This window comes from Mesorhizobium sp. 01N446 (assembly GCF_056399285.1).
Genome location: NZ_JBFTRA010000009.1, coordinates 1 through 51,834, shown reverse-complemented (window position 1 = coordinate 51,834; position 51,834 = coordinate 1). Strand labels below are relative to the sequence as shown.

The 51,834-nt window shown below is 63.4% G+C and carries 63 protein-coding genes, 2 tRNA genes and 1 pseudogene (1 of these 66 only partly in view); 20 read left to right on the top strand and 46 right to left on the bottom strand.

Annotated elements, in window-relative coordinates:
- The 6 genes from AC1DPX_RS27805 to AC1DPX_RS27780 all read right to left on the bottom strand — a co-directional run.
- On the bottom strand, positions 1 to 592 hold the 5' portion of the coding sequence (locus AC1DPX_RS27805; protein WP_477240628.1) for a tetratricopeptide repeat protein. It extends 278 nt beyond the left edge of the window; 592 of the gene's 870 nt are visible here — the first part of the coding sequence; it begins with the start codon at positions 590 to 592; the stop codon falls past the left edge of the window.
- A gap of 16 nt (positions 593 to 608) precedes the next feature.
- Positions 609 to 1,835, bottom strand: a complete 1,227-nt coding sequence (locus AC1DPX_RS27800; protein WP_477240626.1) for an anion transporter — start codon at positions 1,833 to 1,835, stop codon at positions 609 to 611.
- Positions 1,836 to 1,965: 130 nt separating this feature from the next.
- Complete coding sequence (locus AC1DPX_RS27795; RefSeq protein ID WP_477240624.1) at positions 1,966 to 2,928, bottom strand: glycosyltransferase family 4 protein; 963 nt, start codon at positions 2,926 to 2,928, stop codon at positions 1,966 to 1,968.
- Between the two features lie 218 nt (positions 2,929 to 3,146).
- Positions 3,147 to 3,935: a GGDEF domain-containing protein gene (locus AC1DPX_RS27790; RefSeq protein WP_477240621.1), complete on the bottom strand. Its 789-nt coding sequence runs from the start codon at positions 3,933 to 3,935 to the stop codon at positions 3,147 to 3,149.
- A 124-nt stretch (positions 3,936 to 4,059) separates the two neighbouring features.
- Positions 4,060 to 5,478: a sensor histidine kinase gene (locus tag AC1DPX_RS27785; protein WP_477240619.1), complete on the bottom strand. Its 1,419-nt coding sequence runs from the start codon at positions 5,476 to 5,478 to the stop codon at positions 4,060 to 4,062.
- Positions 5,475 to 6,140, bottom strand: a complete 666-nt coding sequence (locus AC1DPX_RS27780) for a response regulator transcription factor (RefSeq protein ID WP_477240618.1) — start codon at positions 6,138 to 6,140, stop codon at positions 5,475 to 5,477. Before AC1DPX_RS27780 ends, AC1DPX_RS27785 begins: the two co-directional genes overlap by 4 nt.
- A gap of 141 nt (positions 6,141 to 6,281) precedes the next feature.
- On the opposite strand from AC1DPX_RS27780, the gene AC1DPX_RS27775 reads away from it, so the two are divergent.
- On the top strand, positions 6,282 to 6,785 hold the full coding sequence (locus AC1DPX_RS27775; RefSeq protein ID WP_477240616.1) for a hypothetical protein: 504 nt from the start codon (positions 6,282 to 6,284) through the stop codon (positions 6,783 to 6,785).
- 31 nt (positions 6,786 to 6,816) lie between these two features.
- Positions 6,817 to 7,167 (top strand): hypothetical protein, encoded by a 351-nt coding sequence (locus tag AC1DPX_RS27770; protein ID WP_477240614.1) that lies wholly within the window; start codon positions 6,817 to 6,819, stop codon positions 7,165 to 7,167.
- Between the two features lie 98 nt (positions 7,168 to 7,265).
- On the opposite strand, the gene AC1DPX_RS27765 is transcribed toward AC1DPX_RS27770, so the two are convergent.
- The 4 genes from AC1DPX_RS27765 to AC1DPX_RS27750 form a co-directional block, all read right to left on the bottom strand.
- Positions 7,266 to 7,481 (bottom strand): hypothetical protein, encoded by a 216-nt coding sequence (locus AC1DPX_RS27765; RefSeq protein ID WP_202354963.1) that lies wholly within the window; start codon positions 7,479 to 7,481, stop codon positions 7,266 to 7,268.
- 173 nt (positions 7,482 to 7,654) lie between these two features.
- A complete protein-coding gene (locus AC1DPX_RS27760) occupies positions 7,655 to 7,900 on the bottom strand; it encodes a hypothetical protein (RefSeq protein ID WP_477240612.1) in 246 nt (81 codons plus the stop codon).
- 138 nt (positions 7,901 to 8,038) lie between these two features.
- A tRNA-Arg gene (locus tag AC1DPX_RS27755) sits at positions 8,039 to 8,115 on the bottom strand.
- Between the two features lie 46 nt (positions 8,116 to 8,161).
- Positions 8,162 to 8,467: an ETC complex I subunit gene (locus AC1DPX_RS27750; protein ID WP_015318428.1), complete on the bottom strand. Its 306-nt coding sequence runs from the start codon at positions 8,465 to 8,467 to the stop codon at positions 8,162 to 8,164.
- A 125-nt stretch (positions 8,468 to 8,592) separates the two neighbouring features.
- Between AC1DPX_RS27750 and AC1DPX_RS27745 the strand changes: the two genes are divergently transcribed.
- Positions 8,593 to 8,669, top strand: a tRNA-Pro gene (locus tag AC1DPX_RS27745).
- Between the two features lie 22 nt (positions 8,670 to 8,691).
- On the opposite strand, the gene AC1DPX_RS27740 is transcribed toward AC1DPX_RS27745, so the two are convergent.
- A complete protein-coding gene (locus tag AC1DPX_RS27740) occupies positions 8,692 to 9,558 on the bottom strand; it encodes an NmrA family NAD(P)-binding protein (protein ID WP_477240610.1) in 867 nt (288 codons plus the stop codon).
- 129 nt (positions 9,559 to 9,687) lie between these two features.
- Here AC1DPX_RS27740 and AC1DPX_RS27735 point away from each other — a divergent pair, with 129 nt between their 5' ends.
- Positions 9,688 to 10,590 (top strand): LysR family transcriptional regulator, encoded by a 903-nt coding sequence (locus tag AC1DPX_RS27735; RefSeq protein WP_477240608.1) that lies wholly within the window; start codon positions 9,688 to 9,690, stop codon positions 10,588 to 10,590.
- Positions 10,591 to 10,744: 154 nt separating this feature from the next.
- On the top strand, positions 10,745 to 11,026 hold the full coding sequence (locus AC1DPX_RS27730; RefSeq protein ID WP_477240606.1) for a hypothetical protein: 282 nt from the start codon (positions 10,745 to 10,747) through the stop codon (positions 11,024 to 11,026).
- Positions 11,027 to 11,059: 33 nt separating this feature from the next.
- On the opposite strand, the gene AC1DPX_RS27725 is transcribed toward AC1DPX_RS27730, so the two are convergent.
- From AC1DPX_RS27725 to AC1DPX_RS27705, 5 genes are all read right to left on the bottom strand, one after another.
- Positions 11,060 to 11,443: a type II toxin-antitoxin system VapC family toxin gene (locus tag AC1DPX_RS27725; protein WP_477240604.1), complete on the bottom strand. Its 384-nt coding sequence runs from the start codon at positions 11,441 to 11,443 to the stop codon at positions 11,060 to 11,062.
- Positions 11,440 to 11,697, bottom strand: coding sequence for a type II toxin-antitoxin system Phd/YefM family antitoxin (locus tag AC1DPX_RS27720; protein WP_477240602.1), 258 nt, complete (start codon positions 11,695 to 11,697; stop codon positions 11,440 to 11,442). Before AC1DPX_RS27720 ends, AC1DPX_RS27725 begins: the two co-directional genes overlap by 4 nt.
- 294 nt (positions 11,698 to 11,991) lie before the next feature.
- Positions 11,992 to 12,696, bottom strand: a complete 705-nt coding sequence (hdaA, locus tag AC1DPX_RS27715) for a DnaA regulatory inactivator HdaA (protein WP_477240600.1) — start codon at positions 12,694 to 12,696, stop codon at positions 11,992 to 11,994.
- Positions 12,693 to 13,901 (bottom strand): AI-2E family transporter, encoded by a 1,209-nt coding sequence (locus AC1DPX_RS27710; protein ID WP_477240598.1) that lies wholly within the window; start codon positions 13,899 to 13,901, stop codon positions 12,693 to 12,695. The genes hdaA and AC1DPX_RS27710 overlap by 4 nt, the downstream gene beginning before the upstream one ends.
- A complete protein-coding gene (locus AC1DPX_RS27705) occupies positions 13,873 to 14,430 on the bottom strand; it encodes a CDP-alcohol phosphatidyltransferase family protein (protein ID WP_477240596.1) in 558 nt (185 codons plus the stop codon). Before AC1DPX_RS27705 ends, AC1DPX_RS27710 begins: the two co-directional genes overlap by 29 nt.
- A gap of 205 nt (positions 14,431 to 14,635) precedes the next feature.
- Between AC1DPX_RS27705 and purM the strand changes: the two genes are divergently transcribed.
- Genes purM through AC1DPX_RS27685 form a run of 4 tightly spaced genes read left to right on the top strand, consistent with a single transcriptional unit; the run spans position 14,636 to position 17,327 of the window.
- Positions 14,636 to 15,760: a phosphoribosylformylglycinamidine cyclo-ligase gene (gene purM, locus AC1DPX_RS27700; protein WP_477240594.1), complete on the top strand. Its 1,125-nt coding sequence runs from the start codon at positions 14,636 to 14,638 to the stop codon at positions 15,758 to 15,760.
- Positions 15,757 to 16,464, top strand: coding sequence for a phosphoribosylglycinamide formyltransferase (gene purN, locus AC1DPX_RS27695; RefSeq protein ID WP_477240592.1), 708 nt, complete (start codon positions 15,757 to 15,759; stop codon positions 16,462 to 16,464). The genes purM and purN overlap by 4 nt, the downstream gene beginning before the upstream one ends.
- Positions 16,465 to 16,476: 12 nt before the next feature.
- The gene (locus tag AC1DPX_RS27690) at positions 16,477 to 16,821 is read left to right on the top strand and encodes a hypothetical protein (protein WP_202354976.1); all 345 of its coding nucleotides are present in this window, start codon (positions 16,477 to 16,479) and stop codon (positions 16,819 to 16,821) included.
- Positions 16,818 to 17,327: a SixA phosphatase family protein gene (locus tag AC1DPX_RS27685; protein WP_477240590.1), complete on the top strand. Its 510-nt coding sequence runs from the start codon at positions 16,818 to 16,820 to the stop codon at positions 17,325 to 17,327. The genes AC1DPX_RS27690 and AC1DPX_RS27685 overlap by 4 nt, the downstream gene beginning before the upstream one ends.
- Before the next feature lie 96 nt (positions 17,328 to 17,423).
- Here AC1DPX_RS27685 and AC1DPX_RS27680 read toward each other — a convergent pair whose 3' ends face one another.
- From AC1DPX_RS27680 to AC1DPX_RS27660, 5 genes are all read right to left on the bottom strand, one after another.
- Entirely contained in the window at positions 17,424 to 17,606 is a 183-nt protein-coding gene (locus tag AC1DPX_RS27680) for a DUF680 domain-containing protein (protein WP_477240588.1), read from the bottom strand.
- 228 nt (positions 17,607 to 17,834) lie between these two features.
- Positions 17,835 to 18,068 (bottom strand): DUF680 domain-containing protein, encoded by a 234-nt coding sequence (locus AC1DPX_RS27675; protein ID WP_202354979.1) that lies wholly within the window; start codon positions 18,066 to 18,068, stop codon positions 17,835 to 17,837.
- A 387-nt stretch (positions 18,069 to 18,455) separates the two neighbouring features.
- Complete coding sequence (locus AC1DPX_RS27670; protein WP_477240586.1) at positions 18,456 to 18,683, bottom strand: DUF680 domain-containing protein; 228 nt, start codon at positions 18,681 to 18,683, stop codon at positions 18,456 to 18,458.
- Between the two features lie 48 nt (positions 18,684 to 18,731).
- A complete protein-coding gene (locus tag AC1DPX_RS27665; RefSeq protein WP_202354981.1) occupies positions 18,732 to 18,935 on the bottom strand; it encodes a DUF680 domain-containing protein in 204 nt (67 codons plus the stop codon).
- 48 nt (positions 18,936 to 18,983) lie between these two features.
- Entirely contained in the window at positions 18,984 to 19,187 is a 204-nt protein-coding gene (locus tag AC1DPX_RS27660) for a DUF680 domain-containing protein (protein ID WP_202354982.1), read from the bottom strand.
- A 478-nt stretch (positions 19,188 to 19,665) separates the two neighbouring features.
- Here AC1DPX_RS27660 and AC1DPX_RS27655 point away from each other — a divergent pair, with 478 nt between their 5' ends.
- Both AC1DPX_RS27655 and AC1DPX_RS27650 read left to right on the top strand, forming a co-directional pair.
- A complete protein-coding gene (locus AC1DPX_RS27655) occupies positions 19,666 to 20,343 on the top strand; it encodes a response regulator (RefSeq protein ID WP_477240584.1) in 678 nt (225 codons plus the stop codon).
- Positions 20,340 to 21,698, top strand: coding sequence for a sensor histidine kinase (locus AC1DPX_RS27650; RefSeq protein WP_477240582.1), 1,359 nt, complete (start codon positions 20,340 to 20,342; stop codon positions 21,696 to 21,698). Before AC1DPX_RS27655 ends, AC1DPX_RS27650 begins: the two co-directional genes overlap by 4 nt.
- 13 nt (positions 21,699 to 21,711) lie before the next feature.
- On the opposite strand, the gene AC1DPX_RS27645 is transcribed toward AC1DPX_RS27650, so the two are convergent.
- From AC1DPX_RS27645 to AC1DPX_RS27635, 3 genes are all read right to left on the bottom strand, one after another.
- A complete protein-coding gene (locus AC1DPX_RS27645; protein WP_202354985.1) occupies positions 21,712 to 22,590 on the bottom strand; it encodes an ABC transporter permease in 879 nt (292 codons plus the stop codon).
- Positions 22,591 to 22,601: 11 nt separating this feature from the next.
- A complete protein-coding gene (locus AC1DPX_RS27640) occupies positions 22,602 to 23,411 on the bottom strand; it encodes an ABC transporter ATP-binding protein (RefSeq protein ID WP_477240580.1) in 810 nt (269 codons plus the stop codon).
- A gap of 105 nt (positions 23,412 to 23,516) precedes the next feature.
- Entirely contained in the window at positions 23,517 to 24,473 is a 957-nt protein-coding gene (locus AC1DPX_RS27635; RefSeq protein ID WP_477240971.1) for an ABC transporter substrate-binding protein, read from the bottom strand.
- Here AC1DPX_RS27635 and AC1DPX_RS27630 point away from each other — a divergent pair.
- Entirely contained in the window at positions 24,424 to 24,714 is a 291-nt protein-coding gene (locus AC1DPX_RS27630; RefSeq protein ID WP_477240977.1) for a hypothetical protein, read from the top strand. The two genes, AC1DPX_RS27635 and AC1DPX_RS27630, sit on opposite strands and share 50 nt — an antisense overlap.
- Positions 24,715 to 24,734: 20 nt before the next feature.
- Here the strand turns inward: AC1DPX_RS27630 and dapB are convergent, their stop codons facing one another.
- The 3 genes from dapB to AC1DPX_RS27615 are packed head-to-tail and all read right to left on the bottom strand — an operon-like array spanning position 24,735 to position 27,841.
- Complete coding sequence (gene dapB / locus AC1DPX_RS27625) at positions 24,735 to 25,511, bottom strand: 4-hydroxy-tetrahydrodipicolinate reductase (RefSeq protein ID WP_477240578.1); 777 nt, start codon at positions 25,509 to 25,511, stop codon at positions 24,735 to 24,737.
- 8 nt (positions 25,512 to 25,519) lie between these two features.
- Positions 25,520 to 27,613 carry an ATP-dependent helicase gene (locus AC1DPX_RS27620; RefSeq protein WP_477240576.1) on the bottom strand — a complete coding sequence of 698 codons (2,094 nt, stop codon included), beginning with the start codon at positions 27,611 to 27,613 and terminating at the stop codon, positions 25,520 to 25,522.
- Between the two features lie 54 nt (positions 27,614 to 27,667).
- Positions 27,668 to 27,841 (bottom strand): hypothetical protein, encoded by a 174-nt coding sequence (locus tag AC1DPX_RS27615; RefSeq protein WP_477240575.1) that lies wholly within the window; start codon positions 27,839 to 27,841, stop codon positions 27,668 to 27,670.
- 131 nt (positions 27,842 to 27,972) lie between these two features.
- On the opposite strand from AC1DPX_RS27615, the gene AC1DPX_RS27610 reads away from it, so the two are divergent.
- Positions 27,973 to 28,122 (top strand): hypothetical protein, encoded by a 150-nt coding sequence (locus AC1DPX_RS27610; RefSeq protein WP_477240573.1) that lies wholly within the window; start codon positions 27,973 to 27,975, stop codon positions 28,120 to 28,122.
- 28 nt (positions 28,123 to 28,150) lie between these two features.
- Here AC1DPX_RS27610 and AC1DPX_RS27605 read toward each other — a convergent pair whose 3' ends face one another.
- From AC1DPX_RS27605 to AC1DPX_RS27590, 4 genes are all read right to left on the bottom strand, one after another.
- Positions 28,151 to 28,351, bottom strand: coding sequence for a hypothetical protein (locus AC1DPX_RS27605; protein WP_202354992.1), 201 nt, complete (start codon positions 28,349 to 28,351; stop codon positions 28,151 to 28,153).
- A gap of 292 nt (positions 28,352 to 28,643) precedes the next feature.
- Positions 28,644 to 29,804 (bottom strand): amidohydrolase, encoded by a 1,161-nt coding sequence (locus tag AC1DPX_RS27600; protein ID WP_477240571.1) that lies wholly within the window; start codon positions 29,802 to 29,804, stop codon positions 28,644 to 28,646.
- Between the two features lie 4 nt (positions 29,805 to 29,808).
- Complete coding sequence (locus AC1DPX_RS27595) at positions 29,809 to 31,041, bottom strand: allantoate amidohydrolase (RefSeq protein WP_477240569.1); 1,233 nt, start codon at positions 31,039 to 31,041, stop codon at positions 29,809 to 29,811.
- Complete coding sequence (locus tag AC1DPX_RS27590; RefSeq protein ID WP_477240567.1) at positions 31,038 to 32,246, bottom strand: diaminopropionate ammonia-lyase; 1,209 nt, start codon at positions 32,244 to 32,246, stop codon at positions 31,038 to 31,040. The genes AC1DPX_RS27595 and AC1DPX_RS27590 overlap by 4 nt, the downstream gene beginning before the upstream one ends.
- Before the next feature lie 104 nt (positions 32,247 to 32,350).
- Between AC1DPX_RS27590 and AC1DPX_RS27585 the strand changes: the two genes are divergently transcribed.
- Both AC1DPX_RS27585 and AC1DPX_RS27580 read left to right on the top strand, forming a co-directional pair.
- Positions 32,351 to 32,830, top strand: coding sequence for an Lrp/AsnC family transcriptional regulator (locus AC1DPX_RS27585; protein WP_477240565.1), 480 nt, complete (start codon positions 32,351 to 32,353; stop codon positions 32,828 to 32,830).
- A 35-nt stretch (positions 32,831 to 32,865) separates the two neighbouring features.
- Positions 32,866 to 34,053, top strand: a complete 1,188-nt coding sequence (locus tag AC1DPX_RS27580; RefSeq protein WP_477240562.1) for a flavin-containing monooxygenase — start codon at positions 32,866 to 32,868, stop codon at positions 34,051 to 34,053.
- Between the two features lie 14 nt (positions 34,054 to 34,067).
- Here AC1DPX_RS27580 and speB read toward each other — a convergent pair whose 3' ends face one another.
- From speB to AC1DPX_RS27545, 7 genes are all read right to left on the bottom strand, one after another.
- The gene (speB, locus tag AC1DPX_RS27575; RefSeq protein ID WP_477240560.1) at positions 34,068 to 34,871 is read right to left on the bottom strand and encodes an agmatinase; all 804 of its coding nucleotides are present in this window, start codon (positions 34,869 to 34,871) and stop codon (positions 34,068 to 34,070) included.
- A gap of 101 nt (positions 34,872 to 34,972) precedes the next feature.
- Positions 34,973 to 37,093: a molybdopterin-containing oxidoreductase family protein gene (locus AC1DPX_RS27570; RefSeq protein WP_477240558.1), complete on the bottom strand. Its 2,121-nt coding sequence runs from the start codon at positions 37,091 to 37,093 to the stop codon at positions 34,973 to 34,975.
- A gap of 82 nt (positions 37,094 to 37,175) precedes the next feature.
- Positions 37,176 to 39,050 (bottom strand): ABC-F family ATP-binding cassette domain-containing protein, encoded by a 1,875-nt coding sequence (locus AC1DPX_RS27565; RefSeq protein ID WP_477240556.1) that lies wholly within the window; start codon positions 39,048 to 39,050, stop codon positions 37,176 to 37,178.
- Between the two features lie 136 nt (positions 39,051 to 39,186).
- On the bottom strand, positions 39,187 to 39,636 hold the full coding sequence (locus AC1DPX_RS27560; RefSeq protein ID WP_477240554.1) for a Ros/MucR family transcriptional regulator: 450 nt from the start codon (positions 39,634 to 39,636) through the stop codon (positions 39,187 to 39,189).
- A 161-nt stretch (positions 39,637 to 39,797) separates the two neighbouring features.
- On the bottom strand, positions 39,798 to 40,001 hold the full coding sequence (locus AC1DPX_RS27555; RefSeq protein WP_010915223.1) for a hypothetical protein: 204 nt from the start codon (positions 39,999 to 40,001) through the stop codon (positions 39,798 to 39,800).
- Positions 39,994 to 40,920 (bottom strand): DMT family transporter, encoded by a 927-nt coding sequence (locus AC1DPX_RS27550; RefSeq protein WP_477240552.1) that lies wholly within the window; start codon positions 40,918 to 40,920, stop codon positions 39,994 to 39,996. Before AC1DPX_RS27550 ends, AC1DPX_RS27555 begins: the two co-directional genes overlap by 8 nt.
- A gap of 45 nt (positions 40,921 to 40,965) precedes the next feature.
- Positions 40,966 to 41,802: a hypothetical protein gene (locus AC1DPX_RS27545; protein ID WP_202355002.1), complete on the bottom strand. Its 837-nt coding sequence runs from the start codon at positions 41,800 to 41,802 to the stop codon at positions 40,966 to 40,968.
- A 112-nt stretch (positions 41,803 to 41,914) separates the two neighbouring features.
- Here AC1DPX_RS27545 and AC1DPX_RS27540 point away from each other — a divergent pair, with 112 nt between their 5' ends.
- Positions 41,915 to 42,874 carry a LysR substrate-binding domain-containing protein gene (locus AC1DPX_RS27540; RefSeq protein ID WP_477240550.1) on the top strand — a complete coding sequence of 320 codons (960 nt, stop codon included), beginning with the start codon at positions 41,915 to 41,917 and terminating at the stop codon, positions 42,872 to 42,874.
- Positions 42,875 to 42,941: 67 nt separating this feature from the next.
- Positions 42,942 to 43,517, top strand: coding sequence for a GNAT family N-acetyltransferase (locus AC1DPX_RS27535; RefSeq protein ID WP_202355004.1), 576 nt, complete (start codon positions 42,942 to 42,944; stop codon positions 43,515 to 43,517).
- Positions 43,518 to 43,540: 23 nt separating this feature from the next.
- Here AC1DPX_RS27535 and AC1DPX_RS27530 read toward each other — a convergent pair whose 3' ends face one another.
- Positions 43,541 to 44,053 carry a DinB family protein gene (locus tag AC1DPX_RS27530; protein ID WP_202355005.1) on the bottom strand — a complete coding sequence of 171 codons (513 nt, stop codon included), beginning with the start codon at positions 44,051 to 44,053 and terminating at the stop codon, positions 43,541 to 43,543.
- Between the two features lie 168 nt (positions 44,054 to 44,221).
- Here AC1DPX_RS27530 and AC1DPX_RS27525 point away from each other — a divergent pair, with 168 nt between their 5' ends.
- A complete protein-coding gene (locus AC1DPX_RS27525; RefSeq protein ID WP_477240548.1) occupies positions 44,222 to 44,914 on the top strand; it encodes a glutathione S-transferase family protein in 693 nt (230 codons plus the stop codon).
- A 72-nt stretch (positions 44,915 to 44,986) separates the two neighbouring features.
- On the opposite strand, the gene AC1DPX_RS27520 is transcribed toward AC1DPX_RS27525, so the two are convergent.
- Complete coding sequence (locus tag AC1DPX_RS27520) at positions 44,987 to 45,259, bottom strand: DUF2934 domain-containing protein (RefSeq protein WP_202355007.1); 273 nt, start codon at positions 45,257 to 45,259, stop codon at positions 44,987 to 44,989.
- Positions 45,260 to 45,504: 245 nt separating this feature from the next.
- On the opposite strand from AC1DPX_RS27520, the gene ndk reads away from it, so the two are divergent.
- On the top strand, positions 45,505 to 45,927 hold the full coding sequence (gene ndk, locus AC1DPX_RS27515) for a nucleoside-diphosphate kinase (RefSeq protein WP_010915217.1): 423 nt from the start codon (positions 45,505 to 45,507) through the stop codon (positions 45,925 to 45,927).
- A 60-nt stretch (positions 45,928 to 45,987) separates the two neighbouring features.
- Here ndk and AC1DPX_RS27510 read toward each other — a convergent pair whose 3' ends face one another.
- The 6 genes from AC1DPX_RS27510 to AC1DPX_RS27485 all read right to left on the bottom strand — a co-directional run bounded on the left by AC1DPX_RS27510 (position 45,988) and on the right by AC1DPX_RS27485 (position 51,145).
- Entirely contained in the window at positions 45,988 to 46,752 is a 765-nt protein-coding gene (locus AC1DPX_RS27510) for a YbaY family lipoprotein (RefSeq protein ID WP_477240546.1), read from the bottom strand.
- A gap of 128 nt (positions 46,753 to 46,880) precedes the next feature.
- The gene (locus AC1DPX_RS27505) at positions 46,881 to 47,360 is read right to left on the bottom strand and encodes a molybdenum cofactor biosynthesis protein MoaE (protein WP_202355009.1); all 480 of its coding nucleotides are present in this window, start codon (positions 47,358 to 47,360) and stop codon (positions 46,881 to 46,883) included.
- Between the two features lie 5 nt (positions 47,361 to 47,365).
- Positions 47,366 to 47,623 (bottom strand): molybdopterin converting factor subunit 1, encoded by a 258-nt coding sequence (moaD, locus tag AC1DPX_RS27500; RefSeq protein WP_027034532.1) that lies wholly within the window; start codon positions 47,621 to 47,623, stop codon positions 47,366 to 47,368.
- Between the two features lies 1 nt (position 47,624).
- Positions 47,625 to 48,221 (bottom strand): CDP-diacylglycerol--glycerol-3-phosphate 3-phosphatidyltransferase, encoded by a 597-nt coding sequence (gene pgsA, locus AC1DPX_RS27495; protein ID WP_010915213.1) that lies wholly within the window; start codon positions 48,219 to 48,221, stop codon positions 47,625 to 47,627.
- Between the two features lie 96 nt (positions 48,222 to 48,317).
- Positions 48,318 to 50,384 carry an excinuclease ABC subunit UvrC gene (gene uvrC, locus AC1DPX_RS27490; RefSeq protein WP_477240544.1) on the bottom strand — a complete coding sequence of 689 codons (2,067 nt, stop codon included), beginning with the start codon at positions 50,382 to 50,384 and terminating at the stop codon, positions 48,318 to 48,320.
- On the bottom strand, positions 50,381 to 51,145 hold the full coding sequence (locus AC1DPX_RS27485) for an SDR family oxidoreductase (protein ID WP_202355011.1): 765 nt from the start codon (positions 51,143 to 51,145) through the stop codon (positions 50,381 to 50,383). Before AC1DPX_RS27485 ends, uvrC begins: the two co-directional genes overlap by 4 nt.
- A 413-nt stretch (positions 51,146 to 51,558) precedes the next feature.
- On the opposite strand from AC1DPX_RS27485, the pseudogene AC1DPX_RS27480 reads away from it, so the two are divergent.
- Positions 51,559 to 51,834 (top strand): annotated as a pseudogene (locus tag AC1DPX_RS27480) (outer membrane protein); the annotation flags it as partial.

The following is a 51,834-nucleotide window of genomic DNA, read 5'->3' as shown; positions in this document are numbered from 1 at the left end:
CGGCGGCGCTGCCGAACTTGCGCATGTCCTGACGCACCAGTCCGAGATCGAACCAGGCAGCCGGACGCCCACCGCCGGCGACGGCGCGTTCGAGGAGGGCTTCCGCCTCCAGAGACTCGCCGCGTTCCCACGCAAGGTGCCCCAGGCGTGCCATTGCCTCCTTTGATTTCGGATCCCGTTGCAAGACAAGCGTCCAGCATTCGCGCGCGGCCGAAGCATTGCCTGCCTGGTCGAGGGTACGTGCCCGCTCGATCAGTATCTCCGCCTGTGATGACAGCTTTGCCGCGCGATCCAGCTGTTGCAACGCCGCGTCAAACCGGCCATCGGCCCTGGCAATTCTGCATGCGAGAATCAAGGCGGGCACATTATCCGCACGAGCGGCCAGACTCGTCTCGATGCGCGTGCGGGCTCCCGACAAATCCGCCCTGGCGAACAGGACCGCCGCCAGAAGATGGCAAAGTGCTGGATCGTCCGGGTGCTGCTTCAGGCCCAACTCGCACAGCTGCATTGCCTGGCCATGATTACCGGAATTGAAAGCGGCCACCGCACGTCGGATCAGATCGCCGCTTTCGACTTGATTCGTATTCGTCACCGCTTTGCGGCTCCCTCTAGAATCCGAATGCCAGCCATGCCGTGCCGGCGACGAGCGTGATCAACGTCAGCGGCAGGCCGACCTTGAAGAAGGCACCGAAGGACAAGGGTGTGCCGGCGGCCTTGGACTGCTCGGCGACGATCAGGTTGGCGACCGAGCCGAGCAGCGTGAAATTGCCGGCGAGCGTGGAACTCATCGCCACCACCAGCCAGGCCCGCTCCGGGTTTTCCAGCCCGGGTATGAACGGCCGCAGCGCCAGCACCGCCGGCACATTGCTCATGATGTTGGAGAGCACCGCGGTGAAGCCGGACAGGCGCCAGACATCGTCCAGGCCGAGATTCTTGGCCGAGGCGATGAGATCGGGCGTCAGCAGCGTCCTTTCGGCGCCGGCAACCACCACGAACAGGCCGGCGAACATGAACAGCAGCGGGCCGTCGATCTCGCGGTAGATGCGTTCGGGCTTGATGGCGCGGGTGAGCAGGAGAATGGCGCCGCCGATCAAGGCTGCCTTGGCAACGGGGACGCCGGCGAAGAAGGCGAAGGCCAGCCCGATGCAGACGATCACCGCCTTCAGCACCTGGCCGCGATGCATGCGGCCGCGCGAGACATGCGGCGTCAATTCAGCGGTGCGGGTGAATTCGGCGCGATAGACGATGCGCACGATGACGATGACCGCGACAAGGCCGAACAGGGCGACCGGCGCCAGCGCCGCCGAAAAGGCGGGGTAGGAAATGCCTGACAGCGCACCGATGACCATGTTCTGCGGATTGCCGGTAATGGTGGCGACGCTGCCGCAGTTCGACGCGGTGGCGGTGGCGATCAGATAGGGGATCGGGTTACGGTTGATGACGCGGGTGACGTGGACGACGATCGGCGCCATGACCAGGCAGATGGCGTCGTTGACCAGGAAGGCCGACAGCACGCCGGTCAGTAGCGTCACCATCACCAGCAACATGAACGGTGCGTGCGCATGTTCGATGGCGATGGCGCCCAGGCCGCGAAAGGCGCCGGAGACCTTCAGATGCGCCACCACGATCATCATGCCGAGCAGAAGCGTGATCGTATCGAAATTGATGGCGCGGTAGGCGTCCTCCATGCTGATCGCGCCAATGGCGATCATCGCGGCGCCGCCAAGCAGCGCGATGCCAGCCCGGTCGAGACGCAGGCCGGGGATGCGGCCGATGGCGACGCCGGCATAGGTCAGGACCAGGATCAGCAGTGCCGCCGCACCCATCGATGTCATTGGTAAGAAGCTCCGCGCGATCCGGTGGCGCCGATGCGGTCCGCCGATTGATTCTTTTGCATGTCAGCTTTGGCGATGTCGAGGTTGATGACGAACGGAGTGGGCAAGCCGTGGTTCCTGCCCGGTATCGCTAACGCCGATAGAAATCCAGCCGCTGTTGCAATGCCTGCGGCGAAAACAGCCGCTCGACGGTCTGCCGCGCCTCGTGGCCCACGTCGGCCCGCAGCGCCGGATCGGCCTTGAGTTCGGTCAGGATTTGCGCCGCCTGCTGCGTCGTCTCGAAGAGAAAACCGTTTTTGCCGTGGCTGATATGGTCGGCATAACCGCCATACGAATGGCAGACCACGGGCAGGCCGCAAGCCATCGCCTCGAACACCACGCGGCCGAACGTCTCCACATGCGAGCCGGTGCGATAGTAGAACACGTCGAGCGTCGGCAGGAACTGTTCGGCGGCGAACTGGCCCTGCGGCAGGAGTTCGAGGTGCGGATGCGGCGCGAGCCTGTCCCTGAGCGGCATGCCGCCCTGGATCCGCACCGCAACGCCATCGGTCAGCAAGGCCTCGTAGAGCGCAACATCGTCGGCATGATGCTTGTCCGCCGTGTCGCGGCTGAGCCGCCCCACCGTGAACGGACCATCCGGCCTTGCCGGTCGTGGTGAAAAACGCCCGATATCGATCGGCGACGGATGCACGACGCCTTCGACCTGCAGCATGCGCTTCTGAAAGTCGGAGATCAGCACCAGCTCGGCGTCGGGCCAGCCCAGCAGGCGCGGCATGCCGGTCGTCAGGCCGATGATCTTCGGGTGAAAGGTGTTGAAGACATAGATCAGCCGGCGTGGCCGGCGGACCAGGTAAGGCCAGATCTTGTTGCGCCAATGCGCGCCGAGGAAGACATAGGTGCCGCCGTCCGGCACGTCGCGCCTAGCCGGCGAGGCGCGGCGAATCGGAAATTGCCGCATCAGTTCGTCGGACACGCGCGAAGAGGTTGCCCAAAGGCGCACCTGCTGGTCGACACTCAGCAGCCGGTACAGGTCCAGGGTTTCGCGTTCGCTGCCGCCAAACGGGTTCTGAAAGCCGTTGAACAAATGGATCATGATCGCAGCGCTTGCCTGGCCTTGCCCGGGGCCACCCCATCACTCGTTCGCCGGCATCGAAAAGGTTGTGGCTGCACCGGCGGCCCTGATGATCGAGGAACTCAAGAAAGCAGAAATGTCCGTGGCGATGCCCATACATCGCGTCAGCCGGAGGAAGCACACCGACAAGGAAGCGTCAAGGAAGTGGCTACGTCAGCCTCGCGCGCTAAAGGCCGCGGTCAATGCATCGTGGCGGCGCTGGGCTGGGACACCAATGCGGCTTCCGCCGGGTCGAAACTGACCTGATCGCGGCCATTCGATTTGGCGGCATAGAGCCGTCTGTCGGCGGCGGAGAATATCGCCTCGTAAGTCGTCGGGCCGCTGAAGCTGGTGCCGCCGATCGAGACGGAAAGCGGACAGGCGCGGCCGCCGGGCGAAAAATCCATTTCGCGTATCCGCCGGCGGATGCCTTCGGCAACCAGCCAGGATTGCGAGGGGTCGACACCGGGAAGAAAGACGCCAAACTCCTCGCCGCCGATGCGGCCGACAATATCGCTGCCGCGCAGCTGTCCCTTGATCGCCTGGGCGATCAGCTTGAGCGCCTGGTCGCCGCAGTCATGGCCGAGGCGGTCGTTGATCGACTTGAAGTGGTCGGCGTCGATGATCAGCAGCGCGCCAGAACGGGTATCCTCTTGCTTGCGGGTCTGCTCGAGATAGGCCTCGACCAGCATCGAGAAGGCGCCGCGGTTCAGCACCGCCGTCAGGCTGTCGGTCGCGGCGATGACGCTGAGGTCGCGCTGCGCTATCGCCAACTGGCGGATCTTCCACATCAGGAAAAACAGGAACGACCCGCCCAGCACCAGGGGCAGCATCAGGTCCGTCATTTGTGCCCGCCAGACGGCCTCGGGCGAGAGATAGGGGAAATTGAAGGAATCGACGAAAAACGCCACGGCAATGAAGAATGCCGTGCCGGCGGCGGTGACAGCGATCACCCTGCCCCAGCTGGTCGGCGACAGGTCAAGCTTCATCCATTCCACTCCGTTAGCCGTCGCTACTATGACGTACCAACGCAAACAAAATGATAAGACTTTCCGTTCAATTCGATATCGACAGGCCTCGCGCGAATACGCGAATAGAAGCATCGCCTCGGAGTCAGCGGCTTTGCGGCAAGACCACCCTTGCCCGCAGGCCGCCGCCGGGTGCGCGCGACAGACCGAGACTTCCGCCATAGAGTTCCACGAGTTCAGCGGCGATCGGTAAGCCGAAGCCATGGCCCGGCGTCGCCTCGTCGATGCGGCGTCCTGGCCGCATCACCTCCGGCATCGCCGTCGCGTCGAGACCAGGACCGTCATCATCGATGTCGATGATGACGCGGCTTTCATCAGTGTTTGCCGAAACGATGATGCGCGAACGTGCCCATTTGCAGGCATTGTCGAGCAGGTTGCCGAGGATCTCGTCAAAGTCCTGCATCTCGCTTGCGACCGCGACGTCGGAAGCCGCCGAGACTTCGAAGGTCAAGCCGCGCTCACGGTGGACATTAGCCATCATGCCAGTCAGGTCGGTGAGCCTTTCGGCGACGTTGGTGCTGGCACGGGCGGGGCCGGCCAGCGCCGCGGCCCGAGCGCGGGCCAGATGATGGCGGATCAGCCGCTCCATCAATTCCAGCTGGGCGCGCATTGCGGCGACATCCGCGCCGGGGACGGCCCGAGCCATAGCGCCTGCCGGCCGCTTCTCAAGCGCCAGGCCCAGCGCCGCGAGTGGTGTCTTCAGGCCATGCGCCAGATTGGCAACATGACGCCTGGCGCGCGCCAGACCCTCGGCATTGTTGGCCAGCAGGCTATTGACCTCCTCGACCAACGGCAGGATTTCACTGGGCTGGTCGGTGGAAAGCGCGCTGCGCCTGCCGGCGCGGATATCGGCCAGCCCTGCGCGCAGGTTGGTGAGCGGACGCAGACCGAGCCGCACCTGTGCCAGCATGGCGCCGACCAGCAGAAGGCCCAGCAGCGCCAGCGCCAGCGCCAGCGGCAGCAGCGCATCACGTAGCGGCCCATAGATGGCGCGATAAGGCGCGGTCGCAGCCACGATCACCGTCTCCGCCCCGACCGGCACATCGAGGATGCGCCAATGCAAGGTCTGACCATCGGCACCCGCACCATCGGCTGACCTTGGGCGGCCGAGCGAACGCAACGCCCCGAACAGGTCCGGAAGGCCGGGGATATTGTCGAAGCGACCGGGATGGACCGGCGGCAGCTTCATGGCGGCGTGGCCGGCAAGCGAGGCCGAGACAATTTCGCCGTCCGGCCCGACCGCTTGCCAGGCCCAGCCAGAGCCCGGGCGGTCGAAAGGCGGTCCGTTCAACGCCGATTTGACCGTAAGCCTGCCGTCGCCATCGCGCTCCAGGGAACCCGCTATCGCAAAGACCTGGCCATCCAGCCGCTGGTCGATCTGGGAGATGACGAAGCGCTGCAGAATTAGGGCGATGGCGATGCCGGCAAGCAAAAGTGCCGCAACAATGGCGACAATTGCCGCCAGCCTCAGCCTGCCCGCCAGCGAGCGCGGGATCAGTCTCATGTCACGGCCGCGGTCAGCCGGTAGCCGAGACCGCGAACCGTCTCAATATGCTGGTGGCCGATCTTGCGGCGCAACCTGGCGACAATCACTTCCAGCGAATTGGAATCGACCTCCGCATCGCCGTCATAGACGCGGTCGAGCAGATCGGTACGCGTCACCACGACCTCCTTTCGCAGGATCAGGCTGGACAGCACGCGCCATTCGAGGCCGGTCAGCTTCAGCGGCAAGCCATCGATCTCGAAACTGCCAAGCTGCGCGTCGAAAGCGAGCGGGCCGCAGATAATTTTCGTCTGCGCGTGACCGGCTGCCCTGCGTACCAGCGCGCGCAGCCGCATGATCAGTTCCTCGGTCCGGAATGGCTTGGTCAGATAATCGTCTGCACCTGCCTTGAAGCCTTCGACCTTTTCCGACCAGCCGTCGCGCGCCGTCAAAATCAACACCGGCATGTTGCGCCCCGCCGCGCGCCAGGCCTTGAGCACCGCCTTGCCTTCGATCCTTGGCAGGCCAAGATCGAGAACGGCGACGTCATAGGCGCCGGTGTCGCCGAGATGGTGACCATCCTCGCCGTTGCGGGCAATGTCGACAACGAAATTCTCGCCGCGAAGCGCCTCGCCCACCTGGCTGGCGATCGATCCGTCGTCCTCGACGAGCAGCACCTTCATTGCATCGATTTTCCCGTATGTGCCTTGACGCCGGCTCCTAAGCCCGCGGGCTTAACTGAAGCTGAACGGCCTGGTTCAGGCTCGGTTCCTGTCGGCCGGCTAGAACGATCGCCATTCCACCACAACAGAAAGGCGACCACGATGATCAACACTCCAGAAACCGCCGACACGGCGACAGCAGCCGGGCCACCGGAACGCCGCCGACCTTACCTCACCGGCCTGTTTGCCGCCGGATTGATTGCATTCGGGCTGGTTGCCGGCGGCGCCGCCACGATGTTGGCGGCACCACGCGACAGCGTCATGCTGATGCAGCCGACAAGCATCGCCGCGCTTTCGCCCTACAGCACCGTCGCCGTCAAAGGCAAAGTCGCCGAGATCTTCGGGAACAAGTTCGTCATCGATGACGGCAGCGGCCGTGCACTGGTCGAAACCGGACGGCGCGGCGAAGGCGGCAAGCTGGTCGCCGCAGGCGAGACGCTGACCGTGCAGGGCCATTTCGACGACGGCTTCATCCATGGTGACTTGCTCGTCCATGCCGACGGCCGTGCCGAAAGCCTGCGGCCGCCGAGGCCAGGTCCCCGTGGCCTGCTCGACCGGCTGCATGGACCTGATGTCGAAACTGTCGCCCCTGGCGCGCCCGGCTGATCGCTTGACCCCACAAGATAAGGAAACAGACATGAAGAAAATTGTCCTGGCAGGCCTTGCCCTGACCTTGATGGCCTCGGCTGCCTTTGCTCAAGCCGACGCTCCGCCTCCGCCGCCTCAGACTGCAGTCGATTCCGCGGCTCCCGACAATGCGCCACCGCCTCCGCCACCACCTGGCCCGGACGGCATGCGCGACCGCCACGGACCGCCGCATGGCCGCGAAGCCGGCCCACCACCGCCGCCGCCATCAAAGGCAGCCCATTTTCGGCTGAGGCGCGGCGACGTGGAGGTCGACGCCAAATGCGCTGACGACGAGACCATGAAGGCCTGTGCCGACACGGCCTCGCAATTGATCGACAAATTGGCGACGCTGCAGCGCTAGCGCTGCGCGCATATGCTAAAGGACGGCCGCCCAAAAGGCGGCCGTTCGGATTTCGCGGTTTTGAAAGCTTGGAAGGTTGGCTGATGGACCAGCCGCCATCAATTGGGCTCACCCAGCACGTTTACAACAAATGACGCCGCGATCAGGTCGTCAGCATCAAGGCGTAGAGAGCCTTCGCCGCCCCCCATGATCGAAGCCACTTTCTGAAAGGTCTTCATCTCGTATTCGGTGATGCTGGCATCCTGCATTCTGGCCTTGAGTTCAGCGATGCGCCGCACCAATGCGGGGGACGTTCCAATTTCACGTTTCGACATAGCCTCGTTTTCTCCTCCCCCAACCCGTGCTCGTTTGGCCCCGCCCCTTCGCCGGCCGCACATTGCCTTTTATGAGGCTCCGCGAATACAAGGCCCCGAACGCCTGATGTGGGCTAAGGTTCCAACCTCGGGGGATCACGAAATAATTCCTGGTCGCCCCACGCGGCGTTGCTCTATTGCCCCGCCGTCAGCACCAGTGTCGTAATGGAGTTGCGCGCCTCAACCCGCTCCAGACACCGATCCGGAATGTTCGGCCACGTCGCGGCGGCGCATTCCTTATCGGTGACGGCAACGGGTTCGCCGGGCTGGACGTCCGCCGCCTGAGTCGCCGTGGACGCGAAAAGAACGGTCTGCGTTATCAGAGCCGAGAAAACGGCAACCTGAAACAGCACGGCGGCGAAGGCGATCTTCTTGAGCATGCCAGGCAACGCGCAACCAGGCGCCAGGTTCCCGCGGGTCACGTCTTACGGCGAGCGCGGCACCGTGCCGGCGCGGCAGAAGGTCAACCGACACGCCTGCAACAGGACGGAAACAACCTCGTAAAATCAGAGATTTATTGGCGATCCCGACAGGATTCGAACCTGTGACCATCGGCTTAGAAGGCCGGTGCTCTATCCAGCTGAGCTACGGGACCGCTGGCCGGCCAAAGGGGCCGGCTGGATATCTGGCGCTGGCGCCGATCAGTGCGTCCAGGGCGTCCTGCGGTCATAGCGGAAATTCTCCGCATAGGAAATCTGGCGGCGCTTGGTCTCTTTCGGCTCCTCGACACGGAATGCAAGGCCTTCCTTTTCGGCGTAAGCCACGGCCTCTTCGCGCGTGTCGAAGGTAAGCCTGATCTGGCTTCTCATGTCTCCCGACGTCGTGTAGCCCATCAAGGGATCGATCTTCTTGCGCATCTCGGGGTCGAATTCCAGCACCCAGTGGCCGGTCTTGGCCTTGCCCGACTGCATCGCGGTTTTGGCTGGGCTGAAAATGCGCGCGGACATGGCCACCTCATGGTTGTGCAAGGCGGCATCGCCGCCCCTTCGCCCGTCATTACTGCGCAATGCGCATGGCGGCAAGGTTTTTGCACTTGCCATGTAACACCGAAATGAATAGGCAACAGACCGTTCGGAGTGTAGCGCAGGCTGGTAGCGCATCTGGTTTGGGACCAGAGGGTCGGGAGTTCGAATCTCTCCACTCCGACCATCCTCTTCATATCCGGCGCGACCTAGGCGCCCTCGCCCGCCACAAGAGCCGCAACCACGGCCGCCGCGGATATCGTGCCCTTGATCGTCCGCGTTTCGTCGGCGAATGTGATCCAGCCCTCGTTGAAGCCGTCCAGCATGCGCATGCGGGGTTGTGGATTTCGCATGCCTTGCGAACGGAAAAGCACCTCCCAGGTCTCGCGCGGCACCGGCGCGGCGCACACCGGTTTGCCGAGCACGGCTGCGAACGCGGCGGCAAGATCATCGGGCGATACACGCTCCGGCCCTTCCAGATCGACGATCCGCGTGCCGCTCCAGTCCTCCTGGATGAGCGCCGCCGCCACCCGCCCGACATCCGTGGCGGCCACCATCGGCAGCGCCCTGCCCGTCGGCATGAGGAAGCTGTGGATGAGACCGGCCTCGCGTGCGGATGGAACGTCCCAGGCCACATTGTCGAGGAACCAGGCTGGGCGCAGCACGGTGAGTGCCAGCGGGAGCGGGCTCAGCGCGGTCTCCATCATCGTGCGTTGCGACAGCAGATTGTCCTGGACCGCATCGGCACCGACGGTCGACAGGCAGACGACCTTAGCCGGCTTGGCGGCCCTCAGCGCCGTCATGACGCTGTCGATGACCGCCCGCGCTTCCGGATAGCCCGGCTCGGGATCGAACACCGGCGGCGGCAGGATGAATACGGCCGTTGCACCCTCGAAAGCCTGCGTCAACGCCTCTGCATCCTCCATCGCGGCGATCGCGACGTCGCAGCCGAGTGCTGCCCATTGCCGGCCTTTCGTGGCGTCGCGCACAACAGCGCGAACGGGCTGGCCAGCGGCGAGCAGTGCGCGCGCCATGGCGCCGCCGACTTTGCCGGTAATGCCGGTGATTGCATACATGATCCGTCTCCATTTTTCTGGGTTCGCGCCTTTGCGGCGCGGAATGGCGGATCTTTAGCTCGGCACCGACTGTTGCCGTGAGTGCTATTAAATCATATCATTGTTGATCTGAAATCAACGGATGGGACAATGGCGTTCGACGGGCGTGTCATCTCCAATGTCGGCGTGCTGGCCGCGATCGCCGAGGGCGGCAGCTTTGCCCGGGCCGCCGACACGCTCGGCCTGTCACGCTCCGGCGTCAGCCGCGCGGTCTCGCGTCTGGAGGCCCGCGTCGGCGTGCGCCTGCTCGACCGGACGACGCGCGCCGTGTCGCTGACCGATGAGGGCCGCCGGCTTTACGCCGAGGTGGCGCCGTTGCTGACCGGCATAGAAGACGCGGTGACTGTCACCTCCGGCACGTCGGTCGCGGTGCGTGGCCGGCTGCGCGTCAATGTCGACGCCTTCTTTTCGCGCCAGCTGTTCACGCCGCATATAGCCAAGTTCCTGTCGCTCTATCCGGATCTGTCGCTCGAGCTTGTCGCCAGGGATCAACTGGGGGATCTGGTGGCCGAAGGGTTCGACATCGCCATCCGCTTTGGGACGCCGCCCGTGTCATCGCTGGTGGCGAAAAAGCTCGTCGAGACCCGCACCGTCACGGTTGCCGCACCCGCCTATATCAAGGCACATGGCACTCCCACCGTCCCTGCCGATCTTGTCGGCCACGCCTGCATCCAGGTCCGCGATTCGCTGACCGGCCAGCCGATCGAGGAGTGGCGGTTTCGGCGCGGCGACGAGATCGTCGATGTCAGGACCACGGGCCGCCTGATGGTGACCGAGTTCGGCACCATGCTCGGCGCCTGCCTCGACGGCGTCGGCATCGCCAGGATCAAGGCGATTGGCGTGCAACACCTCATCCGGCAAGGCGCGCTGGTCGAGGTTCTGCCGGACTGGCACGGCGAGAGCTTCCCGCTCTACGCGCTCTACCCGTCGCGGCATCTGGCGCCGGCCAAGGTGCGGGCCTTCATCGACTTCGTGCAATCGCATCTCGGTTGACCAGGATCGCGGAACATTTTTTCGGCCGGCGCGCCGCCCAGCCCTCTGCTCACAGCTTGCCTTTGCACAGCGTGATGCTCGTCCGCGCTTCACCATTTCAAGCTCGCATCCGTCGCCATTGCCGGCTTACACTCCCGCAAACGGGGGATGGGCGATGCTTGGGATCGATGCGTGGGTGTCGCTGTTCGGGCCAGCTTACTTCGCCTATGCAGGCGTGACGGTTCCCTTCATGGTGGCGTGGGCGATCGCGTGTGCGGCGCTGGCGGCATGGAACAATCGCGAGAGCCGCAGACAGGCCAGGCTGGCCCCGGATACCGTCGCCGCTCGATCCTGGCCCGTCAGCATCGGGATTTTTGTGCTGATCGCAGCCTGCTATGTCGCCGCTCATTCGGCCGCCTACCTGCTGGTCCGACATTTCGTCAGGCTGTGGCTTTGAGCTTGGCCAAAGACATCTCCGGACGCGCGACGTTCAAAACACGGCTTCGATGTCAGTCTGGGAAAAATCGCCTCCGACATAGAGCAGACGGCAAGCATGCTCCTTCGCCACTTCATAGGAAAAGCAGTCGCCGAAATTGAGTGTGGCCGGATGGATGCCCTTGCCCCATTGCGCATAGGCGTCGGCGATGCGCCGGGCTGAGGCCGGCGTCACTGCCACCACCTCGAAACCAAGCCCGTCAATCAGGCTGGCCAGCTCGGCGGCGATGCCACGATGGGCAGCAACGATCAGTGCCTCGGCCACAGTACCGGCAGAAATCAGCAGGTCGTTCTCGGCTTCGATCGCGGCCATGCAGGCGTCAGCCAGCGGTTCATCGAGCACGATCGCCATCAGCGCCGAGGTGTCGACCGCAATCATTCGGGCATGCCGTCATCGCCATAGAGGAAATCCTGGCTGCGGGCGGCGGATGGCCCGGCCTTCGCCTTAGCCGCTCCTACCGCACGCGCCGCTTCCATGAGCGCCCGACGGCCTTTCCTGTCGGGCATTGCCTTGATGGGAACCAGCCGCACCGCGGCATGGCCGTGACGGGTCAGAATAACCTCGTCGCCTGCTTCCGCGCGGCGCACCAGTTCGGTCAATTGTCCCTTGGCGTCGGTGACGGATACCTGCATTGGGCACTCCGCATGGACCGTTTACCGGTCCAGGTTTCTATAAAATAGACCAGTAGATGGTCCATTTCAAGAGTCCGAGCAGAGGCAGAATGTCCGCGGCACGGGCGGTCACTCGATGCACTGAAGGTAAGCTCGCCGGGCGAGAACCCCAAACTCATTCCCGGCGAGCCTACAACCTGATTTGGAACGCAATCAGGACCGGGGTCAGCCGGCAAGCTGGTGCAGCAAGATGGATGCCAGCTTTTGTTTCCCGAAATGGGACACGCCCTGCGTTCACCCGGCGTTTGAGATTCCCTAAATCTCGAACTCGCGCTGCCCCTCATCCATGGCGTTGACGGTTTCGGCGGCAAGCGCGCGGGTTATCGGCATCTTGCGCTCGAGCGCGGTGCGGTCCAGCCGCTCCACCACGCGCATGGCTGTCGCCAGCGAGCGTTCGATGCGCCGCACCAGATACTGCACGACATGCGGTTCGACCTCGACTTGGCGGTCGGCGAACAGCTTGGTGATGACGCCGGCCAGCAGCAGGTCGTCGGGCTCGTGGATCTCGACTGTCGCCGCAGCCTTCAGCCGCGAGGCCAGATCGGGCAACGAAACGCCCCAGGCCGAAGGAAAACGCCGTGCGGTCAGCAGCAGCGTCGAGCCGGCGCCGCGCACCGCGTTGATCAGATGGAACAGGCCCTGTTCGTCGACCGCCCCGGCATCGACATCGTCGATCAGCGCCGGCCGGGCGCCGAGACCGGCGATGCTGTCGCCGATACGCCGGGCGTCGACGGCAACCGCGTTGGCGCGCGCACGCCAGATGGCGGCCAGATGCGTCTTGCCAGAGCCGGCGGGACCTGCCAGCACCACCACCGGCGAAGGCCAGTCCGGCCAGCGGTCGACCAGTGCCGCCGCCTGGTTGTTGGTGCCGGAGACGACGAGTTCGTCGCGCGAATGGCCGTTGCCGTGGCCGAGATCGAGCGGCAGCTGGCGCGGCGGATCGGTTCGCTGGGCGGTCACTTCGAGCGACGCGGTTGCGTGCGGTGGCCGCCGCCACGATCGGCCGGCAGCGGCGGCGCGGGCTCGCTCGCGTGGCCCTTGTAGAGCGGCGATTCGAGATAGCGGGCGATGGCAAAGCGCACCAGAACGGCAACGGCGGCGGAAGCCGGAACAGCAATCAGCAAGCCGACGAAGCCGAACAGCGCGCCGAAAGCAAACAGCGCGAACATCAGCCATACCGGATGCAGGCCGACGCTTTTGCCGACCAGCCTGGGCTGCAGGATGTTGCCTTCGATGAACTGGCCGATGAAGAAGACCACGGCGACGGCGACGATCATCGTCCAGTCCGGCCAGAACTGGACGAAAGCGACGCCGACCGCCAGCACCAGGCCGGTCAGCGAGCCGACATAGGGGATGAAGGAGATCAGACCGGCGAACAGGCCGATGAGGATGGCGAAGTTCAGCCCGGTCAGTGTCAAGCCGGTGGCATACATGGCGCCCAGCACCAGGCAGAGCGTGCCCTGTCCGCGCACGAAGCCGGCGGTCGCGGTGTTGATGTCACGCGCAATGGCGCGAACCGTCGCGACATTGTCGCGCGGCACCCAGCTGTCGATGACCGCCACCATGCGGTCCCAGTCGAGCAGCATGTAGAAGGCGACGACCGGCGTCACCACGAACAGGCTGATCACCGAGACCAGCGCCATGCCGGAACTCCACAGAGAGGTGAACACCGTTGTGATCAGGCCGAAGCCGGAGGTAAGCAGCGAATTCAGCCCGTCGCGCAAGCCATTGGCGTTGACGCCGAATTTCTGTTCCAGCCATTTCGGATCAAAGGAGGTGAGCAAGCTCTGCAACCGGGTCAGGTACTCCGGCAGCTTGCCCGCGAATTCCGACATTTGCGTTGCCAGCACCGGAACAAGGACGACGAAGGCCAGCACCAGCACGATGAGGAAGGTGATGAGGATGACCACGGTCGCCATGAAGCGCGACAGGCCGAGCCGCTGCAGCCGGTCGGCGACCGGATCGAGGAAATAGGCAAGCACCATGCCGGCGACGAAGGGCAGCAGGATCGCGCTGAATATATAGAGGAACAATGCAAGTCCGGCGACGCCAGCCACCCAGAAAGAGATCTGCCGGCGGAACGCGGAGGCCGCGGCAAGATCGGCTGCCGCAGCCTCGATCACCGCCGCTTCCTTCTCAGATGTCCGGATTGGAGCCTTCGCCATAGCCGCTCATATGCCTCAGCCAAGCCACGAGATAGGCTGCGGCCGAAGCCACGGTCAAGACCCCGGACAGCAATATGAGGGCTGGCCGCAGAGGGTCGAGATGAACGGCAAAGGCAAGTTCGCCTAGCACGACCGCCGCCAGCACGATCTGGATGGCGGTATTGGCCTTCGACACCAGGAACGGTTTTATCTCGACCGGATGCGCCATCACCGTGGACAACAGGACGGCGCAGACGATCAGCGCATCGCGTGACACCATGGTGACCACCAGCCACAGCGGCAACTGCCCGATGAAGCCCATGACGACGAACACCGAAACCAGAAGCAGCTTATCGGCCATCGGATCGAGATAGGCACCGAGTTCGGACTGCTGGTGGAAACGGCGGGCGATGAAACCGTCGACGCCGTCCGAGACGCCGGCAATGACGAAGCCGGCGAAGGCCCAGTCCCAGCGGGCCTGCAGCATGGCCAGCACCACGGCAGGCACCAGGAGAAGGCGCAGGATGGTGATCAGGTTGGGGATGGTCAATGCATTGTCCCGTCGCGTGCTGTTGCGAAATAGATGAGGGAGACGGCAAGCCGAGACAAGGGACAGCCTGATCTGGACGCGAGCGCCAAACGCGGTGCGATTCTATCCACGCTTTTGTCAGGCCAAAAGACACTCGGCTCCGCCGTTATCCTTGCGGACCGAAACCGTTCATGCGAAGAGCCCGCAAACGAGCAGGAAAATTGCGATGAGCAAGCGCGACACCAGCCAGCGCAAAACGGGCCAGCCCAAAACGGGCCAGGACAAAACGGCCAAGCGCAGGAATGGGCTCACTTATGCCGAGGCCGGCGTCGATATCGATGCTGGCAATCTCATGGTCGAAAAGATCAAGCCGCTGGTGCGTGCCACGCGGCGGCCAGGTGCCGATGGCGAGATCGGCGGTTTCGGCGGCCTGTTCGACCTCAAGGCGGCCGGCTTCACCGATCCGGTGCTGGTTGCCGCCAATGACGGCGTCGGCACCAAGCTCAAGATCGCCATCGATGCCGGCAAGCATGACACGATCGGCATCGACCTCGTCGCCATGTGCGTCAACGACATCGTCGTGCAAGGGGCGGAACCGCTGTTTTTCCTCGACTATTTCGCCACCGGCAAGCTCGACCCCGACCAGGGCGCGGCAATTGTCGGCGGCATCGCGGAAGGCTGCCGGCAGGCCGGCTGCGCGCTGATCGGCGGCGAGACGGCGGAAATGCCCGGCATGTATCACGGCAAGGACTATGACCTCGCCGGCTTTGCCGTGGGCGCGGCCGAACGCGGCCAGCTTCTGCCCACCGACGATATCGTCGAGGGCGACGTGCTTTTGGGCCTCGCTTCCTCGGGCCTGCATTCGAACGGTTTTTCGCTGGTGCGCCGCATCGTCGCCGCCAGCGGCCTTTCGTGGAGCGATCCGGCGCCGTTCAACGACGAGGCGACGCTGGCCGAGGCGCTGCTCGAACCGACCCGCATCTACGTCAAGTCGATCCTCAAGGCCATCCGCAACACGCATGGCATCAAGGCGCTGGCGCACATCACCGGCGGCGGTTTCCCGGAAAACATTCCGCGCGTGCTGCCCAAGGATTTTTCGGCCGAACTCGATCTGGAAGCCATCGACGTGCCGGCGGTGTTCTCGTGGCTGGCCAAGACCGGCGGCGTGGCGCCGGAAGAGATGATGCGCACGTTCAATTGCGGCGTCGGCATGATCCTGGCGGTCGCTTCCGGCCAGGCGGCGCAGGTCGCCGCCGTGCTTCAGGAAGCCGGCGAGACGGTGACGCCGATCGGCCGCATCGTGCCGCGCCGCGACGCCGGCGTCATCTATCGGGGCTCGATCAGCCTATGAGCAGGAAACGCACAGTCGTCCTGATCTCGGGGCGCGGTTCCAACATGACCGCACTGATCGCCGCGGCCAGCGACCCGGCCTTCCCGGCCGAGATCGTCGGCGTGATTTCCGACAAGGCCGACGCCGCCGGCCTCGGCATCGCCAAGGCGCGCGGCATCGCCACCCAGGTTATTGCCCGCGCCGACCATGGCAGCAAGCAGGCGCATGACGAGGCGATCGACGCCGCGCTCACCGCCTTCAATGCCGAGATCGTGGCGCTGGCAGGCTACATGCGCATCCTCTCCCCTGGCTTCGTCCAGAAATGGCAGGGCCGCATGATCAACATCCACCCCGCCCTGCTGCCGGCATTCAAGGGTCTCGACACCCATGTGCGCGCGCTGGCCGCCGGTCTGCGCATCCATGGCTGCACCGTGCATTTCGTCACGTCCGAAATGGATGACGGACCGATCATCGCGCAAGCGGCCGTGCCGGTGATGGTCGGCGACAATGCCGATACGCTGGCTGCCCGGGTGCTGAAGGCCGAGCACCGGCTCTATCCGCTGGCGCTCGGGCTGGTTGCCGAAGGCAAGGCGCGCATGGAGGCCGGACGTACGGTGCTTGCCCACTTCGCCGACGACGCCGACAACGGCACCTCGGTGGTGATGGCGCCCGATCCGCTGCGCGAGGAAGCCGACCTCGAGCATCTGGCGCGGATTACGCCCTGAGGGCCGAGGCCAATGGACGTTTTCGACAGTGCGATCCGGACGAAAGGCGACCTGGCCGGAGTCTTTGAGTATGACGAGGCCGGAGACCCGCGAAACGCCACTGCGTATTTTTACCTCTATCGAGCACAAGGCGACGAGTCAGGCTCCGTCGTTGATACAATTCACATACGATCGGGCGCCTGGGCCATCAGCGGATCGGATATCGTTGTCCGGTGGGATAAGGATGAGCGGCGTGTCGGGTTGTTCATCTTCGGTGCCCTTTCCGCAGCTTTCGATACGGAAGCCGGCACAAAGCACGGCGGCGGATATGGCAAAGACTTTCATGCCGACATCCCCTGGTCGGACTCAAATCGATGAAACAACTACTCCTTCTTCGCCACGCCAAGTCGAGTTGGGACGACCTTGCTCTCGATGATTTCGACCGGCCGCTCGCGCCGCGCGGATTGAAAGCGGCCAAATTGATGGGGCGCGAGCTTGCGGCGCGCGACTGGCTGCCGGATCAGGTGCTGGTGTCGTCGGCGCTGCGCACCCGCGACACCTGGCGGCTGGTCGCCCAAGAACTGCCGGCGCACCCCCGTCCCGTGTTTGCCGAGGCCCTCTACGAGGCTTCGGCGGCGGATATTCTGATCCAGATTCGTAAAGTCGACCCATCCAGCGGCTGCTTGGTGGTGCTTGGCCACAATCCGGGCCTGGAGGGTCTTGCGAAACAGCTTGCCGGATCAGGCTCGGAGGCCAAAGCCCACAGGAGGCTGGAGGAAAAATTCCCGACGGCAGCCCTCGCGCGCTTTGTTTTCGACAGCGACTGGTCCGGCCTGTCGGTGGCCCGGCTGACGCATTGCCTGCGCCCGAAGGATCTGAGCTAGCAGTCCTGCCGGGCATGCGGCGGGCAAGCCCGCCGCGCCCGAGACCTCAGTTGCCCCAGATACCCTGGCCGGATTCCGGCCAGTCGGTGTTGGTCTTCATCCTGGTGTCGGCTGCCCGGCCACATCCGTGTTCTTGACCGCGCCGGTGACGGCATGATCCACGCCGGCGACCGAGGCTACCGGCTGATTGGCATTGTCGGAGCCATAATGGTCGCTGCCGGCAAAAGCGCCGCCGGTTGCAAGCAGGATGGCGGTGACAGCGATAGCAATCTTGTTCATTTCAATCTCCTGGTTCTTCCGTTGGGCGGCGTCTTGGGAGGACGGTTCCGCTGGAGATAAGACCCGAGGCCGTCCTGTTTTATTCCCGGAGGCGGAGCGCCCTCCCGCCGGTTGCGAAGACCGGCTGCTCAAACCGATGCCGGCCCATGCCTGCCCTGCGACGCAAAAAACAAGAGCGGCGGGTCAGACCCACCGCTCTTTGTCATCGAGGCCTGCTTGAGCGTTGGCTCAGTTACCCCAGATCCCCTGGCCGGAATCCGGCTGGACTGAATCGGGCGTCAGCTTGAAGCCGTGATGCTCTACCGGCTTGCGGATAGAAGCCGTATGGCTGTGGTCAATGTTGGCAGCGGGCGCTGTGACGGCCGGCTGGTTGACATTGTTGGAGCCATAATTGTCGCTGCCGGCGAAAGCGGTGCCCGTGGCAACGAGGATGGCAGCAGCGGTAAGTGCGATCTTGGTCATTTTCTTACTCCAGTATTCTTAAGTTCTGTCCGTCAAGTGGCGTGCCCTTGGGAGGAATTTCGCGTCGCTCGGACAGGCTGGAAATGGGTTTTTCGTTCGCCGACTTCCAATCACGAAGATGTTCCATCACGCGCCGGATCACGACCTTGAATTTCGGCAAATGGATCAAGTGTTTGAGACTTTATTTATAGATATCATATGGTTATCTGAAACCAACCATTGCACATTGTGGCGATTTGTGGAGCTCGCGTCGACCGTCCGCTCACGGGTCGTCAACATTATTTGAACCGATCGGTTCGATTTGCGATCGGTACGCCCGCATGCATAAAAAACAAGAGCGGCGGGCCAAGCCCACCGCTCTTTGTCGTCTTCCGGGGATTGAAGGAATTAACGGCCCCAGATGCCCTGGCCCGACTGAGCCGGCACGTTGGCATTGGCGTCGCCCTGTACCTTTACGGACTTCGCGATCGAACCGGTATGCGTGGTGTCGATGTCGGAGTACGACTGGCTGACAGCCGGCTGGTTGACATTGTTGGAGCCATAATTGTCGCTGCCAGCAAAAGCGGTGCCCGTGGCGACGAGGATGGCGGCGGCGGCAAGAGCGATCTTGGTCATTTTAAGTACTCCTGAATTCAAGTTTGGGTTGGGTATCGGCAGTCGCGATCAGCGGCCGAAGAGGTTGCGGTCAGCGCCCTGCGGAGCCTGGGCCGGGACGGTCACGGTCGACTTCGAGGTCGAAGCGGTGACCGAATGGTCGACCGCAGCAGCGGGCTGATTGACGTTGGCCGAGCCATAATTGTCGCTGCCGGCGAAAGCGGTGCCCGTGGCAACGAGGATAGCGGCGGCGGTAAGAGCGATCTTGGTCATTTTAAGTACTCCTGAATTGAAGTTTGGATTGGGTATCGGCAGTCGCGATTAGCGGCCGAAGAGGTTGCGGTCAGCGCCCTGCGGAGCCTGGGCCTGGACGGTCGCGGTTGACTTCGAGGTCGAAGCAGTGACCGAATGGTCGACAGTGGCTGCGGGCTGGTTGACGTTGGCCGAGCCATAATTGTCGCTGCCGGCGAAAGCGGTGCCCGTGGCAACGAGGATGGCGGCGGCGGTAAGAGCGATCTTGGTCATTTTCTTTACTCCAGTATTTGTCTGTCTGTCCGTCTAGTGGCGTGCCCTTGGGAGGAATTTCGCGTCGCTCGGACCACCCCGAAGTAGGGAATGCCTTTTGCGATTACCAGTCGCGGCGGCTTTGCAGAATTTCCTTATATTATAGACAATGCATATTGCATTGCAGCAATTTCAACGCGATTTGTGCAATAATTTCAGCATATTAGGTTCGACGCCCCCAAAAAAACGGAAGGCTTTTGGAAGGCATTGTTCACTGTTTGCGATACAATCTGTCAATCAGAACCGAACCGTTCGGTTCGATTAATGCGTGAAAACAGATCGATTTGAAGACGCAACGGTACGCTGTTGTCCTCGGCCAAGACCGCATTTGTCTTGCGTTGGGATCGATACTGTCGCTCATTCAGGAGCGATCAGGGATGCCGTGGCCAATCAAGCTTCAGGTGTTCGGCTGGGAGATAGGGACCGGACCGCCAAAGAGATGCGACTGCTGCTTGTTGAAGACAATCGCGAACTGGCCGACTGGCTGGGCAAGACCCTGCGCCAGGCAAATTATGTGGTCGACATCGTCCATGACGGCGAGGATGTCGAGCATGCGCTGGCAGCGGGCGATCATGCGCTTGTCATCCTCGACCTGGCACTGCCGCGCATGGGCGGCCTGGAGGTGCTGCGCCTGCTGCGGGCGCGCGGCAACCGGGTGCCGGTGATCGTGCTGACCGCCAATGCCAGCCTCGACGGCCGGGTCAAGGGCCTCAATGAAGGCGCCGACGACTATCTGGCCAAGCCTTTCCAGATCGAGGAACTCGAGGCTCGTATCCGGGCACAGCTGCGACGCGCCAATGACCGGACCGCGCCTGTCGTTGCCTGCGGCGATCTCATCTTCGACACCAACACAAGGCTGTTTTCGCTCGCCGGTGAGCCACTGGCGCTCACACCCCGCGAACACGCGGTGCTGGAGCAATTGATGGTGAAGGCCGGGCGCACGGTGAGCAAGGCAGCGCTTTCGGCGGCGATCTACGATTTCGAGACCGATGCCGACCCCAGCGCCATCGAGATCTATGTGCATCGCGTGCGCAAGAAGCTCGAAGGGTCGCGGGTCCAGATCGCCACCTTGCGGGGCCTCGGCTATCTCTTGCGCCACGACGATACGGCGCCATGAGGATTAACAGTCTCCGCTTGCAGCTGTTGGCCTGGGTTGTATTGCCGCTCGTTGGGCTCGTCACCATCAATCTGTGGACCAGCCATCGCAATGCGCTGGCGACTGCGGATCTCGTCACCGATCGCATGCTCATGGGCTCGGCGCGGGCCATCGCCGAACGTGTCGCCGTGAGCGAAGGCGTGCTCGACGCCACGATACCGCCGGCGGCGCTCGAGATGTTCGACACCGGTGACCGCGACAGCGTCTATTACCATGTCAAGGCTGCCGGAGGGCGGCTGCTGACCGGCTATCCCGACCTGCCGGAGGCGGTAAAGTATCCCGGCACCGAGGCCACCTATCGGGATCATCTGCTGAGATTGCTCACTTACAGCCATACTGTGGTCGGCGCCGGAGATGACTCGCCGATATCCGTTACCGTTGGCGTCACGCTTGCCGGACACGATGCCATGGTCCGGCGTCTCTGGTTGGGCGCCTTTGCCCAGCAGCTGGCGCTGGTGGCGATTGCCGGCTTGTTCGTTCTGTTGGGCCTGCATCGTGGCCTTGCGCCTTTGATCCGGCTGCGCGACGCGGTGCGTTCGCCCAGCCGCAGCGATCTCGACCCGGTCGAGGTGCCGGGTGCTCAAAACGAGATCCGCCCGCTGATCGATGCCCTGAACGCCTATATGGCGCGGGTGCGGGCCCAGATGGCGGCGCAACGACGGTTCATCGCCAATGCCGCGCACCAACTTCGTACGCCCCTGGCGTTGCTGTCGACGCAAGCGAGCTATGCGCTTCGCGAAACTGTCCCCGATGCGCGCCAGGAGGCGCTGGTGGCGCTGCAAGCAAGCTCAGGCAGGCTGGCGCGGTTGGCCGAACAGTTGCTCACCCTGTCGCGGGCGGAACCGGGCAGCCGACGGCCGCGCGCCGACCGCATCGACCTGACCGTGGCCGCCCGAGACGTGCTGGAAACGCAAGCGCCGCTGGCAATCAGTCGCAACATCGATCTCGGCCTCGAGGAGACCGGCCCTGTGCCGGTCATCGGCGACGGCACCATGCTGCGCGAGATGATCGTCAATCTCGTCGACAATGCGGTGCGCTATTCCTCGTCAGGCGGCAGCGTCACGGTGAGGCTGGCGGCCGTCGACGGCGAAGCCCTGCTGACGGTCGCCGACGACGGACCCGGCATTCCCGTGGACGAGCGGGACCATGTATTCGAACGTTTCTACCGCATCGCCGGTTCGACCGAGGAAGGCAGCGGGTTGGGGCTCGCCATCGTGCGCGAGGTCGTCGAAAACGCCGGCGGCCGCGTCACCCTAGGGGATGGCGCGGCCGGCGGTCTGGTGGTTGAGGTCAGGCTGCCGCTGGCAAGCAGTTGAATTATGTCACCGCTCACTGCGTCTCGTGCAGCGGCTGGGGACGCCACTTCGCCAGGCGGTCCTCGACCATGGTCATCAGATATTCCGCACCGAGTGCCACCACCATGACGATGACGATCGCGGCGTACATGCCGGCGGCGTCGAAGGACCCCTTGGCGATGTTGATCAGCAGGCCGATGCCGAAGCGCGCGCCAACGAACTCGCCGACGATCGCGCCAATGATGGCAAAGCCGAAACTGACGTGCAGGCTGGCGAAGATCCAGCTCATCGCCGAAGGGACAATCACCGAGCGGGTCAATTGCCAGTTGGACGCGCCAAGGATGCGAGCGTTGGCGATCATGGCCCTGTCGGCTTCCCGCACGCCCTGGAAGGCGTTGTGGAAGACGACGAAGAAAACCATCACGAAGGCAAGCGCCACTTTCGAGGCGAGGCCGAGGCCGAGGATCATGATGAAGATCGGCGCCAGAACCACGCGCGGAATGGAATTGATGACCTTGATGTAGATCGAGAAAATGTCGGCGGCCATCCGGTTGCGACCGAGCGCGACGCCGATGATGATACCAGCGACCGAACCCGTCACGAAGCCGATGACCGACTCCTCCATGGTGACATAGAGATGATACCAGAGAGGTCCCTCGGACGTTCCTTCGGTCGTCCATTCATAGAGCCGCTGCGCGATCGCGCTCGGCATTGCGTAGAAGAACGGATCGATCCAGGCCTTGCGCGCGGCGACCTCCCAAAGGCCGAGAAATGCAAGGAGGATGGCGACCCGCCAGAACATCACGGTGTGGCGGCGATGCGTTGCCGCCTTCGCGGCGGCCGCTTCGATTTCGGCGTCTGACGTGCCAGGCTTGAAGGCCCCTGCTCTGATGTCGATGGCGGCATCGGTCATGGCTTTCCTCCTCAGGCAGCGGCGCGCGCATAGCTGGTCTCGACCTCTTCCTTGAGGTCGGCCCAGATCGTGCGCGAATAGTTGATGAAGCTCTGCTCGTAGCGGATCTCGGCGACGACGCGCGGGCGCGGCAGATCAATCGTATAGACCGATTTTACCGTGGCCGGCCCGGCGGTCAGGACATAGACCTTGTCGGCGAGCGCAATCGCCTCTTCGAGATCATGCGTGACGAAGACCACGGAAGCCCTTGCCTGCGACCACAGGCGCAGCAGTTCCTCGTGCATCAGCACGCGCGTCTGTACGTCAAGCGCCGAAAACGGTTCGTCCATCAGGAGGATCTCCGGGCCGTTTATGAAGGTCTGGGCGAGCGCCACGCGCTTGCGCATACCGCCGGAAAGCTGGTGCGGATAATGGTGCTCGAAACGCGACAGGCCGACGCGCGCCAGCCAGTCGCGTGCCGCGGCCGTGGCATCCGACTTCGCCCTGCCGCGAAACAGCGGGCCGGCCATCACATTCTCGATCACGGTTCGCCAGGGGAACAAGGCATCGCTCTGGAAGACAAAGCCGATGCGCGGGTCTATCCCCTTGACGGGGGCGCCCATGACACGGACCTCGCCGGCACTTGGGCTTGCCAGTCCCGTTACGAGGTTGAGCGTGGTGGATTTGCCGCAACCGGTTGGACCGACAACTGCGACGAATTCGCCGCGCTCGACGGTCATGGTGAAATCGCGCAGCGCCGTCAGCGATTTGCCGGTGGGCGAGAGGAAGCGACGGCTGACATTGATCAGTTCGATCGCTGGTGTGGTCTTTTCAGGGGCCATGATGAAACTCCGGGTTCGAGCGAAAGCCCGCCGTCGGCCAAGGCCGTCGGACGTGAAAAATGACGGTTGCCGGCGCGATGTCGCGCATCGCGCCGGCATGGACCGCTACTTGGCGTTCTTGACGAATTCCGAGGTGTAGGTCTTTGAGAGGTCGATCTGCTTGCCCTGCAGTTCCTTCTTGAAGGCTGAAAGAACCGTCAGCACCGTCTCCGGGCCTCCTTCGGGCATGATCCCGTCGGGGGTGAACATCGCCTTACCGGCATCGAGGGCCTTCACGTAGCCCTCCTTGTCGCCGACATAGTAGTCCTTCGGCATTTTGTCGGCGATCTCGGCGCCGCTATGCGTGTTGATGAACTTCTGCGTCTTTACGAAGGCATTGGCCAGCTTCTGCACGATGTCCTTGTGCGCTTCGACCCAGTCGGTCTGCATATAGAGGGATGCGGCTGGGTAAGTGCCGCCGAGCGCGGCCTTGGTACCCTCCATTGTGCGCATATCGATAAGAACGGTCGCTTCGCCGGTTTTTAGCAGCCGGGTGATCGTCGGCTCGGTCGTCATGCCGGCCTGGATCTTGTCCTGCTGCATGGCGGCGATGAAGGTGGTGCCGGCGCCAACCGGTACCGAGGTGAAATCCCCGAGCTTCAAGCCATTCTTGATGGCAAGATATTCCGTAAGAAAATTCGTCGATGAGCCCAGGCCGGTCACGCCAAGGCTCTTGCCCTTGAAATCGGCGGGTGACTTGATCTCCGGATGTTTGGTCGAAACAAGCTCGACCTCGCCCGGCGCCTGGCTGAACTGGACAATGGATTCGACGAACTTGCCCTTCGCTTGCAGATCGATGCAGTGATCGTAGAAGCCGACAACCCCTTGCACGGCTCCGGCAAGCATCTCGTTTTCGGCGTCGACACCGGCCGGTTCATTCAGCAACTCGACGTCGAGGCCCTCGTCCTTGAAGTAACCGAGCGCTTCGGTCAGTTTGGCGGGCAGATAGATCTGTTTTTCGTAGCCGCCAACCATGATGGAGATCTTTTCTTCGGCGCGTGCGGATGGCGCTGATAAGGCCATGATTGCGACGAGTGCGGTTGTGGCGGCAGAATCAAGCAGAATTCGCGCGAGCGACATGGCCTCTTCCCTTTGTTCGTTTCCCGCGCCCCTCTCTTTCCCATCGCTTTTGCGCGACAATATCGGGGCACCGGACAAGAGTTATGGCACCAACCTTTCATCCAGCTTTCAGGGTAAAGCCGAAAATGACGGCAAAGCCTACGGATCAGTAAGCCGCGGCCAGCGGGCAGTCGCGGCGCCGTGAAAATGCACGCCGTGCCAAGTTCAGCGGTCAAACCCAAGCACGTCGCGCATATTGTATTCGCCGGGCGGGCGTCCCGACACCCAAAGTGCCGCGGCGATGGCGCCACGGGCGAACATGATGCGGTCGCCGGCAGTATGCGACAAGGTAACGAGCTCGCCTTCGGCACAGAAGCTGACGCTGTGTTCGCCGACGATGCTGCCACCGCGAACCACGGCAAAACCGATCTCGCCAGCCGGCCGCGCGCCGGTGACGCCGTCGCGGACGCGCCTGGCGACCGGCTCCAGTGCGACCCCGCGTCCGCCGGCGACGGCCTGTCCCAGCATCAGCGCGGTGCCCGATGGCGCATCGATCTTGTGGCGATGATGCGCCTCGAAAATCTCGGCATCCCAATCCTGGGGATCAAGTGCCCTCGCCGCCTGCTCGACCAACCCGACCAGCATGTTGAGGCCGAGCGAATAGCTGCCGGAGCGGACAATGGGAATCGTTTTCGCGGCGCCGGCGATGGCAGCCAGTTCGGCGGCATCGAAACCGGTGGACCCGATCACCAAGGCCGGTCCACCGCGCTTCGCGCAGAAGTTCGCCAGATCGGCCGAAGCGGCCGGCGTGGTGAAGTCGATCACCACATCGGCCATGGCAAGCGCCTCGTCGCGGCTCACCAGCCAGTCGCCGACACTGCCCGGTCGATGGAAGCGGGCGGCAAGCCCCAGCCGCGGATCCGCCTGCACGGCCTCCGCCATGTGGCGGCCCATGCGGCCCTGCGCACCGGCGATGGCAATCCGGATCGGCGGTTGCGCCATGGCGTCGGCTATTTCCACATGCCGCGCATGCGCGCGCCAATATCGACGCGCACCTCCGGCCGGGGCGCCCTGCCCACAGCCGCTTGCGCGCCCGGCCACGACATCTGCTGGAACGCGCCAAGGATCGAGGCCGGGATGAAACGGGTGCGCGAGGCATAGAGATGGCGGTCGCCGCGCGCGGCCTGGCCGTGCGGAAAGAAGCGCTGCGGCATGACGAGATTGAGGCTGTCCTTGGCCCGCGTCATCGCCACGTAGAGCAGCCGGCGTTCCTCCTCGATGTCCTCCTTGGTGCCGACGCCGAGATCGGCTGGAATGCAGCCATCGACGGTGTTGAGCACGAAGACGTTCTTCCACTCCTGGCCCTTGGCCGAATGGATGGTCGACAGGATCAGATAGTCCTCGTCGCGATGCGGCGGTCCGGCCTGGTCGCTGGTCGCATCCGGCGGATCGAGCGTCAATTCCGTCAGGAACCGCTCGCGCGAGGCATAGCCCGAGCCGATCTGCTCGAGCTGCAAGAGGTCGGCGCGGCGCGTAATGACATCCTCATGGATACGTTCCAGATGCGGCTCGTACCAGAGCCTGACCTGTTCAAGATCGGCCGGCCATTTGGCGCCGGCCCGCAGGCCGGAATAAAGCGAGACAAAGGCCGGCCAGTCATCGGCCGCGCGTTGCGGCGGGCGCCAGCCGGCCAGCCCCATCGCCTCGTCCAGCGCCGTGGTCATCGTCTCGACAATCTGCGCGGCGGCCGAAGGGCCGATCCCCGGCATCAGCTGCAGCACGCGGAAACCGGCGACGCGGTCGCGCGGATTTTCGGCAAAGCGCAACACCGCCAGCACATCCTTGACATGGGCGGCATCGAGGAATTTCAGCCCGCCGAATTTGATGAAGGGAATGTTGCGCCGCGTCAGCTCGATTTCCAGCGGCCCGCTGTGATGCGAAGCGCGAAACAGCACCGCCTGCGATTTGAGCGCCGTGCCGGCCTCGCGCTCGGCCAAGATCGTGTCGCAGACGAAGTTCGCCTGCTCGACCTCGTCGCGCACGGTGACCAGCCTTGGCTTGTCGGTGGATTTGCGCTCTGACCAGAGGTTCTTGGTGAAGCGTTCGGAGGCCTCGCCGATCACCGCATTGGCGGCGGCCAGAATGGTCTCTGTCGAGCGGTAGTTGCGCTCCAGCATCACCACATCGGCGGCCTGTGGGAATTGCTTTGGAAAATCGAGGATGTTGCGCACCTCGGCGGCGCGGAACGAATAGATCGACTGCGCATCGTCGCCAACCACCGTCAGCCCGGCGCCGTCGGGCTTCAGCGCCATCAGGATCGAAGCTTGCAGCCGGTTGGTGTCCTGGTATTCGTCAACCAGCACATGGTCGAATCGACCGCCCAGATGCGCCGCGATTTCCGGCTCGGCCGTCATCTGCGCCCAGTAGAGCAGCAGATCGTCGTAATCGAGCACGTTCTGCGCTTGCTTGGCCTCGACGTAACCGGCGAACAGCTGCTTCAATTGCTCGGCCCAGCCGGCGCACCAAGGGAAGGCGGATCCGAGCACCTCGCCAAGCGGCGCCTGCGCGTTGACGGCGCGCGAATAGATGGCAAGGCAAGTGCCCTTGGTCGGGAAGCGCGCCTCCGTCTTGGAGAAGCCGAGCTCGTGGCGCACGAGGTTCATCAGGTCGGCGGAATCCTCACGGTCGTGGATGGTGAAGGCCGGATCGAGGCCTATTTCCAGCGCGTAGTCGCGCAACAGCCGTGCGCCGATGCCGTGGAAGGTGCCGGCCCAGGCCAGCGCATCGGTGATGACGGCGGCGTCGCGGCCGAGCACCTCGCCGGCAATGCGCTCGACGCGCTTGGCCATTTCGGAGGCGGCGCGCCGCGAAAAGGTCATCAGCAGGATGCGGCGCGGATCGGCGCCCCTGACGATGAGATGGGCGACGCGATGCGCCAGCGTGTTCGTCTTGCCCGAGCCGGCGCCGGCAATGACCAGCAACGGCCCGGCGATCTTGCCGTCACCATGCTCGACCGCCTGGCGCTGGGCGTCGTTCAACCGCGCGAGATAGGCGGGCGCGACAGTCGATTCCAAAAAGGTCGAATCATGGGCGGCGAGGTTCATCGCCCATCAAGCATCGTTTCTGCTTTGTTCGCAACAAGGAAGCGGCACGACGAATTATCTTCCGGGATCGACACCCATGGCCGCCGATTGGCGGCGCAGAGCGTCGCGGTCACTTCTCGATGCGGGCAGCAACAGCGGATCGACGTCGCCTGGCACGTCATCGATCATCTTGCGCGCGAGGCGGTAGGCGAGGAAGGCAAAGGCGCCTGTCAGAAAGAAACGGATCATGCCGCGGTCCTCCTTTGGATGAGGGTCAACCGGAAACATGACGGTTTGTTCCATCACGCGAAGCTCGCAACCAAACCGAAATTGCCTCGTTTTGAGATTGGCGGCGCGTTGTCAGGTCGGAGACGATAGCGATGAAAAAGCTAGGATTTGGCCTCGTTCTGGTGGCTTTGGCTGTCTCGGCCTGCGACAACAAACTGCCGCCGACAAAGGCACCCGGCGCCGAACAAAGCGCCTATGTCGTCAGCAATCTTGTGGTGACCGCAGGGACTTCAGGCAAATGAGAATGGTCCGTATGGCGCAATTCGAACCTCAGCACATCGACGCGATGCACTCCTCAAGCCGCTCGAGGCGGAACTTTGCGTTGCGCAGTTCGTGCCCGGCCTCGTGCCGCTGCTGCCGGCCCTGGGACGGAGACGCCGCCGTGAGGTTTCTTTCGAGTTCGGCGATGCGCACGCGCATCTGCCGCGCCTCATCCTGACGCAACGCCTTTATCCAGCCCCGCCCGCGCATCCGTCTTCCCGCAAACACCCCAAAAGACCGGCGGCTTCTATGCCAGAAAGACCCTAACTTCCGGCAAGTGCGAACATTCTAACTTTAATGAATACTAATTTAGAAAAGCAGGTGCCAAGGGAAGAAGGCCGGCGCCGCTTGGGAGGAGAAGGCGCCGGCCAAGCGGATAAATCAGGTCCGCCGCAGGACGAAAGTTAGCTGAGTCTTGCCGCGACGTCATGCGGGATCGCGGATTTCGGCCTTTTCCGGGCGTTTTTCCCGCCAAAAGCGCATGGAGGGGATCAGTCGCCTGTCAAATTCCGAGCCGCTGCCTGGCGACGGCCGCATGGAAACTGGCGCCGAAGACCAGCCCGTCATCATTGAAATCATAGCTGGAATTGTGCAGCGGCGCGGACGCCCCGCCATTGCCGAGGAAGACGAAGCAGCCCGGCACGTGGTCGAGGAAACGGGCAAAATCCTCCGACGCCGTCATCGGCTCGCGGGCGACCGCGATATTGCCGGGCTCGAAAACGCTCCTGGCTGCCGCGAAGGCCGCTTCGACCAGTTCGGCATCGTTGCGCAAAGGCACGAACTCTCTGGTGTAGGTGACCTCGGCGGCGACGTTGTAGGCGGCAGCGGTGCCGTCGGCGATGACGCACATCTGCCGCTCGATCGCCGCACTGACCTCGGGGCGGAAGCTGCGCGCATCGCCAAGGATGCGGGCAAGACCGGGCAGCGCATTGCGCGTGCCGTCGGTGATCAGTTCGGTCACCGAAACCACCGCTATGTCGGCCGGGCTCAGGCGGCGTGAGACGATGGTCTGCAGATTGGTGACCAGCGCGCAGGCGGCGACCAGCGTTTCGTCGCCCGCATGCGGCCGCGCCGCGTGACCGCCGAGACCCTTGAGGACGATCTCGAAATTATCCTCGGCCGACATTATGGGGCCGGCGCGGGTCTCGAAGTGGCCAATGGGAAGGCCGGGCATGTTGTGCAGGCCAAATATCTCGTCGAAGGGGAAGCGCTGCATCAGGCCATCGTCAAGCATGGCCAGCGCGCCCCTGCCCCACTCCTCGGCCGGCTGGAAGATGAAGCGCACGGTGCCGTCGAAACCACCCTCGGCGGCCAGCAGCTTTGCCGCGCCAAGCAGCATGGCGGTGTGGCCGTCATGGCCGCAGGCGTGCATGATTCCGGGATTGCCGGAGCGGTAAGGCGCGCTCGATTGCTCCGCTATGCGCAGCGCGTCCATGTCCGCCCGAAGCGCGATCGCCCGATTGCCGGTGCCGCGCTTCAGCGTGCCGACGACGCCGGTGCCACCGACACCCTCGGCAACATCGTCCAGGCCGAATTCGCGCAGCTTGGCGGCAACGAAGGCAGCGGTGCGTTTCTCCTCGAAGCCGAATTCGGGGTGCGCGTGCAAGTCGCGCCGCCAAGCAGTCATCTCCCGCTTCAGCGTTTCGGAATCGAGTTCAGCCATGTCTTCAGTCCTCGAGCTCGGCAAGTTCGGTGACGACATCAAGCAGGATGTTGGCGCCGGCAACAAGCTCGACATCCCCGGTGTGCTCATGCGGGCTGTGACTGATGCCGCCGGCGCTCGGCACGAAGATCATCGCCGCCGGCGCGATGCGCGCGATCATCTGCGCGTCATGGCCGGCGCCCGAGGTCATGCGCCGCGAGGCAAGCCCGCGTTTCTTCGCGGCGGCCTCGATCAGTTCAACCACTCGGCCGTCGAAGATAACGGGCTCGAAGCGCGCCAGCCGCTCGACCGACACGGTAATGCCTTCGCCGGCGAGCTGTTCCAGAAATACAGCCAGCGCCGCCTCTTGCTCCTGCAAGCGCTGCTCGTCGGGATCGCGCAGGTCGACGGTGAAGACGGCGCGCGATGGGATGACGTTGATGGCGTTCGGCTCAAGGCGCATCGTGCCCACGGTGACAACCGTTGGCGAATTGGCCGCCGTCGCCCGGTCATGCAGGAAGGTGACGACACGTGCCGCGGCATATCCGGCGTCGCAGCGCTTCGACATCGGCGTGGTGCCGGCATGGTTGGCGACGCCGTCGAGGGTGATGCGCTGCCAGGAGATGCCTTGCAGGGTTTCCACCGCGCCGATCGGAATGCCTTCGCGCTCCAGAACCGGCCCCTGCTCGATGTGCAGTTCGACATAGATGTGCGGTTTGAGGGAGCCGGGTTCGCGCTCGCCCGCATAGCCGATGCGGGCGAGTTCCTGCCCGAGCGTGCTGCCGTCCGTGCCGACAGCGGCGAGTGCCGCCTCGACATCGACGCCACCGGCATGGACCAGCGACCCCATCATGTCGGGAGAGAAGCGCACGCCTTCTTCATTGGTGAAGGCCGCGACGGCGAGCGGGCGCGACGGCGAGACGCCCGAGGCCTTCAGCGTCTCGATCACTTCCAGCCCGGCAAGCACGCCGTAGCAGCCGTCATAGATGCCGGCGTCGATGACCGTCTCGATATGCGAACCGATGAGCAGCGGTGCCTCGCCTGTATTGTCCGTGGTTTGCCAGATACCGAAAATGTTGCCGATGCGGTCGATGACGACATCGAGCCCGGCCTGCCGCAGCCAGCCGACGAAGAGGTCGCGGCCCTGCCTGTCCGTGTCGGAGGCGGCCAGCCGGGTCAGCCTGCCCTCGCCGTCGCGGCCAACGGCGCCGAGTTCGCGGATGCGGCCAAGCAGGCGCCGTGCATCGATCGCAATCATGGTGTCGCCTCGGCGGCGAGCTTGCCGGCCAGCACATCGGCCGGGCTCATGCCGACGAGTTCGGCATAGCGATGCGGGTCCGTGGCGCCTTCGGTGTTGATCACCAGCACGCGGGATTTGCCGTTGACGGCAAGATCGGCTTTGTTTTCGGCCATCGCCCGGATCAGGCCGGCAAGGCCGACGCCGCCGCTCTCGCCGGCGACGATCACCGGATCGCCGCCGAATGGCTGGGCCAGCCGCCGCATCACCGCGATGGCGTCCTCCTCGTCCACGGTCATGAAGGCATCGGCGACGCGCGCCAGCACGCGCCAGGCGACCTGCGAGGCTTCGTAGCATTCGAGCATGGCCATGACCGTCGGCTGGTCGTGCGCCACCTTGACCACACGCCCTTCCACAGCGGCTGCGACAATGCATGCGGCACGCGCGGGCTCGACGACGATGAAGGTTGGCCTGGCGTCGCCAAGCACGATGGCGAGATGGCCGGCCACCGCGGCGGCAATGCCGCCGACGCCGGCCTGGACGAAGACGTGGGTCGGCGGTTCGCTGAGCTGACGCAGCGCTTCGCGCACGATCGCCGTATAGCCTTGCATCACCAGGCCCGGGATGCGCTCATAACCCGGCCATGACGTATCCGACACCACGGTCCAACCCTTCTCGGCCGCGACCTGCGCAGCTTGCCTGACCGAATCGTCATAATTGCCGTCGACGCGAACCATCTCGGGGCCGTAGCGGGCGATTGCCGCGATGCGCTCGGCGCTGACGCCGGCATGGACGAAGATCACGGCCTTGGCGCCGGCAAGCTCGGCGCCTTGCGCCACGGAGCGGCCGTGATTGCCGTCGGTGGCGCAGGCAAAGGTCATCTTTGCGGCGACCGAGCGGACATCTGGCCGATCGAGATCCTCGACATCGACGGGGCGGCCAAGGCGCTTGCCTGCCTCTTCCAGGACAAGGCGGAAGACGGCATAGGCGCCGCCCAGCGCCTTGAAGCTGCCGAGGCCGAGACGAAAGCCCTCATCCTTGACGTGGATGGCGCCAACTCCGAATTCCCTCGCCAGCGCCGGCAGCGCGTGCAGCGGCGTCATCGCATGATTGTCGCGATGGGCAAGGAAGCGTTCGACCGTGTCGGCGCCGGCAATCCCAAGGGTTTCGGCATCGGCCGCATCAAGCGGCTTGCCGTGCAAGGCATTGCGATTGGGCAGGAACATTCGTGGCCCCCTTGGCAGTCAGCGAGACCATATTGCAGGACAGACGCAAAGAGCGCTGTAATTGGCCCTGCAAAATGCAAGTTTGTTTCACCGGGATATCGCAATTGCCTCCATCATCGGCTCYGCTCGACAGTTTCGATCTCGCCATCCTTGCCATACTGCAGCGCGACAACACGACGCCGCAGCGGTTGATCGGCGAAGCGGTGAACCTGTCGGCGCCGGCGGTGCAGCGCCGCATCAAGCGCATGGAGCAGACCGGCGTCATTGCCAGCAATGTCGCAATCATCGAACCCGCGGCGGTCGGCCAGCCCATCACCATCTTCGTCGAGGTGGAGCTGGAGAGCGAACGCACCGAACTGATCGACGCGGCCAAGCGGCAATTCTCGGAAGCACCGGAAGTGCAGCAATGCTATTACGTTACCGGCGAGGCCGACTTCATCCTCGTCATCACCGTGGCCGACATGGGCGCCTATGAAGCGCTGACGCGAAAACTGTTCTTCGGCAGCAACAATGTGAGGAAATTCCGCACCTTCGTAGCCATGGACCGCGTCAAGGTCGGGCTGACGGTGCCGTTGCCGGATTGAGGCTTGCCGGCAGGCAGGCTCTAGCCCGTCAAGCCATGCTTTTGACATCCTCAGCACGCGAATTGAGTTGGGAGGCGCATTTGGACGATATCATTCCAGTAGCGATCATCGGTGCCGGGCCGGCGGGCCTGGCCGTCGCCGCATGCCTGCGGCAGGCCGGCGTCGATTTCACCCTTCTCGAGAAAGAGCAGCAGGCAGCACCCGCCTGGCGGCGCCATTACGAGCGCGTCCATCTGCATACGACCAAGCGCTATTCGTCGCTGCCCTTCGTGCCCTTTCCCACACACTATCCGCGTTATGTGCCGCGCGCGCTCTTCGTCGACTATCTCGATGCCTATGCGCAACGATTCGACCTCAAGCCTCGCTTCGGAGAAACGATCAACGCGGTCAGCCGGGAGGGCCGTGGCTGGCGTGTGGACGCGAGCTCCGGGTCGTTGCGCGCCAAGCATGTGGTGATCGCCTCAGGCTACAATGCCGAGCCCTTGCGACCCGGATTTGCCGGCATCGAGACCTTCACCGGCAAGACACTGCACAGCGCCGACTATCGCAATGCCGCGCCTTTCGCCGGTCAGTCGGTGCTGATCGTCGGCATGGGCAACACCGGCGCGGAAATTGCGCTCGATCTGGCCGAAAACGGCGCGCAGCCAACCATTTCCGTGCGCGGCGGCGTTCATATCGTGCCGCGCGAAATGTTCGGCGTGCCCATCCAGATGGTCGGCATGGCGGCGCGCCTCGGTCCGCAACGCCTCAACGATCTGCTTTTCCCGGTCATTCTCGACCTGGTGCTGGGCCGGTTGGAAAAATACGGGCTCAGACGGCCGGGACAGGGGCTGCTGGAACAGATTGCAATTGCATCGCGCATTCCGGTGATCGACGTCGGCACCATCGGCAAGATCCGTGAAGGCGCGATCAAAGTCGCGCCTGATATCTCCGAGATCTCCGAGAGCGGCGCCCGTTTTGCCGACGGCAAGCACGTCGAGTTCGACGCGATCATCTTCGCCACCGGCTACCGGCCGGGCTATGCCAGATTTCTTGAGCCCGGCATCCAGCCGGACCGCAGCGGCGTTACCCCCAAAGCCTCGGATCTCGGCCTCTACCTCATCGGCTTCCACAATGCGGTCACCGGATTGCTGCGTGAAATCGGGATCGAGGCCCAGGCAATCGCCGATGACATCCGTCACCGGCTGAACCGGAAAAAAGCGGCTGAAATCCTGCCGGTTTGATCTGCGACCTGCCTTTATCCCAGTGCGGTCTTCAGCATCATGCCGGCGATCTCCTTCGTCAGCTTGGCGGCGACGAGGGCCGTCATGTTGGAGAGATCCTGTCGCGGATTGTACTCGATGATATCGGCGGCGACGATCGGTTGGTCGATGCCTTGAATGAGGCTGATGACCTGCCGGGTCGACAGCCCGCCCGGTTCGCGGTGAGAGACGCCGGGTGCAAAGGCGGGGTCGAGCCCGTCGAGATCCATCGAGATATAGACTGGTGTCGTGAGGTCGAGCCGCAGACCCTCGCTGACATGACGCGCCTCGACCACCTCGATGCCGAAGCGCCTGATCTGGTCGCGAAGGTCGTCGTTGAGGGTGCGCAGGCCAATCTGGATCAACCGGTCGGCCAACCGCTCCTCCATGATGCGGGCGAAGGACGAGGTGTGCGAGTGCAAATTGCCCTGATAGGCAGGATAGATATCGGGGTGTGCATCGATTTGGACGATCGTCAGGCTGGGGTGGCGCCGCCGCACGGCACGCAGGACCGGCCAGGCAATGGCATGATCGCCACCCAGGCTGATCAGCGGATGGCCGGCATTCAGCGCGCGGCCGACCTCGCTTTCKATCCGTTCCCAGGGATCACCCGCGCTCGCAAAGTCGATGTCGCCATGGTCGAGGAAGCGATCCGCCAGATCGAAGCCGGTTTCGCTCCACGAGCTGTGGGCATCGGAATGCATCTCGCGCCGGATCAGCGCCGGCGCCTCGGCCGGGCCGCGCAGATAGGACGAGTTCTCGTCGTGCGGTATTCCCAGAAGCGAGATCGCGCCTGCCATCGACATCCTCCCCGATGCGGAGAACGCCCTCTATAACGGCCTGAGTTGGCCGTTGCGATGACAGCTGTTTGGGCCAGCCACGCCCCAGGAATGGAGATCGTCTAGGCCGTCAGCTCGTCCGCCTTGCGCAGCCAGACCTTGTTGTCGTGGAAAGCGGCGCCGCCATAGGGCGCGGGTGCATCGGCGCCGGTCAGCACGTTGATACCCTCGCCGCGTTCATGCGCGCTGTTTGGCCAGATGCCCTCGGCGATCACCACGCCGCGCTTGATGCCTTCGAAGAATTTCGCGTGCAGCACCAGGTCGCCGCGCCGGTTGCCGACCTCGACACGGTCGCCGTCGGCAAGCCCGAGGTCGGCTGCATCGTCGGGATGCAGGAGCAGCGCCGGCCTGCCTTCCTTTTCCTTCGACACCGGCGTCTCGGCAAAGGTCGAATTGAGGAAGTTGCGCGCCGGCGAGGTCGTCAGCCGGAAGGGATGCGCCTCATCGGCCACCTCGATCAGGTCGACATGGTCGGGAAACTCAGGCAGCCGTTCCACCGGCCCGAACAGGCCCATGCTCTTCGGCGGCCGGTTGGGAGCCGCCTGGCCGGTCCAGTCGGCGCGGAAGCGGAATTTTCCATCCGCGTGGCCAAACCCCTTGATGAAATGCGCGGTCTCGAAATCCGGCTGCAGATCGACCCATTTCTGCTCCTTCAGGCTGTCGAAGCTGCCCAGCCCGCGCTTGCCGAGAATGATGTCGATATGCTGCTGTTCGGTCAGGCCGAAGCCCGGACGATCGGCGACCCCCAGGCGCTCGGCCAGTTGTTCGATGACGAAATGGTTGGTGCGCGGCCCTTCCGGCGGCTCGATCAGCTTCGGCCCCAACGTGATGTGCTGGTTGCCACCGCCCTTGTAGACGTCGTCATGCTCGAGAAACATCGTCGCCGGCAGCACGACATCGGCAAGCCTGGCCGTGTCGGTCATGAACTGCTCGTGCACGCAAGTGAACAGGTCCTCGCGCAAAAAACCCTGCTTCACCAGCCGCTGCTCGGGCGCGACATTCACCGGATTGGTGTTCTGGATCAGCATCGCCGTCACCGGCGGCCCGCCATAAAGCGCGTCACTGGCGCCGGTCAGCACCGGGCCGATGCGCGAATGGTCAAGGTAGCGGATCGACGGATCGCGCATCCTTGAGCCTTCCAGTACCTCCTGGTTGAGCTTGAAGATGCCGGAGTTCGAATGGAAGGCGCCACCGCCTTCATATTGCCAGCTGCCGGTGACCGCGGCGATGCAAGAGGCGGCATGCATGTTGACGGCGCCGTTGCGCTGGCGGGCAAAACCGTAGCCGAGGCGGAAATAGGTTCTCCTGGTCGTGCCGACCAATCGCGCGAAGGCCTCGATTTCGGCGACGCCAAGGCCGGTAATCGCGGAGGCCCATTCCGGTGTACGTGTCTTCAGATGCGCTTCCAGCCCGGCGGGATCGTCAGTGTATTTCGAGAGATAGGCGCGGTCGGCCAAGCCTTCCCTGAACAGCACATGCATGACCGCGCAGGCCAGCGCTCCGTCGGTGCCGGGTTTCAGCACCAGGCCCATATCGGCCTGCTTCATCGTCGCGTTTTCATAGACGTCGATGACGACGATTTTAGCGCCGCGTTCCTTCCGCGCCTTGATGGCATGGGTCATGACATTGACCTGTGTAACCACGGCATTGGTGCCCCAGATCACCACGCAGTCGGACTTCGCCATTTCGCGCGGGTCGGGTCCACGCAAGGCGCCCGCCCCCATCATCCAGCCGGTCCAGGCGAGATTGGTGCAGATCGATCCGAAGAAGCCCGAATATTTCTTGGCATGACGCAGCCGGTCGATGCCGTCCCGCTGCACCAGCCCCATCGTGCCGGCATAAAAATAGGGCCAGACCGTTTCCGAGCCGTATTTCGCCTCGGCCGCGATGAATTTCTCGGCGACAAGGTCGAGTGCGGCCTCCCAGCTCGCTTCCTTCCAGACGCCGTCGCCCTTGGCCCCGGCGCGGATCAGCGGCTTCAGCAGCCGGTCGGGGTGATGCACGCGGTCAGCGTAGCGGGCGACCTTGGCGCAGACGACACCGGATGTGTAGCTGTTGGCCTTGGCGCCATGGACGCGGCCGATGCGGTTGCCATCGAGCAGCTCGACCTCGAGCGCACAGGTCGACGGGCAATCATGCGGACAGGCCGAATGGCCGATACGAAGCTTGGCGTGCTGGTTCATGCGGCATGTCTAGCGGGTTTCAAAGAGCGCGTGTAGGGCCAGATGATTGACCAATCTCCCCCTCGTGGGGAGATTGCGCTCTTCATTCCGCCGTGCCTTCCTCGTACTCAGCCGACATGGTCAGCCACTTTTCCTCGTGGCCGGAAAGCTGTTGCGCCAACTGCGAGCGCTCCTTGGCGAGCCTCGTCGCGGTCGAGGGATCCTTTTCATAGATYGCCGGATTGGCCAGTTCGTCCTCGATGCCGTCGATGCGCTTGCGGATGCGGTCCATCAGCGCTTCGGTGGCGCGGATTTCCTTGGCCAGCGGTTCGAAGGCCGCACGGCGCGCGGCCGCGTCGCGGCGGCGGTCGGCTTTTGACGCCTTTTCGGCTTCGCGCTTGCCGCGACGGTCTGACACGCCGGTGACCAGCGTCTTGTAGTCCTCCAGATCGCCGTCATACGGGTTGACCGCGCCATCCTTGACCAGCCACAGCCGGTCGGCCGTCGCCTCGAGCAGATGGCGGTCGTGCGAGATCAGGATGACGGCGCCGGGAAATTCGTTGAGCGCATGGATCAGCGATTCGCGGCTGTCGATGTCGAGATGGTTGGTCGGCTCGTCGAGGATGAACAGGTTCGGCCCCTCGAAGGCCGACAGGCCCATCAGAAGGCGCGCCTTCTCGCCACCGGACAGGTCCTTGGCGGGCGTGTTCATCTTCTCGGTCGTCAGGCCGAACTGGGCGACGCGGCCGCGCACCTTCGATTCCGGGGCCTCCGGCATCAGCCGGCGCACATGCTCATAGGCGTTTTCTTCCGGGCGGAGATCGTCGAGCTGGTGCTGGGCGAAGATCGCCACCTTCAGCCCGGGCGCCACCGTCATCGTGCCGGTCTCCTGCTTCAGCCGGCCGGACAGCAATTTGGCGAAGGTCGACTTGCCGTTGCCGTTGGCGCCGAGCAGCGCGATGCGGTCGTCGGCGTCGATGCGCAGCGTCATCTTCTTCAGGATCGGCTGGCCCTCGGTATAGCCGACATTGACGTTGTTCAGCGCCACGATCGGCGAGGCAACCGTCTTCACCGGCTCAGGGAAGGAGAATGGCCGCACAGAATCGTTCACGATCGCCGCGATCGGCTTCATCTTTTCCAGTGCCTTGATGCGCGACTGCGCCTGCCTTGCCTTGGACGCCTTGGCGCGAAAACGCTCGACGAAGGATTCCATGTGCTTGCGGGCAGCTTCCTGCTTGACGCGGCCCTTTTCCTGCAATTCCTTCTGCTCTGTGTACTGGCGCTCGAACTGGTCGTAGCCGCCGCGCCAGAAGGTCAGCTTCTTCTGGTCGAGATGAACGATCGAGTTGACGGCGCGATTGAGCAGGTCGCGGTCATGCGAGATCAGAAGCACGGTGTGCGGGTATTTCGACACGTAGTTTTCCAGCCACAGCGTGCCTTCGAGATCGAGATAGTTGGTCGGCTCGTCGAGCAGCAGAAGGTCGGGTTCCGAAAACAGCACGGCAGCGAGCGCCACGCGCATGCGCCAGCCGCCGGAGAAGGACGAGGCCGGCCGGTGCTGCGCCGCGTCGTCGAAGCCGAGGCCGGCCAGGATGGTGGCCGCGCGCGACTCGGCCGAATGCGCGTCGATGTCGGCCAGCCGCATGTGGATGTCTGCGATGCGGTGCGGATCGGTGGCGGTCTTTTCCTCCTCGAGCAGCGCCGTGCGTTCGAGGTCGGCCTTGAGCACGATCTCGATCAGCGGCTCCTCGGTTCCGGGCGCTTCCTGCGCAACCTGGCCGATGCGTGTGTTCTTCGGCAGGCTGATCGAACCGGTCTCAGAGGGAAAATCGCCTGTGATGGCCTTGAACAGCGTCGTCTTGCCGGTGCCGTTGCGACCGACAAGGCCGGCCTTGGTGCCGGCCGGCAAGGTCAGCGAGGCATGGTCCAGAAGCAGGCGCCCGGCCATGCGGAGCGATAGATCATTGATGATAAGCATGGCCGCGCTTTTGCACCGGACACCGGCGCTTCGCAAGACCTTGTGGGCCGGTTGGCCGCACAAGGCTTGAAGACGGCGCACACAATCGCGCCGTCAAGGCAGCCGGTCAGTGGCTCGCCAGTTGGCCGAGCAACGCTCAGGCAGTCGCCTTGCGCTTGGTTCCCTTTGCCACGGCGGCCGGTACTGCCGCGGGTTTGCGGCCAAGCCCCGTCGACTTCGCCAGCGCCGACCGGGTCGCCGAGTAGTTCGGCGCAACCATCGGATAATCCGGCGGCAGGCCCCATTTGGCCCGATAGTCGTCCGGGCTCAGGCCGTAATCCGTCCGAAGGTGCCGCTTGAGCGACTTGAACTTCTTTCCGTCCTCCAGGCAGACGATATAGTCGGGAAACACCGACTTTTTCGGATTGACGGCCGGAACCAGACTCGGGCTTTCCACAACGGCCGCACCAGCCAGTTTGCGAACCGAAGCGCTGACGCTGGCGATCAGGTCAGGCAGGCCGGAAGCTGGAAGCGGATTGTTGCCGACATAGGCCGAGACGATATCGGCGGTTAGCTCGATAACAGTCTTATCCTCGATATTTGACAATTCTTTCACCCTATTTGCGACAAAGTCATCCACCCCAGCGAAGACTTTTGTCGATGTATCTCTTTAACCGCGTCCCCCAGCGGGTCGCCAAGCGCCAAAACGAATCAAGACTTGGCGTCAACTATTTTTATGGGAAATCGACGCTGCGCAAATTAGAAAATCTAATACTTGGAAGCGGCAGACTTGGTTGTCCGGGCGTCGGCCAATATCTCAAGAATACGCCGCCAACGGGCACAGCGCCCAAAATCCTTCTGCTCAATCGCCTTTTCAGCCTTCATCGCCGCGTAAAGCGGTGCCTCGGCGCCAAATTCCTTGATCAGCCAATGCGCTTCCTGCCTGGCGAGACGTTCATTGTCGTCAAACATAGTCTTGCGCCTCCGACCGCTCCAGACCGACCGCGATACAACTGCCGATGACGAGGACAGCGCCCGCAATGGCAGTCGTCGTCAACCGTTCACCGGACAAGGTCAGCAGCAACGTCGATGCAATCGGCGTGAGGTAGGCGACGACCGCGACCTTGCCGCTGCCTTCGAGTTTCAAGGCGCGCGACCAGAAGTAATAACCCAGCCCCATCGGGCCGGCGCCGAGGTAGAGCCCGAGGGCGAGATCCATGCCGGCGGGCCAGGGGGCAACTTCGCCAGCGGACCATAGAAGCGTCAAAGCGACGCCGACCAGCGACGAAGGCAGCAGCAGGCGATCGGGCGAAATGGCCAGCCGTCCCACCATCACCGAATAGAAAGCCATGCACAGCGCAGACCCGAATGCGGCGAAATAGCCGATCAGATCGCCCTGGAACCAGCTGCTCTGACGCCCTCCCGAAATCACCAGCGCGACGCCGAAGAAGCCAAGGGCCGCGGCGAGGCCCAGCAGGACTGGACGCCGGGGGTTGTCGAAAGCGATCACCGCGGCGGCGACCATCAAGGGCCAGGTGTAGGCCACGAGATTGGCTTCGATCACCGGCATCGAGGCGAAGGCGATGTACTGCAGCACCATGGTGCCGACTAGACCGATGAAGCCGACCGCGAGAGGAGCGAGTGCCGTCCCCGGCGCCGTTGGCGGTGCTTCCTCGCGGCTCATGAACCGGATCAAGGCGAAGACCAGTGCAGCTCCCGCAAATTGCAGGAACTGCACCTGCGACACTGGATGGTTCGCCAGCAGGGATTTGCCGACCAAGGCATTGGTCGACCACAGAGCCACCGCGCCGGCAGCAAAGACCAGCGCGGATATTGAACCTGAACCATGCCGAAGCAATCGGCCTGAGGCTCTATCCCTGTGTTGCACCATGATCTCGTCCGAAGACCGGCTCCCACTTTTCAGGATCATGGTTGACTACCATGATTCCCTGGCTCCGCCCGCAACCTGTGCTTCGGCGACCGGAGCAGGCGTCGGATGCTCCGCCTCGAACCGGCGATAGGCCGGCAACTGGTTGGTCCAGACATCCTCGGCCAATTCGTTGACCCACTCGCGGTCGTGATCGTTGTCGGCGGCGAGATAGAACATTCTGTTATCGTCGACATAGGGCTTGGCCACCGAACGCTGGTTGAGCACCAGGGTGACGCGCTCGCCATACTGGATCGGGGCGGTGCGATGCAGGACGCCAAGGAACTGTCCGAGTGTCGCGTAGTTCATCTTGTGATCGATGCGCATGATGCGGTTGCGCGGGATCTCGCGGCCGGATTCGAGGATCGCGCGGCCGGTCTCGGAATCGTCGCAATAGATTTCGAGATGGCCACCGACCAGCGGGTCGCTGATCGACAAGGGAATGAGTTCGGTGACCGGAACGCCGTCGCAATGCCATTCGACGGCGCCGTCCCTGGGATTCATGAAGGTGACCGTCGAACCGACGATCGACAGCGGATAGGGCTCCAGCTTCGTGCCCATCATGTCGGACAGCCGCTCCAGGCGCAGCTTGTCGTGCAGCAACTCTTTGATTTCGGGGATGAAACGGTCGGCGCCGGTAATGAAGGTCAGGTCGAGGTGCTTGTGCACGGCATGGCTGTCCTTGAGCTTCAGGGCGGCTTCCTCGATTGCGGCGAGCAGTGCCGGGTCATAGCCATGCAGATACTGTGCGACGCCGAAACTCGACACTTTCCAGGCCGTTTCGTGGCCGATAATGGCCTCGCGGCTCATCGCATAGCGCAGTTCGGGTATGGTATGTGCGTTCATTGTACTTCTCCAAGTGGGGGGCAAACACTTGGTTAACAGTCGATTAAATTAGCCCCCCCTGTAAAATTAGGAATGCTGGTGCTAGTGTAAGCCCAGCTTAAGGTCGAAGCCCGTGCGTTTGCTCAGTCAGGTCAACCTCAATTCGCTGAAAATCGTGGAGAGTGCTGCTCGCCACGGCAATTTCACGCGAGCCGGCGAGGAGCAGTTCATCACCGCGTCAGCGGTCAGCCAGCGCGTCAAGAGCCTGGAAGATCAGCTGCGCTTCAAGATTTTTCAGCGCGGCGGCAATGCGGTGTCACTGACGCCGGAAGGCGAGACCTATGTCTCGCGCGTTCGCGAGGCGCTGGAGCGGATCGTCGCCGCCAGCATGGAAGCGACCGGACAATCGCAGGAACATGTGCTGAAGATATCCGTGCTGCCGACCTTCGCCGCGCGCTGGCTGTTTCCGCGCCTGCCGGAGTTCCAGCGGCAACATCCCGATATCGTGATGCGGGTTTCGACCTCCTACGCGACACACGAGTTCACAGCCTCCGATTTCGATCTCGAAATCCGCTACGGAGACGGCCATTTCAACGGGCTGCCATCCGACCTGCTGTTTCGGGAAGACCTGACACCGGTGTGCAGCCGCAAATTGTTCCATGAGGTGCTCGGCGACAAGCCGGTGTCAAAGGTGGAGCCGGACGATCTCAGGCACTTCACGCTTCTGCATTCGGACACCTGCACCCAGAACTGGCAATCCTGGCTTGGTTTCGCCGGCGCCAGCTTCGTGCTCAGCGAGACCAAAAGCATCTATTTCGACTCGTGCATGATGTCCTACGAGGCCGCCAATGCCGGAATGGGCTTTGCCGTGGCCAACCGCGCCTATATGGCCAGCGACATTCGCGCCGAGAGGCTGGTCGCACCCTTTGCCGTCCACCATCCGAATAGCGCCGGTTGGTATTTCGTCTCCCCCAACAAGTGCCTTGCCGCACGCAAGGTGCTGCTGTTCAAACAATGGGTCATGGCGGAGGCGGCTCTGACGCAACGCCAGTTGGACGGTGAATTCCGCGACCTGGCGACCGAAGCTGTCTGAAATCCGGATCGGCGCCCCCCGATGACCGCCGGTCAGAAATTGAGGACCAACGGTGGACGTCCAACCCATGCAACCCACCTTGGTCGGCAAAATTGTTGAACTCAAGCCGCTTCAGCCGGGGCATTCGCAGGGCCTTCTGCGTGCAGCCGCGGACGGTGAGCTGTGGAACCTGACGGCCACCGTGGTTCCCGGGCCAGCCACGATCGATGACTATGTCGCCAGCGCCCTGGCTGGAGGACGGGCCGGGACTGTCATGCCCTATACGATCATCCTGCGCGGCACGGGAGCGATCTGCGGAAGCACGCGGTTCTGGAAGATCGATCGCATGAACAGAAAATTGGAGATTGGGCACACCTGGCTCAGCGCTTCGGTTCAGCGATCAGGGGTCAACACCGAGGCAAAGTACCTTCTGCTGGCCCATGCCTTCGAGGTGATGGCGTGTGTGCGGGTGCAGTTCACCACCGATGAACTCAATGACGCATCGAGAGCGGCCATTCTGCGGATAGGGGCAAAGCAGGAAGGGATCGTTCGCAATGAGCGGATCATGCCGGACGGCCGGAAGCGCAATTCCGTGCGGTTCAGCATCATCGATACCGAATGGCCTGACGTGAAGGCCATGCTCCTGCGGAAGATGCGGCGGTAGTCGGCGCAGGCCGTTCGCGTGGATCAGGCGAAGGCCCTGCCCTCTTCGGTGCGCTGGAAGTACGCCAGATCGAGCGGCACGGAAGGACGGCCCAGAACCGTCAGGATCATATGCGCCTGGCCGCGATGATGGGTCTGGTGGTTGAAGACATGCGCCAGCGCGGGCGCGAGGCGCTGCGAGACCGTGCGCATGTCCGAAAGGGTCATATAGGTGAAGCGGCCCGACAGCGCCTTGTCGCTCAAGCCGGAGAGCCAGTCGATGATCCGCCGGTCCTCGGCTTCGCGCGCCGTCCTCAGCTTGGGCAAGTCCCGGTGCAGTATGGCATCCAGCGCCGTCGGCGCGTCGCCCTCGCCGGTGAAGCGCTTCATCCAGATGCGATCGGCGGCAAGCAGATGATTGAGGGTGCCCATCAGCGAACCGAAGAAGGCGCCGACGTCGCGATTGAATTCCTCTTCATCGAGGTCCGCGGCGGCATCATAGATGCGGCCGTTGGCCCATTGATTATACGCCGCAAACATCATGAAGTGCTGTTTCATCTTTTCTCCCGCCGCCCCGTTTCGGGGTGTCGCGAGCGATACCTAGAGCAATTCACCGTTTCACGGAAACGATGAATTGCTCTAACTGTTTGTTTTGACGCAATTCCCAAGGGAAAGCGCTACGTGCTTTTCCTGGAATTGCTCTGGACCGCAAAGAGACCCGCGCCAATGACCATTCTGCTTTATGAGCTCGTTGGGCGTGACGAGAGCCGCCCGTTCAGTCCGCATTGCTGGAAGGCGACGATGGCGCTGGCCCACAAGGGGCTCGACATCTCGACCGCGCCGACGCGTTTTCTCGAGGTCCCCACCATCGAGGGCGGCGCTTCGAAAACCGTTCCGGTGATCCGCGACGGCGACAAGGTGGTCATCGATTCCTTCGCCATCGCGCTCTATCTCGAGGAAGTCTATCCGGATCGACCGACGCTGTTTGCCGGCGACGGCGGCAAAGCGACAGCACGCTTCGTCGAGCGCTGGTCGCAATTGACCATTCATCCCTACGTCACCACCGCGGCGCTCGTCGATCTCCATGCCATGCAGGACGAACAGAACGCCGTGTATTTCCGGCAGAGCCGGGAGCAGCGCTTCGGCAAGCGGTTGGAAGACGTCGTCGCGGCGCGCGACGCCGGCCTGGCGTCGTTTCGGGCTTCGCTCGAGCCGCTGCGCTCGATGCTGGGCTACCAGCCTTTCATCGGCGGCGCCTCGCCGCTGTTTGCCGATTATATCGTCTTCGGCGCGTTGCAATGGGCGCGCATCGCCACGCCCTACCAGTTGCTTGAAGACAGCGACGTGGTGGCGCAATGGTTCGCGCGTTGCCTTGACCTGCATGGCGGGCTGGGACGAAAGGTTGCCGCGGCGGCCTGACAGCCGCAAGCGCCTGCCCGCATGGCAGCTCGCCGTCAATCCGTGACGAAAATCAGCGGCGGGATAGCAGGCCTACTTGGCCGCCTTCTTTGGCTTGCTGACCTTCGGCTTGCTGGCTTTTGCGGCGACCTTTTCTTCCTTGGGGGCGGCCTTTGCCTTGCTGGCGGCAGGTGCCTTCTTGGCCGGCTTCTTGGCTGCTGACGGCTTGCCCGCGTCCTCCCGATCGATGTCGGCCGCCGCCTGGTGCCAATGGCGTTCGTGGTGACCGGCCGGTTGCCCCTCTTCCTGCCAGATCTGATGTGCGCGGTTGCGAATGCGCTCCTGACGATCGTCTGCCATGGTCATGTTGTCTCCATTCGGGCCGACTTCAGCGCGGCGCCGACACATGACTATAGCAAGCAAAATGTTGCTGTGCAGCCATCTGATGTCATCTCCCGGCTCGTCGGCCTGACCGGAAGCGCGCAGCGTTCCGACCTTTTGCTCGCGCGCTCGGCTTTCCGTCGCCGACCGCTCCTCACCCCTTGGCAATGGGCAGGGCGGCCTGTATAGAGCCCGCCACTCTCAATTCCATTCTCAGACAAGGACGACCCATGGCGCTCGAACGCACCTTTTCCATGATCAAGCCGGACGCAACCCGGCGCAACCTCACCGGCGCCATCACCAAGATGCTCGAAGACGCCGGCCTGCGCGTCATCGCTTCGCGCCGCGTCTGGATGAGCCGCCGTGAGGCCGAAGGCTTTTACGCCGTCCACAAGGACCGTCCGTTCTTCGGCGAGCTGGTCGAGTTCATGTCGTCGGCCCCGACGATCGTGCAGGTGCTGGAAGGCGAGAACGCCATTGCCAGGAACCGCGAAGTGATGGGCGCCACCAACCCGGCCAACGCCGCCGAAGGCACCATCCGCAAGGTGCACGCGCTGTCGATCGGCGAGAATTCGGTGCACGGCTCCGACGCGCCGGAAACCGCCGCGCAGGAAATCAAGTACTGGTTCTCGGACACCGAGATCGTCGGCTGAACCGACACTGCCAAATCGCATAAAAAAGGCCGGCGTTTCGCCGGCCTTTTTTATTGGCAATCAGCTCGCGGCGCTGAAGCGCAGGATTTCGCGGCCGTCCTTGTCGGTGATAGTGAGCTTGCCGGCATCGACCTTGTATGACGCCGCCTTGGCCAAGGCATCGAACAAGGCCTTTTCCTCGGCCATCACCTCCGGCGCGCAGGCCTTGTAGGTCGAGCCGATGTCGCTGATGGCGATCGCCTGGCCATCGACTTTCGCGGTGGCGAAATAGCTGTTGCAGGGGCCGCTGCCGCCGGCCTTGCCGGCCTCGCTGACCCGGAACGTCGCCTGCGGCGCGGTGATGGCGCCAATGCCATCGACATAGTCGACCACCCAGAGCTGGCCGAAGACGGACGCCGTCGGCTCGGTGCCTGACGCCACCATCTTCAGCATGATGGTCTGCGGCGCGTCAGTCAGCGGATCGACCTGATGGCGCATATCGGAGATGAACATCAACTTGCCGTCGACGGTAATGCGCGCCTGCAAGGCATAGGTCATCTGCGAGCGGATCACCGATGGATCGAACTTGATCTCGAAGCTGATCGGCACCTGGCCGGCCGGCTTGACAGTCTGCGCGCCGATGATCCTGGCCGGTGCGTCGGCCAGCGAGACATCGGCAAGCTGGACGGAAAGCACGGCACTGGGCGGCAAAGCGATGCGTTCGCGATAGATCACTTCGCCCCTTACCGCCTTTTCAGCGGCCACGGACAGTTCCGGCACCGCCAGGATGCCGACGACCAGAGGCACGAAGCCGAAGACGAAGAACTCCGCGAGCCTGTCCAGCATGACCACCTCCCTTGCCCCGGGCCGCCAATGCCCATGGCTGCCAATACCTTGGGCTGCCAATGTCCTGGGCTGACCAAGTGCGCTCAATTGGCCAAAGGATTGCGGTCAATACATGGCTGCGACGGGATTTATTCGGGCGGTGACTTCCAGCGCTTTGCCGCCTGCGCGTCGGTTTCCTTGGCCTCGACCCAGCCACCTTCGGAACCATCAACGCGATGCTCCTTCTTCCAGAAGGGCGCGCGCGATTTGAGGTAGTCCATGAGAAAGTTCGCTGCCTCGAACGCGGCCTGGCGATGGGCCGAAGCGGCCACCACCAGCACGATGTTCTCGCCGGGGCGAATCTTGCCGTGGCGGTGGATGACAGTGAGGCCTTGCAGCGGCCAGCGCTCGACCGCCTCGGCGGCGATGCGGCCGATCTCGGCCTGCGCCATGCCGGGATAATGTTCGAGCTCCAGCGCCGAGAGCGCGCCCTGCTCGTCGCGGCAGAGGCCGGAGAAAGAAACCACCGCACCAATGTCGGTGCGGCCTTGAGTCAGTCCCGCGATCTCGGCGGCGACGTCGAAATCCTCGCGCTGGATGCGCACGGTCGGCGCCAGGACGGCCGACATGGGTGTCAGCCCCCGGTCATCGGCGGGAACAGCGCGATCTCGCGTGCGCCCGCTATCTTTTCGCGGTGGTCGACATGTTCCTGGTTGATGGCAACGCGGATCACGTCGGGATATTGCAACGCGTGCTCGTAGCCTTCGCCGCGCGACTGCAGCCAGCGCAACAGGTCGGCGACCGTCTCGATGCCGGCGGGCAATTCGACATCCTCTTCAGGCATGCCGATACGTTCGCGCACCCAGGCAAAATAGATGAGGCGGGTCGTCATCTCACTCGTCCATGATGTGCTTGAGGCCGGCGCGGAAATAGTCGTAGCCGGTGTAGAGCGTGACGAGTGCGGCGATCCACAGCAGCACCAGGCCGGTCTGCGTCGTCAGCGGGAAGATCTTGTCGCCGGCCGGCCCCGCCAGCAGGAAGGCGATGGCGACCATCTGGATGGTGGTCTTCCATTTGGCGAGCTGCGTCACCGGAACCGAGACCTTGAGCGCCGCCAGATATTCGCGCAGGCCCGAGACCAGAATCTCGCGGCACAGGATGATGATGGCCGCCCACAGCGACCAGCCGGCAATGCCGGCATGGCGATCGGTGTCGGCCGCCAGCAGCAAAAGGCAGGTGGCGACCAGCAGCTTGTCGGCGATCGGGTCGAGCATCTTGCCGATGTTGGAGGTCTGCTGCCAGGCGCGCGCAAAATAGCCGTCGAAATAATCGGTGACGGACGCCAGCAGGAAAATGACCAGCGCCGACCAGCGGGCGAAGTCGCTCGATTTCAGATGGCCTTCGAGAAAAAAGCACAGCACCACCAGCGGCACCGCGATGATGCGGGCGTAGGTCAGCATGTTGGGCAGGTTGAACGCGCGCTGGGCCATATCTGGTGGACTCTTTCTACCTGCGTACTCAAATCAGAAGGCAATGTAGGGGGTCAACAGGCCAGATTCGACTGGCCAGCTGAAAGTGCCGAATTTTCAACTTTCGTGGAAATGATTGTAGACCAGTTTGGCGACCTGTTCGGAAATGCCGTCGACTTTCCTCAAATCCTCGATCGCGGCACGGCTGACGGCCTTGGCGGTGCCGAATGCCAGCAGCAGCGCCCGCTTGCGGCCGGGGCCGATGCCGGCGATCTCGTCCAGCGGGCTCTTGACCATCTCCTTCTTGCGCCGCGCCCGGTGCGACCCGATGGCGAAGCGATGGACCTCGTCGCGCAGCCGCTGGACGAAATAGAGCACGGGGTCGCGCACCGGCAGTGAGAACGAGTCCTTGCCCTTGACGAAAAAACGCTCGCGGCCGGCATCGCGGTCCTGGCCCTTGGCGATGCCGATCGCCACGACGCGGTCCTCGATGCCGAGATCGGCGAGAATCTTGCGCACCGCCGTCATCTGGCCCTGGCCGCCATCGATCAGGATGACGTCGGGCCAGGCCGGGAAGCTGCCGGAGATGTCGTCTTCGATATTATCCCCTGCTTCCGCCGAGGCGGCATTGTCGGGCACGACATCGCCATGCTCCTTGAGCAGCCGCGAAAAGCGCCGTTCCATCACCTCGCGCATCATGCCGAAATCGTCGCCGGGCGTGATCTCGGTCGAGCGGATGTTGAATTTCCGGTACTGGTTTTTGACAAACCCTTCCGGTCCCGCGACAACCATGGCGCCGACCGCATTGGTGCCCATGATGTGCGAGTTGTCGTAGACCTCTATGCGCACCGGCGGCTTGGCCAGGCCGAAGGTCTCGGCGAAACCGGCAAGCAGCCGCCCCTGCGTCGAGGTCTCGGCCAGCCTGCGGCCCAACGCCTCGCGGGCGTTCTGCAAGGCATTGTCGGTCAGGTCCTTCTTTTCGCCGCGCTGCGGCACGGAGATCGCAACCTTGCGGCCGGCGCGGGTCGAAAGCGCCTCGGCCAGCAATTCCTGGTCCTCGACCGTGTGCGACAGAAGGATGGCCCGCGGCGTCGGCTTGTCGTCATAGAACTGCGCCAGGAACGAGCCCAATACTTCCGATCCTTCCAGCGCGGGATCGGCTTTGGGGAAATAGGCGCGGTTGCCCCAGTTCTGGCCGGTGCGGAAGAAGAACACCTGGATGCAGACCTGGCCGCCCTCCTGATGGATGGCGAAGACATCGGCCTCGTCGACAGTGGCGGGATTGATGCCCTGGTGGCTCTGCACATGCGACAGGGCGGCCAGCCGATCGCGATAGATGGCGGCACGTTCGAAATCGAGGTCTTCGGACGCTTGCTGCATGGCGGCCGAAATCTCGGTCTTCACCTTCTGGCTGCGGCCGGACAAGAAATCCTTGGCCTCGGCGACCAGCTCGGCATAGCCCTCATGCGAGATTTCGCCGGTGCAGGGGCCGGCGCAACGCTTGATCTGGTAGAGCAGGCACGGCCGCGTGCGGTTCTCGTAGAACGAGTTGGTGCAGCTACGCAGCAGGAAGGCGCGCTGCAGCGAATTGATGGTGCGGCCGACGGCGCCGGCCGAAGCAAAGGGGCCGAAATAATCGCCTTTTCGCGACCGCGCGCCGCGATGCTTGTAGATGCCGGGCGAGACATGGTCGCCGGTCAAAAGGATATAGGGGAACGACTTGTCGTCGCGCATCAGCACGTTGAATCGCGGCCGCAAGCGCTTGATAAGATTGGCTTCGAGCAGCAGCGCCTCGATCTCGGTGCGGGTGACGACGAATTCCATCGTCGACGTCTCGCGCACCATGCGGCCGATGCGGTTGGTGTGGAACCGGCCTTGCGCGTAATTGGTGACGCGCTTCTTCAGGCTGCGCGCCTTGCCTACATAGAGCACGTCGCCGGCGGCGTTCATCATGCGGTAGACGCCGGGCGCGTTGGGCAGCCGCTTGACCAGCGTCTGGATCACCTCGGCGCCGACCATGCCTTCGGCATCGCCGGCGTGCGGCGTCCAGTCGATGGCCGTGAAGGCGACATCCGGGCCTGTCGGTTCGACGATCTCCTCGACCGCCTCGTCCTCGATGTCGATTTCGGGAGGCAGGTCATCGGCGCCGCCGCGCGGCTTGTTCTTTTGGTCTAAAGGACTCATTCCGTCATGCCTGTCACATCGGGCGTCTGCCATGCAAGATGCTGGCCGCCATCGAGCGCGATCATCTGACCGGTGACCGAGCGCGCATCCCAGAGATAGCGGATGGTGGCGCCGAATTCCGGCAATTCCGGGCCGCGCTTCAGGATCAGGCCAGCGACCTGCGCGTCAAAATCGGAATCGTCCTGGCGCACATTCTTCAGTGTCGGGCCAGGACCGATCGCATTGACGCGAATGCGTGGGCCTAGCGCCTGCGCCAGCATCTGAGTCTGGGTCCACAAGGCCGACTTCGACAGAGCATAGGAGAAGTAGCGCGGCGTCGGCCGCCAGACGCGCTGGTCGATGATGTTGACGATCAGGCCCTCGCGCCCTTCAGGCAAGGCGCGGGCGAAATTCTGCGCCAGCAGCGCCGGCGTTTTCACATGGATGGCAAAGTGACGGTCCCAGGCCTGCCAATCGAAATCCTCGACGGAATCGTCGACGAAGAGCGAAGCATTGTTGACCAGCAGGGAGATCGGTCCCAGCTCGGCCTCCGCCTGGCCGACGAGGCCGCTGACGGCGTTCATGTCGGTCAGGTCCGCGCCAACCACGGCGGCGCGGCCGCCAGACCGATTGATCCCCGCGGCCAAGGCATCCGCCTCGTCGTCCGAGCGATTGGCGTGGATGGCGACGGCAAAACCATGGCCGGCGAGGTCTTCGACAATTGCCTTGCCGATCCGTTTCGCCCCGCCCGTCACAAGGGCCGCGGCAATGGCTTTGCTCATCTGCTGTCAATCCTCATTTTCGGGCCAAAAACACGGCGCCGACGAAATATGGCCCGGCATACCTTAAACGGCATTCGCACTTGGGGCGGCATTGTGGCGAAACGCCTGATCCGGCATGCCGACTCGTCTTGGAGTCGGAAGCGCCGGAACGCAATATAGGACGCTGGACTCCTTGCACCAAGCGGTGTGCAGCGCAGCATGAAATGGCTGCTGACATTTCGCTGTTGCGAAGATGCAACGTCAAGGTTCCGCCTCATTCGCGCCGGGGAATGACCCAAGTTCAGGTTCGCTTCAGCCGCATTTTGACACGACATTTGGAACCGACGAACGCCAGATCCGTTTCACCCCCCGGACGGGTTGATGGCGATCGTGAGAAACAAGCCTGTGTCCTGTGGCTTAAGGAGTAAAGAACAATGCAAGCCAATCTCAAATTCGCACGGCCGCTGGCCGTTGCGCTCGGGCTCTTCGCCCTCGGTGGTACTGCCTATGCCGCAGACGTCGTCCAGGAAGAGCCCCCGGCACCCGCACCGGTTGCCGAACTGCCCGTCGCATCCTGGGCCGGCCCGTATGCCGGTCTTAACGTTGGCTACGGCTTCAGCGGCCGTACCAAGGAGAAGGATCTGGGTTTTGAAACCGACACCAAGGGTTTCGTCGGCAGCGTCTTCGGCGGCTATCAGTGGCAGCAGGAG

What these genes read in the sequence shown, in the direction of transcription:
- AC1DPX_RS27800 (WP_477240626.1), bottom strand. Translation starts at nt 1,835, where the DNA reads ATGACATCGATGGGTGCGGCGGCACTGCTGATCCTGGTCCTGACCTAT.
- AC1DPX_RS27795 (WP_477240624.1), bottom strand. Translation starts at nt 2,928, where the DNA reads ATGATCCATTTGTTCAACGGCTTTCAGAACCCGTTTGGCGGCAGCGAA.
- AC1DPX_RS27790 (WP_477240621.1), bottom strand. Translation starts at nt 3,935, where the DNA reads ATGAAGCTTGACCTGTCGCCGACCAGCTGGGGCAGGGTGATCGCTGTC.
- AC1DPX_RS27785 (WP_477240619.1), bottom strand. Translation starts at nt 5,478, where the DNA reads ATGAGACTGATCCCGCGCTCGCTGGCGGGCAGGCTGAGGCTGGCGGCA.
- AC1DPX_RS27780 (WP_477240618.1), bottom strand. Translation starts at nt 6,140, where the DNA reads ATGAAGGTGCTGCTCGTCGAGGACGACGGATCGATCGCCAGCCAGGTG.
- AC1DPX_RS27775 (WP_477240616.1), top strand. Translation starts at nt 6,282, where the DNA reads ATGATCAACACTCCAGAAACCGCCGACACGGCGACAGCAGCCGGGCCA.
- AC1DPX_RS27770 (WP_477240614.1), top strand. Translation starts at nt 6,817, where the DNA reads ATGAAGAAAATTGTCCTGGCAGGCCTTGCCCTGACCTTGATGGCCTCG.
- AC1DPX_RS27765 (WP_202354963.1), bottom strand. Translation starts at nt 7,481, where the DNA reads ATGTCGAAACGTGAAATTGGAACGTCCCCCGCATTGGTGCGGCGCATC.
- AC1DPX_RS27760 (WP_477240612.1), bottom strand. Translation starts at nt 7,900, where the DNA reads ATGCTCAAGAAGATCGCCTTCGCCGCCGTGCTGTTTCAGGTTGCCGTT.
- AC1DPX_RS27750 (WP_015318428.1), bottom strand. Translation starts at nt 8,467, where the DNA reads ATGTCCGCGCGCATTTTCAGCCCAGCCAAAACCGCGATGCAGTCGGGC.
- AC1DPX_RS27740 (WP_477240610.1), bottom strand. Translation starts at nt 9,558, where the DNA reads ATGTATGCAATCACCGGCATTACCGGCAAAGTCGGCGGCGCCATGGCG.
- AC1DPX_RS27735 (WP_477240608.1), top strand. Translation starts at nt 9,688, where the DNA reads ATGGCGTTCGACGGGCGTGTCATCTCCAATGTCGGCGTGCTGGCCGCG.
- AC1DPX_RS27730 (WP_477240606.1), top strand. Translation starts at nt 10,745, where the DNA reads ATGCTTGGGATCGATGCGTGGGTGTCGCTGTTCGGGCCAGCTTACTTC.
- AC1DPX_RS27725 (WP_477240604.1), bottom strand. Translation starts at nt 11,443, where the DNA reads ATGATTGCGGTCGACACCTCGGCGCTGATGGCGATCGTGCTCGATGAA.
- AC1DPX_RS27720 (WP_477240602.1), bottom strand. Translation starts at nt 11,697, where the DNA reads ATGCAGGTATCCGTCACCGACGCCAAGGGACAATTGACCGAACTGGTG.
- AC1DPX_RS27710 (WP_477240598.1), bottom strand. Translation starts at nt 13,901, where the DNA reads ATGGCGAAGGCTCCAATCCGGACATCTGAGAAGGAAGCGGCGGTGATC.
- purM (WP_477240594.1), top strand. Translation starts at nt 14,636, where the DNA reads ATGAGCAAGCGCGACACCAGCCAGCGCAAAACGGGCCAGCCCAAAACG.
- purN (WP_477240592.1), top strand. Translation starts at nt 15,757, where the DNA reads ATGAGCAGGAAACGCACAGTCGTCCTGATCTCGGGGCGCGGTTCCAAC.
- AC1DPX_RS27690 (WP_202354976.1), top strand. Translation starts at nt 16,477, where the DNA reads ATGGACGTTTTCGACAGTGCGATCCGGACGAAAGGCGACCTGGCCGGA.
- AC1DPX_RS27685 (WP_477240590.1), top strand. Translation starts at nt 16,818, where the DNA reads ATGAAACAACTACTCCTTCTTCGCCACGCCAAGTCGAGTTGGGACGAC.
- AC1DPX_RS27680 (WP_477240588.1), bottom strand. Translation starts at nt 17,606, where the DNA reads ATGAACAAGATTGCTATCGCTGTCACCGCCATCCTGCTTGCAACCGGC.
- AC1DPX_RS27675 (WP_202354979.1), bottom strand. Translation starts at nt 18,068, where the DNA reads ATGACCAAGATCGCACTTACCGCTGCTGCCATCCTCGTTGCCACGGGC.
- AC1DPX_RS27670 (WP_477240586.1), bottom strand. Translation starts at nt 18,683, where the DNA reads ATGACCAAGATCGCTCTTGCCGCCGCCGCCATCCTCGTCGCCACGGGC.
- AC1DPX_RS27665 (WP_202354981.1), bottom strand. Translation starts at nt 18,935, where the DNA reads ATGACCAAGATCGCTCTTACCGCCGCCGCTATCCTCGTTGCCACGGGC.
- AC1DPX_RS27660 (WP_202354982.1), bottom strand. Translation starts at nt 19,187, where the DNA reads ATGACCAAGATCGCTCTTACCGCCGCCGCCATCCTCGTTGCCACGGGC.
- AC1DPX_RS27655 (WP_477240584.1), top strand. Translation starts at nt 19,666, where the DNA reads ATGCGACTGCTGCTTGTTGAAGACAATCGCGAACTGGCCGACTGGCTG.
- AC1DPX_RS27650 (WP_477240582.1), top strand. Translation starts at nt 20,340, where the DNA reads ATGAGGATTAACAGTCTCCGCTTGCAGCTGTTGGCCTGGGTTGTATTG.
- AC1DPX_RS27645 (WP_202354985.1), bottom strand. Translation starts at nt 22,590, where the DNA reads ATGACCGATGCCGCCATCGACATCAGAGCAGGGGCCTTCAAGCCTGGC.
- AC1DPX_RS27640 (WP_477240580.1), bottom strand. Translation starts at nt 23,411, where the DNA reads ATGGCCCCTGAAAAGACCACACCAGCGATCGAACTGATCAATGTCAGC.
- AC1DPX_RS27630 (WP_477240977.1), top strand. Translation starts at nt 24,424, where the DNA reads ATGATGGAGATCTTTTCTTCGGCGCGTGCGGATGGCGCTGATAAGGCC.
- AC1DPX_RS27635 (WP_477240971.1), bottom strand. Translation starts at nt 24,473, where the DNA reads ATGGCCTTATCAGCGCCATCCGCACGCGCCGAAGAAAAGATCTCCATC.
- dapB (WP_477240578.1), bottom strand. Translation starts at nt 25,511, where the DNA reads ATGGCGCAACCGCCGATCCGGATTGCCATCGCCGGTGCGCAGGGCCGC.
- AC1DPX_RS27620 (WP_477240576.1), bottom strand. Translation starts at nt 27,613, where the DNA reads ATGAACCTCGCCGCCCATGATTCGACCTTTTTGGAATCGACTGTCGCG.
- AC1DPX_RS27615 (WP_477240575.1), bottom strand. Translation starts at nt 27,841, where the DNA reads ATGATCCGTTTCTTTCTGACAGGCGCCTTTGCCTTCCTCGCCTACCGC.
- AC1DPX_RS27610 (WP_477240573.1), top strand. Translation starts at nt 27,973, where the DNA reads ATGAAAAAGCTAGGATTTGGCCTCGTTCTGGTGGCTTTGGCTGTCTCG.
- AC1DPX_RS27605 (WP_202354992.1), bottom strand. Translation starts at nt 28,351, where the DNA reads ATGCGCGGGCGGGGCTGGATAAAGGCGTTGCGTCAGGATGAGGCGCGG.
- AC1DPX_RS27600 (WP_477240571.1), bottom strand. Translation starts at nt 29,804, where the DNA reads ATGGCTGAACTCGATTCCGAAACGCTGAAGCGGGAGATGACTGCTTGG.
- AC1DPX_RS27595 (WP_477240569.1), bottom strand. Translation starts at nt 31,041, where the DNA reads ATGATTGCGATCGATGCACGGCGCCTGCTTGGCCGCATCCGCGAACTC.
- AC1DPX_RS27590 (WP_477240567.1), bottom strand. Translation starts at nt 32,246, where the DNA reads ATGTTCCTGCCCAATCGCAATGCCTTGCACGGCAAGCCGCTTGATGCG.
- AC1DPX_RS27580 (WP_477240562.1), top strand. Translation starts at nt 32,866, where the DNA reads ATGCTTTTGACATCCTCAGCACGCGAATTGAGTTGGGAGGCGCATTTG.
- AC1DPX_RS27570 (WP_477240558.1), bottom strand. Translation starts at nt 37,093, where the DNA reads ATGAACCAGCACGCCAAGCTTCGTATCGGCCATTCGGCCTGTCCGCAT.
- AC1DPX_RS27555 (WP_010915223.1), bottom strand. Translation starts at nt 40,001, where the DNA reads ATGTTTGACGACAATGAACGTCTCGCCAGGCAGGAAGCGCATTGGCTG.
- AC1DPX_RS27550 (WP_477240552.1), bottom strand. Translation starts at nt 40,920, where the DNA reads ATGGTGCAACACAGGGATAGAGCCTCAGGCCGATTGCTTCGGCATGGT.
- AC1DPX_RS27545 (WP_202355002.1), bottom strand. Translation starts at nt 41,802, where the DNA reads ATGAACGCACATACCATACCCGAACTGCGCTATGCGATGAGCCGCGAG.
- AC1DPX_RS27535 (WP_202355004.1), top strand. Translation starts at nt 42,942, where the DNA reads ATGCAACCCACCTTGGTCGGCAAAATTGTTGAACTCAAGCCGCTTCAG.
- AC1DPX_RS27530 (WP_202355005.1), bottom strand. Translation starts at nt 44,053, where the DNA reads ATGAAACAGCACTTCATGATGTTTGCGGCGTATAATCAATGGGCCAAC.
- AC1DPX_RS27525 (WP_477240548.1), top strand. Translation starts at nt 44,222, where the DNA reads ATGACCATTCTGCTTTATGAGCTCGTTGGGCGTGACGAGAGCCGCCCG.
- AC1DPX_RS27520 (WP_202355007.1), bottom strand. Translation starts at nt 45,259, where the DNA reads ATGACCATGGCAGACGATCGTCAGGAGCGCATTCGCAACCGCGCACAT.
- ndk (WP_010915217.1), top strand. Translation starts at nt 45,505, where the DNA reads ATGGCGCTCGAACGCACCTTTTCCATGATCAAGCCGGACGCAACCCGG.
- AC1DPX_RS27510 (WP_477240546.1), bottom strand. Translation starts at nt 46,752, where the DNA reads ATGCTGGACAGGCTCGCGGAGTTCTTCGTCTTCGGCTTCGTGCCTCTG.
- AC1DPX_RS27505 (WP_202355009.1), bottom strand. Translation starts at nt 47,360, where the DNA reads ATGTCGGCCGTCCTGGCGCCGACCGTGCGCATCCAGCGCGAGGATTTC.
- moaD (WP_027034532.1), bottom strand. Translation starts at nt 47,623, where the DNA reads ATGACGACCCGCCTCATCTATTTTGCCTGGGTGCGCGAACGTATCGGC.
- pgsA (WP_010915213.1), bottom strand. Translation starts at nt 48,221, where the DNA reads ATGGCCCAGCGCGCGTTCAACCTGCCCAACATGCTGACCTACGCCCGC.
- uvrC (WP_477240544.1), bottom strand. Translation starts at nt 50,384, where the DNA reads ATGAGTCCTTTAGACCAAAAGAACAAGCCGCGCGGCGGCGCCGATGAC.
- AC1DPX_RS27485 (WP_202355011.1), bottom strand. Translation starts at nt 51,145, where the DNA reads ATGAGCAAAGCCATTGCCGCGGCCCTTGTGACGGGCGGGGCGAAACGG.